This window comes from Bacillus sp. F19 (assembly GCA_023823795.1).
Lineage (GTDB): Bacteria > Bacillota > Bacilli > Bacillales > Bacillaceae > Bacillus_P.
In genome coordinates, this window is sequence record CP085710.1 from 807,402 (window position 1) to 865,072 (window position 57,671).

Below are 57,671 nucleotides of genomic sequence, written 5' to 3' on the forward strand. Positions count from 1 at the left end.
AAGTAGTAAGAGACCTCATGCGGAAAAGTCTCGATAAAGCCTTAAACACAAGTGAAAAACAAATGCTGAACAACGCCAGGAATATCTTTGTCAGCGAACTTATCTTAATCAAAGGCTGCACGGAAAATCAGGCTAATGAAATGCTGATGACCAGAAAAATATCATAAACTGTGCCCAAAATAGTGAGAGCTATTTTTTTTTTGCCTAAAATCAGAAAAAACATTAAAAAAGTGATCTCTCAGTATCACTTTTCCTCTCGGCAGCTTGATTTGAAAAGGCTGCATAATTCTTTTGAAAGAAGCTGATTCACTTCTCTTTTATTAAAAGAATAATAACTCCAGGTGCCTTTTGACTCTTTTAAAATCAACTCTCCGTCCAATAAAATTTTAAGATGATAGGATAATTTAGATTGGGGCATGTTTATCATTTCACTCAAATCGCAAACGCACACGGACTGGTGCTGACAAATGAGATGAAGAATTTCCAGGCGTTTTTGGTCAGCAAGTGCTTTGAATTTTTTTTCATAGAGTGCGAATGTTTCGTTATTTAGAGCTTGTTCCATATTTATCACCTTTCATCAAGATCGATCATCTTTCATCAAGGATTAAAGTATAGTCGGTATGAAACGATTTGACAATATTTTAACAATAAAAATTGATTAATTGCTCGGTTGAAACGGAAATAGGACAAAAAACGTTTATCAAAGCAGAAAATGTTAGATAATGACTGCGATAACCCGCAGGTTCCGCATTTCTTATTGTTCAGTTCCACCTTTGATCAGAACAAATTCCCCCAAAAAGTCAAACCCGGACTCATCGGGGGGATTTTTATCTGCCTGTAGGAGCAAACCAGCCGGTTCCGCATGTATTTATTCCCATTTCACAAAAGCCTCAAGCAAAATTGACAGCAGAATTCCCATCATCAGACCGTTAGATAATAGCGGGGAAATATAGACAGATAAATCCTGAAAGACAGCGGGATCTGTGTTCATGATGCTCACCCCGAGCAATAAAGGAGCTGCGATCCGGAAAATGGTTTTTGAGTCAAAGTTTGTTCCTTGAATGCTTTTAAGTGCTGTGCCGAAAAGCTGCAGATAAGCAACGAAGAGGACAGCGTTTCCGACTGTAATCGGAAGCGTGGCAAGAATGGCTACGAGCGGCGGGAAAATGCCCAAAAGGGTAATGAGAGCCCCGCCAATGAGAAAAGGCTTGCGCCTGAAAATTTGAGTGCTTTCTAGAAATCCGATTGTTGAAGTAAAAGGTGCATATGAAACAAGGCCAAGCAGGGAAGCACCTGCAGAATAGGAACCTGTTAAAAAAAACGATCTCCTGTAAGAAGCAGCATCAGGATGATCTTTGTAAAGCTTTGCAGCAGCCTGTATCGATGCAATCGTATTACTGAGGTTCATCATGCCTCCAAGAAAGGCAATCAGGATAATCCCCCATTCGAGATTTGGTTTTCCAAGCGGGAAGAAGATGGAGCCCTCCCCGTTAACTGCTTGCATGGACCCTTCCGAAGGAAATAAAAGCAAATACAGAATCCACCCGACGACAATTCCAAGGAGGATAGAAAAATTGCCCAGAAAAGTATTCCCCTTTATTTTTAACAAGCTGACGAAAAAAACAAGGGCAATGGAAAATAAACTTACAGCAGCATTTATTGTTCCATCCGGTTCTATTTTCAGCATTCCTTTGAAAAAGGTCAAAATTAATTGAAAAGCAAGCAGGAAAAGATACACACTGGCAACCATCGGTGTGAAAATCTTCTGCACGGCGGAAGTTAAGTTTAAAGCAGCAAGAACAATCGTTACTATTCCTGCAAGAAGTATTCCTGTAGCAATTCCTCCGCCAATTTGCGAAAAGCTCATGCCGAGTGAAGAGGCTGACATGCCGAGATTTAAAATCAGACCCCAAATAATCCCGGAATGTCCCTCCATTATAGGGTATCTGTGGCCAATCCACCCTTGAAGAAAGCATGCGAGACCTGTAAAAATCAGAGAGCTTCTGAGGGTTATGGCAATTTGATCTGGTGTAAGTTCAAATGCAGCGCCTACTGAAATAGGAACGACAATCGTATTTGCAAAGATAAAAAACAGCCACTGTATCGAGGCAAGCGGTGTTGTTAATCGGGATAATTTCATTATTTTTCACCTATTTCGATTATGCCTTAGAACAAAATGATAAGAAGAATATATTCTTAAAGGCTATATTTGGAAGACATGTGTAATATTTATGATCATAATAAACGATTCTGAATCAATCAATCCTTCTCATGATTTTAACAGACTAATTTCCCGTCTTCTTCTAGGTAGGTGAGTCGCCTATTGTTCACCTTGAGCTCCTCCCCATAAAGGCCAAAAACCACAAAAAGCATGATGATAAAAAAGATAACGGCAAATAAGAGTGTTTATGCAGCATGGTTTTCTCTCCATTTTTTTTTTCGTTTCCTATTATGCTATCATACGATTAAGTATATGGAAAATATTTATATAATGAACAAACTATACGAATTTAGTATACGAAAAAGGCAGGTTACATATGGATATCAGACAAATGAAGTATTTTATCGCCATTGCTGAAGAAGGCCAAATAACGGCGGCGGCCAATCGTTTGAGAATGGCACAGCCTCCTCTCAGTCAGCAGCTGAAAGCGATGGAAACAGAGCTTGGTTTACTCTTAGCGGAAAGAAAGGGGAAATCCCTTGAGCTTACTGATGCAGGACATAAGCTGTATCAGCATGCTCTTAAAATAACAGATGCCATGGAAGAAGCCGTGCTCGAAGTGAAAGAAACAGGATCAGGTAAAAAAGGAAAGCTTTCAATTGGAGTGAATACGTTATCGAATTATGACTTGCCGAAATTTTTAAAAACATTTCAAATAAGGTATCCAGGTGTATCTTATAAAATTCAGCAAAATGAATCCGCGCAGCTGTGCAAGCTTCTTAAAGAAAGAGTAATTGATCTCGCAATAGTGAGATTGCCGCTTGAACTTGATGAATTTGACGTGATTTCACTTAAACCGGAGCCTTTTTATTTCGTAACTGCTGAGTCATTTCATTCGATGTCATCTTCTGTTACGTTTGAGGAGCTTAGTGATGTTCCGCTCATTATCCCAAGTACAGAGGGGCTTGGTTTGTATAACAAACTTTCTTCTGCATTTACAAGCAGAGGGTTAAGTCCTGATATTATGTGCGAATGCTCTGATGTATCCATTCTTTTTGATTTGGTTTCCTCCAAATTCGGATCAACCATTGTCCCCGAAACAGTCGTGAAACTAAACTCGCTGAAAGATTTACATGTTTATCTTGTAAAAAACACAGAAGAGCTAGGGGAATCAGGTGTGATTTTCCTTAAAAATCACTACTTGCCAAAAACAGCTCAAAACTTCATTGAACTTGTACAAGGAGGGTAATAAGGCTAAACAAGAAACTAGGGGTTAAAAATGTTGTTTTAATAAAGATGTCTTTTAATTGCTAGTCAAGTTATTCCATTAAAGGCCAGATTGTTGAGGAATGTTTTCAATGTAATTGGAAATTTATGTTCTAATACAGAACAGAAATTGTGAAGATTTAAAATCGTAAGTTGACTATAGGTTCAAACAAAGGGGAGTCGGAGAATGTTTCCTATATTAGAAACAGAACGGTTAGTTTTGAGAGAGCTTATTGAATATGACGCATTAGATATATTTAATTGTTTCTCTAATGCAGATGTATTACGTTATTATGGACAAAATCCTTTAACAAGTCTTGATCAGGTGAAACAAATTGTCAGGAATTTTTCGAAGAATTACGATGAAAAACGTGGTATTAAATGGGGAATTGAAATGAAAGGTAAGGCTGGGATTATCGGGACAATTGGGTTTCAAGAGTGGTCTCCTGAACATAAGAGAGCAGAAATAAGCTATGCACTTTTTCCTGAACATTGGGGCAATGGATTTGCAACTGAAGCTGTTAGTAAAGTGATTTCCTATGGTTTTAAAGAGCTTGGTTTAATGCGTATTGGAGCAGTTGTTTTCGTTGAAAATAGAGCATCTAATAAGTTGTTAACAAAATTAGGCTTTATAAAAGAAGGAATTTTGAGAAATTATATGTATCAAAATGATATTCCGTTTGATACGAATATTTATTCTTTGTTAAAGTGAAAACCATTGTGAAATATCAAATTGTAAATCGAACAAGCGGGTGCGGTGCTTGAACAATGCATCGCCTTTTTTTATTTGATTAACGAAGTAGATTGTGAAGTAATGTATAGTATTTGAAGCCTATCAAAACATATTTTCTTAGCTCTGAGCAAAGATAACTTTATAACATAAAAGAAAAGGAACGGCACTCATTGCAAGAGACATCTATACTTGCAAAAAAGAAGGGGCAAAGCTGATGATAAAGCATAATTGGATGGAAGAACCACCTCAGAGTTAACAAAAAGCCGCTGGAATGCGGCTTTTATTATTGGAGTTTATTCTAAGCGAATCCTAAAAGGGTGCATTCTTCGTTCTGACATTGGAAAGAAGCTTTTTGACTGTTATTGGATAAAGCGGTTACAATAGTATCGTATATATACTGCTTCTTAATAGGAGAGGAAATATGAAATGAATCGAATACTAGCAGCTTTATTTTTATTAGCCAGTGTAATGCTTGCCTCGGCCTGCACGATGGACTCCGGTGATAACTCAGCTGAAGGTTCTTTAATGGTTAACGCTGATATAAGACTGCCTTCTGAAATCAGCAAAAATAAAGAAGAAACGCTCTCTGTCGCTGTAACACAAGGAGAAGATGCAGTAGATGATGCTTCCGGCGTGGAATTCGAAATATGGAAAGCTGAAAGTAAAGAAGATAGCGAAATGATCAAAGCGGTACATAAAGGCAAAGGCATCTATGAAATCAAGAAAACGTTCAGCGAAGATGGCATATATTTTGTTCAAACACATGTGACCGCCCGTGACATGCACGTTATGCCTAAAAAAGAATTCACAGTAGGGGAAGTTTCTGAAGAAAAAGCTGAAAAAGCGAAAGAACCTGAAAAAAGATGATCATAGTCATCACTAGGAGGCCAGGGCTGATGCTCTGGTCTCTTTTGTATTCTTAAAAAAGTTAAAAAGAGGCTTTTCGAGGTTAACCTTTTTATCATTCAACCATTACATAGAATTAATAATTATTTGCTACAATATTGCTAAGCAATATCGAAATCCGATATTAAGGAGGCGCATCTTATAATTGCGTGAATTCATTCTTGGAGCCATTAAAATTCACATTCTGTATCATGCGAAAATCGAGCCGATTTACGGTTCATTCATGATTGAGGAATTGCGCAGACACGGCTATGAAATTGGACCGGGCACTCTATACCCGTATCTGCACAACCTTGAGAAAGCAGGATTCCTTACTAGGGAAGATAAAAAAGAAAATGGGCGGATCCGCAAGTATTACAGCATAACAAAAGAAGGGGAGGAAGCATTGGAAAAATCAAAAGCGATGCTGAGAGAGCTTGCCAGAGAAGTCTTAAAGGAGGAATGGTGAAAAAATGTTTAAAACGTGGCTTGAAATCCTGCTTGTTTCTACTAAGCTTGGGCTGACGTCATTTGGCGGTCCTGTTGCACATTTAGGTTATTTCAGAGATGAATATGTAAAGAAGAGGAAGTGGCTTGACGAACGGGGCTATGCTGATTTAGTGGCCTTGTGCCAGTTCCTTCCGGGTCCGGCGAGCAGTCAGGTCGGAATCTCAATTGGTATAGTCCGGGGCGGCATGGTAGGAGGATTTTTATCATGGTTTGGATTTACGATTCCTTCTGTCATTGCCCTCATCTTATTTGCTTATTTTGTAACAGGCTTTCAGGCGGAAGATGCAGGATGGATCGATGGTCTGAAGATTGTTGCCGTGGCAGTTGTTGCGCAGGCCATTTTGGGCATGGGGAAAAATCTGACTCCGGACAGGCCAAGAATTACAATGGCCATTATTGCTGCTGTTTGTGCCCTTTTCTTTCCAACCGCACTTGGGCAAATCGCTATTATATTAATTGCAGGTGCTGCTGGATATATGATGTACAAAAATAAAGAGGTTTCAAAGGCAGAAAAGTTGAATCTATCCATAAGCAGAAAAACAGGTATCATAGCCTGGGTTTTATTTTTTGGGCTGCTGATTCTTCTTCCTGTGATCAGGCAAGTGTTCCCCTCTATATGGACGGCTATCTTTGATACCTTTTACCGTGTTGGTTCAATCGTATTTGGCGGGGGACATGTCGTGCTCCCGATGATTGAACGGGAAGTCGTGCCACAAGGATGGATAAGCGAAGAGATCTTCCTTGCCGGTTATGGAGCTGCACAGGCAGTACCGGGACCGCTGTTTACTTTTGCAAGTTATCTGGGTGCATCGATCAATGGTGTATCAGGTGCAATCGCTGCAACAGCAGCAATGTTTTTACCGTCGTTTCTGCTGGTCGTTGCCATGCTCCCGTTTTGGAATACGCTAAGAGAAAAAAGCAGCGTACAAGCCGCATTAATGGGAGTGAATGCTGCTGTTGTCGGTATTCTGCTTGCAGCGCTTTACAATCCGGTATGGACAAGTGCAATCAAAACGACCGGCGACTTTGCCCTCGCTTTAATAGCATTTGCGCTTCTTGTCTACTGGAAACTCCCGCCTTGGCTCGTGGTTCTTACAGGGGCTGCCGGGGGAGTTCTCATTCAATAACCTGGATAATAAATAGAAGAGAGAATAGTAGGAGAGGGATGATAATATGCAAGATTTAAAGTATCCTATTGGTCTTTTTTATGCACCTGAAAAAATAGAAACAATCCATTTGAAAGGCTGGCTCGATGAACTGGCTGCAGCGCCCTCAAGATTAAAAACAGCCGTTTTGGATTTATCAGATTCACAGCTGGATACGCCTTATCGCGAAGGAGGGTGGAGCGTGTGCCAGGTAGTTCATCATTTGGCAGACAGTCATATGAATGCTTATATAAGAATAAAACTTGCTTTAACAGAAGAGAACCCGGTTATTCGTCCATATGAGGAAAAGGCATGGGCAGAATTGGACGATTCAAAGCATGGGGAAATTGAGGTGTCGCTCGTATTGCTTGAGCATTTGCATAAACGCTTGGTCATGCTTGCATCGTCTCTCTCTGAATCTGATTTAAACAGGACATTTTATCACCCTGCGAATAAAACCTCCGCTACACTGGCTGAAACACTGGGTGTTTATGCGTGGCATGGGAATCATCATATTGCTCATATTGAGAGCCTTAGAAAAAGAATGGGCTGGTAAGTAAACAGGAGATCTTCACTGAGAGATCTCCTGTTTCATTAATAATGTAGATATGGGCTAAACGGGCGGTTCCGCATTTCTCATTGTCCAGCTCCACCGCCCAACCCCTCGGTCAGAACAGATTCCCCCAAAAAGTCAAACCCCGACTTTTCGGGTGAATCCTTATCTGCCTGTCGGGGCTAAACGGGCGGTTCCGCTTTTCTAGGCAGCAGGATCAACCTCAACTGCCTCATTTAACACTTCTTCAGGAATAGAGAAGTTCTCAAGCTCATTCATTTCTGAGAATTCAGATGTGATCGTTTGCTGCATTTCGATCTTCTGTTCATTTTCAGTAATGAACATTTTAATGTCCATTTTTAATGATTTGGGGAAATAGGTTTCTTTGTCAAGCGTGTACGTATAATCAATTTGCTCAATGTCCATTTGCTCCAATGCTGCCTTCATAGCAGGATCAGAGCCCATCATATTCCCTGTAAGACTCATCAGTTTTTCACCATTGCCTTTAACATTAAATATATATTCACTTTCGGTTTCTTCCATCTGGATATCATCTGCCATTTGTTCCAGCTGTTTGATTTGCTCAGCAGGAGTCATCGTTTTCTGCTGATTCATCATTTTACCCATGCCTGGTCCAGCCTGCTTCATTTTAACCCATCCGCCTGACTGCACATCTTTTATGTAAATGAATTCCTTATCCATATACATATCAATTGTATTCGTTTGTCCTTCAGCTTCCATTTGCATCGTTTGCTGCATGACAAGAGGCTCTACAATTGTTTTTGTCTGCATATCTGCATTTGTCTCCATCGTTCCTTCTTCAGATGTCATAATCATATTCAGTGTGCCGTCCATAGCGAAATTTTTAAGCTCAGCAGATTTTTCACTTGCAGCTGCCAATACTTCCTGAGATGTTGCATTTTTGTCAGTTTCACTTGTTTCTTTGGTTTCAGCAGTCTCTGAAGCTTTATTATCTTCTTTTTCTGTAGTAGCGGTGCTTTGACCGCATCCAGCTAAAAGCAATGCAAACAATAAACTGATAATCCATCCTGATTTTTTCAAAATTAACGAGCTCCTCTCCAATTTGATGAATCAAGGTGTACACTTTCTTAAACGATTAAAACTAAATAAAGTTTCACTTTTTTTCCATAACCCCTTATTTGTATTTGGGAAACATTTGAACTATTCCCTTTAGTATCCAATTTGAAACACTTTAAAAAAAATGACAAACAAAAAAGACCATTTTAAAATGGTCCTCTTTCTCTAAGCTTTTATTCAGATTCCCGCTTATAAAAGCAGCGATTCCTTTAATAAGCGTTAATGCCGTATTCCCGAGAGCTGCAATGCCTGAAGATTTATTTCCCTTTTTAAGAAGCTGAAAAAACGTCATATGCCCACCTGCCAAATCATGATTATTTTTCGGCTGTTACTATCCTTCAAACCTGCTGAAATTACTCAATTTCAATGTCAATATTCGTGTTTCGGATTGGATCGAGCCGCTCTTTCCGGAGAAGGTAAAGTCTGTAAGAATGGCTGCAGATGACCTTCAATATGGCGTAGGTCGGAACGGCAATAAGCATTCCAAGCAATCCGCCCATGCTTCCTGCAACAATCAGGAGCAAGATGATAGTTAAAGGGTGAATATCAAGTCTTTTGCCCATGATCAGCGGAGAAGAAATATTGCCGTCGATTTGCTGAATAATAATGACGACTATGAGTACTTGTACAACCATAATCGGTGAATCTAGGAAGCCTACAATTACAGCAGGGATTACTGCAATAAACGGTCCAAGGAATGGAATGACGTTTGTCAGCATCGCAAACATCGCAAGCAGAATGGAATAATCAAGTCCAATGATTAAGTAACCTATGTACATCATTACACCAACGATTAGACTGACAAGAGCCTGTCCCTGAATGTACGAGCTAAGGGCATGATCCATATCTTTTAAAATGAGCTTCGCTTCGTTTGCCTTTGAATAAGGCAAAAAGCGCAAAACTTGTTTTGGTGCATATTCACCATCTTTCAGCAAATAAAAAACAATAAACGGCACCGTTACAAAGATTGTTGCAATGCTTGTCAGAATGTCGATGAAATTAGAAACACGGCTGCCGATATTGCTTACATTCGACTGGAAATAATCTGTAACAGAAGCTGTCATCTTTTCAAATGTCAAAATATCATTCTGTTCAAACCGGGCAAACCATTTATTTTCTCTAAGAGCGAGAAGATTATCCTGCAGGGTTTGCACAATCTGAGGAAAGTTATTGATCAGCTCTTGAAATTGTTTCTGAATAACCGGTCCGATCAAGAATACGACCAATGTTCCAAGGCCAATAACGAGCAGATAAATAATGATGATTGAGATGGTATTCGGAACGCCTTTTCTTCCTAAAAATCGTACGATCGGACGAAGTAAATAAAAGATGATCCCTGAAACCAGAAACGGGAAAAATAGGGTCGTGAATATGATTTCAAGCGGTCTGAAAATGAAATCTACTTTAGTCGACAGGAGAATAATCGTTAAAAAGATAATGATTCCATAACCAATTTTAAAAATGCGGTCCTTCGGCAAATGACATGCACCACCTTTTGATGTATTTCTCACTTACATGAGTTTGCGGAGATTTGCCATATGTAGCTTTTCCCATAAGGGAAAAAAGTGAAACAAAGTGTTTTCATTATATCATGCCATAGCCCTGTCTCACTTACTCGTTACGATTACGCAGCAGGCTTCGCCATGACATTCCAGTATGAATCTGTTATTCCCAAAGTTTGTAATGTTTTTCAAGCTCATTAAGAGATAGTAAGTTTTTTTGCAGGGCTGCGGGACAAGAACGATTATATTTCATAATTTCTTCATTAATTTGCTCAGCTTCTGTTATACGTTTATCATCATCAGTGAGTTTCATCAATTTTTCTATGCGCTGCTTAATTTCTTTCTGCATTTTAATCCATGCAGGGAGGTAGTTTGCGTTTTTGACAATTTTCGTGAAAATATCCCCCTCCAGAGCGCTTTTTGGAAGTGGCTTACCCATGCCCGGCAATTTTTCAGCACCGCCTTTTTTTTCATAATCCTTATAAATAGAACTCATTAAATCTCTGTTAGATAAATCCTCATTGCTTTTCTTCAAAAAAAGTCCCCCTATTGTTCATTTATAAAGATAACTTCTTGATGAATTTGGAAAGTCCTGTAAGGGTTTTAGTCAAATTTATGAAAAAGAAAAACCTATCATAATAGATAGGCTTCAAGGGCGGTATTCAAGCTTTGAACATAGGTGACATCAGTTTATATTATTGTCTCACATTCATTCTAACATAAGTAAACCATTATATAGGAAGAAGAAACATCCATGGATATTCATTCCGAAAATCTTTTTCCTCAGGCCAATTCCTAGACGATAGGCTGAATACTGCGATAAAATAGACCTATTCCTCTATTTGGTCTCTTCAAAGCGTTGTGTCAAAATGAAACTATGAGGTGATGCAGTATTGGCGTTTTCTGTTGATCATATCATTTTAATTTTAGCTGTTCTTCTAACAATCGGTGTTATGACTGCAAAGTTTTCCTCTCGGCTTGGTTTGCCTTCCCTAGTTTTTTTTATTGTTGTCGGTATGGTGCTCAACAATTATATTTATTTTGATAATGCAAAGCTTGCCCAGTTATTTGGAATTATTGCCCTCGTGATTATTATTTTTGACGGGGGATTACAGACAAAATGGGTGGATGTCAAAAAAATTCTTGTGCCATCATCCATGCTTGCTACAATCGGCGTTTTTATTACGATGATCATAATCGGCGTATTTGCAAAATTCATTCTCGATTTAACCTGGCTTGAGGGGTTATTGTTTGGAGCAATCGTTGGATCAACTGATGCAGCAGCAGTGTTTGCTGTTCTCGGCAACAAAAACATCAGAAAGAAGTTGACGTCTACTCTGGAGGCTGAATCTGGTACGAATGATCCAATGGCCGTATTTCTGACAGTAACGATCATTCATCTGATTGGGCAGCCAGATACGAGTTTTATTGGACTTGTCTTAAGATTCTTCTGGGAGATGGGCTTTGGTCTTGCAGCAGGTTTACTCTTCGGAAAGCTTGCAGTGTGGACCATTAACAAAATAAATTTGGATTCATCCGGACTATATCCGGTTTTATCGCTTGCCTTTGCCATTTTAACTTACAGCTTAACCACGTTCGCACATGCAAGCGGACTCCTTGCTGTTTATGTCATGGCTGTCATAGTCGGAAATTCAGATTTAACCTACCGCCATTCCATCATTCGTTTTAATGAAGGCTTTGCATGGATGATGCAGATTTTAATGTTTATATTACTTGGTTTGCTTGTGTTCCCGAATCAGCTTTTGGACATCGTTTGGGAAGGTTTGCTTCTGTCAGTGATCTTAATGATAGTGGCGCGTCCAATAGGAGTCTTCATCAGCATGTTTGCATCTAAGTTTTCTGTAAAGGAAAAACTGTTTATTTCCTGGGCGGGATTAAGAGGAGCGGTTCCGATCGTTCTGGCTACTTATCCGATGCTTTCAGGACTTGAGAACAGTCAGCTGATCTTTAATGTCGTTTTCTTCGTTGTCCTGACTTCGGCGCTGCTTCAGGGTGCGACGCTTACCCCTCTTGCCAATAAGCTGAACCTGTCAGAAAGCAAGAAAAATTCAGTGCCTCATACCCTTGAATTAATCTCGATCGGCAAAACTAATAATGAGATGATTGAGCTTGAGGTTGGGGAAGGCGCCACTGTTTCAGGAAAAGAATTAAAAGACATTGAGCTGCCGAATGATGCTTTAATAACGGCTGTTATAAGAGATGAAAAACTTCACACTCCGAGAGGAGATACAAATATTTTTTCAGGTGATACCTTATATATTCTCGTCTCCAAGAAAAACCGGGAAAAGATTAAAACGATTTTTCAGGGAGAAAACGTGGAGAGTGCCAGTAATTTTGAATGAATATAGATGTAGAAAGCGATGCAGCACAAGCTGCATCGTTTTTTTTATTGGGTCATTTAAATTCATATCAAAACATTATTCTTGGTCATTTTACAAAATTCGAGCTTTTTTACTATATATTGTCAGGATTGATATATAATAACAGTTAGACAACCAGCAAAGCTGCTGAAAATGGCGTGACTGTGGAATGTACATGGGTTTTAGTTGAGCTCGGCGGAAAAAAGGTCTTGGTGGATCCGCTGAAAGTTGTCGGACCATAAACAGAGAACAAGGTTCCGCAATCCTTTTCTAATTTGGAGGGCTGTTATATGGAAGGGCTGCATATTTTTAAAAAGGGCAGTTACATCAATACGGTAAAACAGGAGTCGGCAGAATTAAGTCTGCTGCATAAAAATGAAGGAACAGAAATTCTCTTTCAAAGCATAGTGAAGGATCGCATGTTCTACATTTATCCAGGAGAAAAGAGAGACTCCTTTGAATTTTATTACATCATTAAAGGGGAAGTTCTCTTTGAGGAGAATAACGAAAGCAAAGTACTGAAGGAGAAAGATTATTTCTATGTTCAGGACTTGAAAAAACCAATCTTTTTTAAAGCTTTAACCGATTTAGAACTGCTTTGGTTTATTACAGAACCGGCATTTGATGATTTAAGCGACGAAATAGAGACATGGACAAGTATGGTACAAAAAGTAGAACAAAAGGATCGCTACACATATAATCACAGTATGCGGGTTCAGGAGTATTCCATTAAGATTGCCAAAGAGATGGGACTTGATAAGAAGAGGCTTGAGAATCTCTATGTTGCATCGCTTCTTCATGATATCGGGAAAATTAACGTAAGGGCTGAGATCTTAAATAAACCTGACAAACTGACTGATGAGGAATTTTCTATTATAAAGAAGCATCCCGCAGACGGAGCTGATATTTTAAAACATCAGAATGGTGTAAGTGATATCATTCTTCAGCATCATGAGAAATTAGATGGTTCAGGCTATCCTTTTGGACTGAAATCGGAAGAAATCCTGCTGGAATCAAAAATCGTGACAGTAAGTGATACATATGATGCAATGACACAGGATCGTGTTTACCGGAGTGCGCTTAGTAAAGCCGAAGCGGTACGGGAACTGAAGAAATGGAGCGGAATTCATTTTGATCAAGAGATCGTTAATACGTTCATTTCAATATTGAAAAAAGAAGGTAAAATTGACTAAGGCATCTTTCTATTTTAACGCTTATTATCTTAGTATAATGGAACATACTTAAAGATGAAGGCAGTGAGAAAATGGAGATTTCGGAAATACTTGTTTTTATAGAGGAGTATGGCTATCTTGCCCTGTTTGTAATGCTTTCTGCCGGAACCTTTTTTATTCCTCTTCCGAATGAAGTGATTGTTATGATGGGCGGATTTGCTTCATCTCATGGGATTCTGCACCCTGTACCTGCCTTTTTTTCATCCTATTTAGGGATCATGACGGCACTTACCTTCTGGTTTTTAGTTGGGAAAAGCTTTGGGGAACTGGCTCTGTCTTTTTTAATCAGAAGAAAAAGAGCGCAGCGCAGGTTTATCAAATTTCAGCAATTATTTGCAAGACATGGCGAGTATACATTAGGCATGACCTATTTTTTCCCACTGCTGCGGCATCTTGGTCCAGTCCTCGCAGGCATGAATAAATTAAAGTTCTGGAAATTTGCTCTGCTGGCATATGGTTCATCCTTTTTGTGGGCCATTCTCTTTTTTTGTATGGGCAATAAATTCGGCTCTTCCATTGTAGCAGTAAATGGGTATCTTACTAAATTTGGACCATTTTTTATCGGGGTTGGATGTATTCTTTTTTTGTCGATTATCTTTATTAGATATTACAGAAGAAAGAAATTGAGATCACACTAAAATGTATACATTGAAAAAGTCATTCAGGCAAGCAATCAAAGAAAGACAAAGACAATCAGCTTTTAAAATAACGATATTAAACAATTGCAGATAACTGCTGAAAAACTCGGGTCATTTTATTCCCGGGTTTTTTTATTAGAATTGAACATCCAAACAAAAGAATATACCGTTAGCTTTTTAAACAAACCTTTAAAAGACAGTGTTTAGAAAACTGTCGAATTTCGGCGAAGGGGAAGCTGACGGATCATGTTAAGATGAAATTAGAATGTAACGATAGAAAGGAATAATGATATGAAAAAGATGCTCTCTCTATTAGGAATGCTCGTTTTACTTATTTTGCCGAATACAGCTTTTGCTCATACACATATGACTTCTTCAACGCCTGAAGAAGGATCAACAGTAACGGAACCAATGAAAGAAATTGAGTTAACCTTTGATACAGCGATTGAGTCACTAAGTACGATTTCATTAACTAGAGATGGTGCTGAGGTTCCTCTGGACGTGAAGGCTGAAGGAGAAACACTTAAAGGTATTACATCAAGTGAACTCGAAAATGGATCATACACAGCTGACTGGAAAATTATTGGAGAAGATGGACATGAGATGGAAGGCACTCTCGCCTTTACGGTTCAGCAAGAGGTCAAGGAAGAAGAGCCTCAATCATCAAAAGAAGACGAATCTGCTGTAAATAAGGATAATCAGAAAGCTGATAATGAAAAGGCTGCAAAAACAGATGAAGAAACAGAAAATGCGGAATCAGAGCAGGCTAAGAACAGCCCGGTCATGACGATTATTCTTGTTGCTATTGGTGTCATTGCCGTTATTGGTATTGTTTTCTTAATGAAAAAGAAAGGCTGATCAGCATGGCTTATCTCATACCGATTGGAGAAGGGATCACGTATGTTCTCTTCTCTTTCTTAATTGGGCATGTTGTCCTGCAGTTTGTCAAAAAAGACAAGAAACCTGATATTCGAATTCCTAAACCATTTTTGCTTCTAACTGTTTTGCTGATCGTTGTTTTTTCATTTCTGCCGGTATTAAAAATTATCCTGAGTTTTTATCATATGGCCGGTCTCAGTCAAACGATACAATCGGTATTGGCTGATTTTCAGGCAGGTCAATCGTGGTTAATGACGGCAGCCGCCGCAGCATGTCTATGGATTGCCATTTATTTGGATGGTTCTAAATATTTTCAGGGTGGACTTTTACTTTTCATGATTGTAGCTTTGGGATATGCAAGCCATGCAGCATCATTATCCTTCTGGCCGGGGATCGCATCTCACAGCATTCATTTTCTTTCCGTCACATTGTGGACGGGAGTATTGCTTCATACAGCTTGGTTTTCAAAAAAAACAGTGAATTGGCAGGCTTTCCTAAGCTGGTTTACGCCGTTTGCGCTCGTATGTATGACAGTTTTGACTGCAAGCGGGCTGATCGTCATGACATTTGTCGTCGATCTGAATGATTACGTCCAATCATGGAGCTTATCTTATGGACAAGTGATTCTATTAAAACATATCAGTATAGTCCCGCTGCTGGTGTTTGCTTTTTTGAATGGCTTTGTAGGCAAAAGAGCCGGTCATATCCAGACTCTTGTCTGGGTAAGAGCTGAGAGCATTGTCGTCATGATCGTTTTCTTCTTAACAGGAGTATTAGGAACACAGGCTCCGCCGCATGATGTCAACACAACACTTCGTTCAGACGGTGCTTCGCCTTTATTTGAATTCATTAAAGGCTTAAAGATCGAGGCGCCAATTGAAATCGGATTTGCTTACTCACTGAATGGAATGCTGCTTTTTGTTTTTGAAGCCCTTTTTCTTGGCATGATCGTGATCAGTTTCATTAAAAAAAGAAATGCATATGCTGCTTGTGCATGTGCGGTATTATTCATTGTTTCAGCTTATCTTGCTTTCATGGCGATTGTTGCTGTGAGTTAATTAAGCGTGCCGAACATAAGACAACAGTCTAACGAGGATATATACTAAAGTAAAGGAGGGATTCTCATGCCGGAACATTCTTTTCATTTAAAAGCACATTGGCCGGGCCTAAGAAACGGCGTCGGGGAAATCGAAAGCGGGAATTTAAAGACACAGGTGTCGATTCCGCCGGAGATGGAAGGTCCTGGTGTAGGAACAAACCCTGACGAAATGCTCCTTGGAGCTGCTGCAACCTGCTATATCATCACACTTGCAGCTATGATGGAGCGCAGCCGATTGGAAAAAGAAGACCTTACCATGACATCAGAGGGAATCGTCGATGTCACAAAAGGTGTGATTACGTATAAAAAAATCATACATAGGCCTGTCATTGTGTTAAAAAGCACAGCAACTGTCAATGATGAAGAGCTTGCAAGAAAGCTTGCAGAGCGGGCAGAGAGCTCCTGTATGATCAGCCGTGCGATTAAAGGCAACGTTGAAATGGGTCTTGAAGTGAGCATTATTAAAAAAGCAGTCACCTCCTAGAGGCAACTGCTTTTTTTAGGGTTGAACACAAGATTCAAGTGTTGAAGTCAGATTTGTATCTTATATGCAGTTTTTCTGATTAAACGTGTAATTTCTTCTTCTTAAGCGTGGTAATAATGCTGTATGAAACTTCTTTCCACAGAGATTCGTCTTCTTTATACGATGCTGTTAAAGTCTGGATTATTTCTGCTTGCTTTACTTTGAAATCCGGGTGCTCTTTATCCGGCAGCGGTTTTTTTAAACGTTCAACGAGCTGCTGGATTTTTGGAGCCCGGGGTCCCCAGACAGCTTTTTCGTTTCCATCTTGATCGAAGAAGATAAAGATGGGGATCGCACGTGATGTACCGTTTGTTAAATATTGATCCATGAGCTCAAGGTTTGAGTCGCGCAGCAAAAAGCGGACGTCCATTCCTGCTTCTTCTGCAATTTTTAATAGAATAGGATTGTTCAGCATGGCATCTCCGCACCAGTCCTCAGTCAGGACAATGACGCGAAGGGATTGATTGCGGATGCTCTCAAGAATGGATACATCGTCTTCATCCAATGAAAACTTCTGATAGATAGTGTTCATTTCTTCTTTATTTACATTCATTTTTTCGATATATTCCTGTGCAGTTAATCCTTTAGCGAACCACGTATTTAGTGACATATTTAAGACCTCTCCCAGGGTTGATTTAATGATAACGGTATCAGAATCTCCTGTAAAAATCCAGAAAGTTGAACTCAGAATGTAAATTTACATGTTGTCTTTATAATGGAGCTCAGATTCATGTACAAGAATGACGCGTGAATAGCCTCTTGTTTTTAAAATCTCACAATATCCGCTTTCATATTTATGAACAATAGTATAGGTTTCATTTTGGTAAATAACGAGGTCATGCATTTTTCTGCCGCCCTTCAATTTGTTTTGTTACAGGAAAGACGAAGGAAATATCATCTAAGTTACCAGTTTTTATAAAATAATAGGGACCAAAAGACGTGAGGTTTTCGAATAGTTTAGTATAATAGTATTTTGTAATTACATAAGATATACAGAGTAAGGAGAGAAGTCCATGATTGAAAAATATATGACAACTGAAAGTTTAATTGAAATTGCTGTAAGCATAGGAATTTTCGTGCTGTTTATGGTCCTTCGAAAACTTTTTACGAAATACGTATTCAAAATGATTTTGAAGTTCAGCAACAAAACACCGACTGATATTTTCAGGAATGTCCTGGTTGCCTATGAAAAACCGCTGCGCATGTTTTTTATCCTGATCGGTTTATATTTGGCCATTCTGTATTCGCCTTTTTTAGATAACCAAAGGGACGTTCTTAGTCAATTTTATCGTTCTTCCATTGTGCTGACGCTTGCATGGGGTCTTTACAATCTAACGGCATCTTCCTCGCTCTTATTTGACAAAGTGAATCGCCGTTTTGAACTTGAGATGGATGACATTCTTGGCCCCTTTTTATCCAAGGTTATGCGCTTTCTTATCCTTGCCCTGACATTCAGCATCATTGCTCAGGAATTTCATTATGATGTAAATGGTTTTGTGGCAGGGCTCGGACTTGGAGGTCTTGCATTTGCCCTGGCAGCGAAAGAAACGATCGGAAACTTTTTTGGCGGAATTATTATCATTACAGAAAAGCCGTTTACGCTCGGCGACTGGATTAAGACGCCAAGCGTTGAAGGGGTTGTAGAGGATATCTCATTCAGAAGCACGAGAATCCGGACATTCCCTCAGGCGCTTGTAACCGTGCCAAACTCCACTCTTGCCAATGAACCCATTACAAACTGGACGAAAATGGGGAAAAGGCAAATCCAATTTACTATTGGAGTGACATATGACACAACAGAATCTCAGCTTAAAACATGTGTGAAGAGAATAGAACATATGCTGTCTGAGCACGATGGGATTCATGATGACACAATCAATGTCATCTTTAATGCTTTTGGTGACAGCAGCCTTGATATTTTCTTAAACTTCTTCACGAAAACAACGGCCTATGCTGATCATTTAAGTGTGAAGCAGGATATTAATTATAAGATCATGGCGATCCTTGAAGAAGAGGGCGTAGGTTTTGCATTCCCAAGCCGCACCATTTATGTGGAAGGCGCTAAGCAGGATGCATTTGAAAAAACAAAGCAGTACAGCTAGGAGCCGGTGTTAAGACACCGGTTTTTTTGTGCTCTCAAGTTTGATAAAATAACGATAGAAGATAAAGAGAGGAAGAAGTTTTTTGAAAAAAAGCACGATTTTATTTATTGGGGCAGGCCGAATGGCGGAATCCATCTTATCTGGACTTGTACAATCTCCAAACGTAAAAGACATTTATGTTTCGAATCATAGGAATAAGGAGAAGCTGATTTACCTTCAGAAAAAGTATCAGGTAATCCCTTCTTTAAATTGGAGGGAAGATATTGAAAAAGCGGATATGGTTGTTCTTGCAATGCCGCCAGAAGTTCATTTGAGTTTATTGCAGGATATGAATCCGTTCATTCATAATCATTTCGTTGTCACAATAGCTGCTGGGATAGGGCCTTCTTTCCTGGAAGAGCATCTGCCTGATAATACGCCGGCTGCATGGGTAATGCCTAATACTGCATCAGAAGTTGGCCAATCCATGTCACTTGTTTCATATGGAAAGGCTGTTCTTGATAATCATAAAAGCATGCTGAAGCAAGTGCTTGATGCCATTGGAGAAGCTGAGGAGTGTACAGAAGAACAGGTTCATCAATTAACAGCGATAACCGGAAGCGCCCCAGCCTTTCTATATGCATTTTCTGAGAGTCTGATTGAGCAGGCTGAGTCCTACGGCATCTCGCATGAAACGGCTGTCAGGCTTGTCTCGCAGATGATGGCCGGCTCATCTTCTATGCTGAAAGCAAAGCTTGCGCCAAAAGAACTTAGAGAGCAAGTGACAACACCGGGAGGAGCCACAGCTGAGGGAATGAAAGTCCTTCGAGAAGGCGGATTTGACGACTTAATAAAAAAAGCAGTCATTGCAACTAATAAAAAAGCAATAAGCAAATGGCAGGAATAAAGGAAAAAAAGGGAACGGTCAGGCGCGTTTCGAATTCTTAATGGTTGTTTCGCGCTTTCCCGTCCCGTTGCAGGCTGGGCATGCTTTTTTGAAAAATGGAAGCTTTGACCTGATCTTTCCTTTTCCGCTGCATTTTACACAAATATTAATCATTTTCATTCACATCACCGTCTGAATTTTCTTGCTATTTATTTTATCACAGAATATCAGCTTAGAGTTAGTGTCAATCACCCTGAATTAGGGTGTTTTTTTTGTAATCAGTCATTTCAGCGATAGTCTGCACCTATATTTAGTTATAGGAAAGGAAAAAATTGAGCATTGATGTCCAGCTCCAGCGCCTAATTCCCCGGTCAGATCGGCTCACCCAAAAAAGTTAAACCCGGACTTTTTCGGCCGGATCCTTATCTGTCTGTCGGAGCTTTCCAAGGCGCTAGAGCTTTTCTTATAGTATATAAACTAAATGAAAAAGAGTGACTAAAAGGAGGAGGATAAATGGAGCCCCATCAAATGTCCGTCATCAAACAGCACAAAAAGCTGCCAAAGGCTGAAATTGGCAAACGCATGGTGCTGATTTGTTTCGGTGCAGTATTGATGGCAATAGGTCTGGAAATTTTCCTCGTTCCTAATCGTGTGATAGATGGCGGGATAGTGGGAATTTCCATTATCCTTTCTCATCTGACGAAAGTTAAGCTTGGTATTTACTTGTTTTTTCTGAATGTGCCCTTTTTCTTCATTGGGTATAACCAGATTGGAAAGACGTTTGCTCTTTCCACTTTGTTAGGTGTAGGAGTTATGTCTTTTACGACGGCTTTGCTTCATCCTGTTCCTGTTTTGACGGAGGATCTCTTGCTTGCATCTGTGTTTGGCGGAATTATACTTGGCATCGGAGTCGGTCTGGTCATCAGGTACGGAGGATCACTTGACGGCACAGAAGTTCTGGCGATTTTATTTAATAAGCAATCTCCTTTTTCCGTCGGGGAGATTATCATGTTTTTTAACCTGTTTATTTTAGGAAGTGCCGGTTTTGTATTTGGCTGGGACCGGGCGATGTATTCTCTTATTGCTTATTTCATTGCTTATAAAACGATTGACGTGGTCGTACAGGGACTTGATGAATCGAAATCGGCATGGATTATAAGCGAGAATCCGGATGAGGTGGGTCAGGCAATCTTAGCCCGCCTCGGCCGCGGAGTTACGTACTTGAACGGCGAAGGAGCGTATACTGGCGATAATAAAAAGGTCATTTTTTGTGTGATTACAAGACTGGAAGAAGCGAAGTTAAAATCCATTGTTGAGGAATTAGATCCATCTGCTTTTTTAGCTGTTGCCAATATTACGGAAGTAAGAGGCGGCCGCTTTAAAAAGAAGAGTATCCATTAAAGACATATTTTTTAAAAATACTGCAGGATAACAAAAAAATTTACACTGGCAGCTAAGTAAAAAGACCCAAATTCTCTGTAAATTGTTAAATCGTGTCGCGCTGGACTCTTTCCATTACGAGAGTCGAAAATCTCCCTTAAAAGAACGATGTATTTTGCCCTTAACCTAGCTGGGATTCAAAAAAAAGTCAAATAAATAGGGATAAATCATTATTTACTAAATTTTCAGATTAATTATGATATCAATAAAGGAGGAGATAAAATGGGTAAAGGAAGAATTCGTGTGGAAGAAAGTATTAAAGTGCAGACAGATGAAGAAATGTACGAAGCAACTTTAATTGAAAAAGCGGAAGAGGAAGAAGTTAAACAGTAACCAGCCGTTTTAAGACACCGTGTGAATCCTTGATAATTTTGTCTCTAGTGAAAAAAGTATGGTTTTCTGGTGCTGGCCCTGATTGATGGATCAGAGATTTAAGAACGAAGCGAAGAAGAAAGTGAAATGTTTATTACTCTGATCCTAAAGCTGCAGCAATAAAAGCAGAACAGCAGACTCATCATTCAATCGGGATATGAACAACTTTCATGGACAATAAATGGGGAGACTATCTTAGCGGGCAGTCTCTTTTTTAATTAGAGAAAGTAAGTTCAAAATATACTGTTTGGGCAAATGAAAACGAGGGTACGATTCACCGTACCCTTCCTTTGACGGTGCCGAGCGGAATCTGATATTCTTCTGAAATTTTCTGCTGTGTGAAGCCTTTAAAATAAAAGAGCTCAATCATTTGCTGCTGTTCGCTTTTCAGCTTGGAAACAGCTTCTCTTAATATCTTACCCTGCTCAAGCCACTCTACTTCATATATTTACAGCAAAAAATAAACCGCCTGCAATAGACGGTTCATTGGTTTTGTTATATGTTACAGGTCATCAAATCCGTTGTCGATGGAGTTGACTTTCGTATACTGCCGTGATTTTTGCTCAAAGAAATCAGACTTTCCGAGATCTACTTCTTCATAAGCTTTAATCCACTTCAGCGGATTGGTCCGGTTTTCCTCAAATGGACGTTCAAAGCCCAGCTGATTGCACCTGACATTTGCATAAAATTTTATATAATCCTCAACGTCCTTCATATGAATTCCGTCTATTTTATTGCCTATGATAAAGCGTCCCCACTCAATTTCAAGAGCAGCAGCTTCCATAAAGGTTTCTTTGACAAAAGCTGCGAGTTCCTCTGTATGATATTCCGGGTACTCGCGCAGCACTTCTTTGAAGATTTTCACAAACAAATCTACGTGTATTTGTTCATCACGGTTAATGTAGTTAATCATCGTGCTTGTAGCGACCATTTTTTGATTGCGGGCAAGGTTGTAGAAATAAGCAAAACCTGAGTAAAAAAACAGACCTTCAAGAATGACATCATACACAATGGATTTAAGAAGATTGCTGACATTGGGCTCCTCGGCAAAGTCCTGATACCCATTCGTGACAAACTCGTTCCGCTTTCTTAAAATAGGTTCGCTTCTCCAATATTCAAATACTTCATCCTGCACGTGCTTCGGAACAATGCTTGACAGAACATAAGAGTATGAATGATTATGGATGACTTCCTGCTGTGCAAGCATAATCATCAATGCGTTAATGCTTGAATCTGTTATATATTCTGAGACCTTCCCCGCATAATCGGTCTGGATGCTGTCAAGCAGTGCCAGCAGACCGATGATTTTCAGAAAAGCATCCTGCTCTTCTTGTGATAATTGGGGGAACTGCTTAATATCGCCGGACATATTAATTTCAAATGGTGTCCAGAAGTTTGCCAGCATTTTTTTATATTTTGCGTAAGCCCAGGGATAGGAAACGTCGTCCCAATTCAATACATTGGAGCTGCTGCCGTTAATAATGGCTGTGGACCGGTTTGGTGCCCCGGCATCCATAATTGACCTTGCTTTCAATGAATGTGTCATGATTTTTCTCTCCTTTTAGCTCGCGCAAGACTCACAGTCTTCTATGGCACTTGAAGTAGACCGGACATAATAGGTGGTCTTTAAACCTGCCTTCCAGGCTGATAGGTGCAAGTTCAGCAATTCTTTTGCTTTTATCGTGTTCTGTACATAAAAATTAAACGAAACCGATTGATCAATATGCTTTTGTCTTGCGGCATTTTGCCTGATGCTCCACATTTGATCAATAAAATAAGCTGACTTGTAGTACCATGTGGTTTCGGCATTTAAATCTGGAGCAGTAACAGGTATTTTATAATCCTTTTTCTCTTCAGAGTACATTTTTTGGAAAATTGGATCGATGCTCGCTGTACTGCCTGCAAGAATGGAGGTTGAAGCATTTGGCGCCACCGCCATTAAGTAGCCGTTGCGAAGCCCTTTTTCCATTACCTGCTGTTTTAATTCATCCCATGGCATATTTTCAGATGTGTAATCTCTGCTTTCGAAATACTCTCCGGTATGCCATTTTGATCCCTCAAAAACTGGATAGGCTCCTTTTTCAGCAGCAAGCTTCATACTTGCCTGGATCGTGTAAAAGGCAATCTCTTCATATAATTTGTCAGCATACTGTACGGCTTCTTCGTCTTCCCATTTCAGACGTTTTAAAGCAAGCAGGTGATGCCATCCGAATGTTCCAAGGCCCACTGCGCGGTATTTCTGATTGGTGAGTTTAGCCTGCATCACAGGTATGTCATTCAGATCAATCACGTTATCGAGCATTCTGACCTGGATGGTAATAAGGCGCTCCAGCACTTCATCATCGGCAGCTCTTGCCAGATTAATAGATGACAGATTGCAGACAACAAAGTCTCCCGGCGTTTTAACGGTGATGATTTTGCCGTCTTCTGTGAATTGCTCATCCATAGTCGTTGCACTCTGATTCTGAGTGATTTCTGTACATAGATTGCTGCAATAGACCATGCCTTTATGTGAATTCGGATTGCTGCGGTTCACTTCATCACGATAAAACATGAATGGGGTGCCTGATTCAAGCTGGCCTTTCATGATGCCTTTCATAATTTCAATAGCAGGTACGGTTTGTTTAGATAGATAAGGATGATTGACGCATTCCCAATACTTATCGCGGAACGAGCCGAAGCCTTTTCCTTCATCGTAGAAATCTTCTAAGGAATACCCCATTACTTTACGGACTTCATGCGGATCAAATAAATGCCAGTCGCCGCGGTTTTCCGCCTGCTCCATGAAAAGATCCGGCAAGCAGACACCTGTAAATAAATCGTGAGTTCTTAAACGTTCGTCGCCATTATTCAGCTTTGAATCAAGGAATGAAAAGATATCTTTATGCCACACATCCAAATAGACAGCGATGGCTCCTTTTCTTTGACCGAGCTGATCTACGCTTACTGCCGTATTATTCAGCTGCTTCATCCATGGGATTACACCGGATGAGACCCCTTTAAAGCCTTTGATGTCACTTCCGCGGCTGCGGATTTTTCCTAAATAAACTCCGATGCCTCCGCCTGATTTTGAAAGATTTGCAATATCTGTATTGCTGTCAAAGATTCCTTGCAGACTATCATCTACTGTATCTATAAAACAGCTCGACAGCTGGCCAACAGGCTTGCCTGCATTTGAAAGCGTCGGTGTAGCAACGGTCATGTACAAATTGCTGAGTGCCCAGTATGCTTCTTTGACAAGCTGCAGACGATGCTCTGTCTTTTCATTGGCCATTAGTGTCATGGCAATGACCAGATAACGTTCCTGAGGCAGTTCAAATACTTTTTTATCAAAATCTCTTGCTAAATAGCGGTCAGACAGAGTGCGAAGTCCAATATATGTAAACAGCTTGTCTTTTTCCGGCTGAATGATGGAAGAGAGGCTTTCTATTTCTTCATGTGAATAAGCGTTAAGCAAATGCGGACTGTATATGCCCTTATCAGTGAGTGTTTTGATCAGGTTCAGAAACGAATCATATCCATTATGCTGATTGCGGTTGAATGCAGCTTCCTTATAAAGCTTTCTTAGATAAATGCGAGCACAAAAGTAAGTCCATTGAGGCTCAAGCTCACTAATATTGGAGAGGCCTTCGAGAATAAGGAGATTGGAGATTTGGGATGTTGTGTAATCATTTCGGCCTTCGATGCTTTGGATGATTCTTGTGCTGTAATCATCCAGGTCAAGCTCTTTGAAGTCGTGTCCGATTTCATCTATGAAGTTCTTAATCCGTTTTTCTGAAAATGGGGATTTTTCAAGTGTCAGTTCATTAAAAATAATAGTTGCCATTGTGGTTGCCATTTGACATCCTCCTAAAAAAATAATAAAAAAGCGCAAGCGCCCTTGTCAGCTCCTGGTTCTGAACGGGGAGCTGAATTTTTATGCCTAAAAAAATCCGCTCATGGGATCATGAGCGGATCAAACGATAGAATAAAAGGGTGCAAGCAGTCCTATTATTAACCATCGTTCCATCTCCTCAGTCCCCGAAGAATTCGAAACTATAAGCAATCAAATGGCAGGTCTCCTGACTTGTGATCATTCTGCGCTGAGTCCTTCCCATACTTAATCTTGTACAGTGGTAATCTCAGTTCGTCACACTTACAGTTGCGGGGACAGTTCCGGATTTGCACCGAATTCCCTTTTAAGCCAATAAATTGGCACCTTTGCTCGCTGTTGTTTTTCAATATGTAGTATTGTATTTTTCATTAAATATCAATATGTTGTGTTTTTGGCTAATTTCATCATAATGGACAGGAAAAGAAATTTCAACTGAAATCTGCTAAAAATTCAAATAAAAATGTAAAACCATTTTACAGACCAGCGTGTTTCATCATAACATAGGGAGAGGAAGTTTTTCATTCAATCTCATTTATTTGATCCGATTTATTTTTGAAAACAGCCTTCAATCTAAACAAAGGAGCCTTCATATGTACATACTTTTAAACGGTGAATTTAAACAGAAAAACGAAGTATCCATTGATTTTGAGGATAGAGGATATCAATTCGGGGATGGTGTGTACGAGGTTATCAGAATATATAATGGCTCATTTTTTGCGATGAAAGAGCACATGGAACGATTTGTAAGAAGTGCAAAAGAGATTAAAATTGTCCTGCAGAATACAGCAGAGGAATTAACGGCGATGCTGAATGAGCTGCTTAGCAAAAATCAAGTGCAGGATGGTGCGGTCTATATGCAAATCACACGGGGCGTAACAGGGAGGAAGCACCTTTTTCCAGGGCAAGACGTTAAGCCTCAAATTGTGGCCTATCCAATTCCCTGTTCAAAACCTGCAGCAGAGCAGGAAAAAGGAATTAAATTGCATTTGATGGAGGATGTCCGCTGGCTCCGATGTGACATTAAAAGTTTGAATTTGCTTGGGAATGTCCTTGCCAAGCAGGAAGCTTTTGAAAATGGGGCATATGAGGCTCTGCTGCACAGGGGCGAGCATATAACAGAAGGCTCTTCGTCAAATTTTTACGGAATAAGGAACGGTGTGATTTATACTCATCCTGCTAATAACTTGATTTTAAATGGCATCACACGAATGAAGGTTGTTGAGCTGTGTGAAAAAAACGGTTTAACGCTAATCGAAGAAATGATCAAAGCAGATGATCTTGTAAACCTTGATGAAGCGTTTATTACATCAACAACCAGTGAAGTCATTCCAGTTATTGAGATTGACTCAATGAAAGTCAGTGAGGGAGTACCGGGGCCGGTTACGAGAGAACTTCAGCGATTGTTTGAGGAAATGATAGATTAAGCAAAAGTTCAAATCATTATAAAAAAAGGAAAGAGCCATAGCTCTTTCCTTTCAGACTGTCGACAAATCCCCCCTTTTTGGGGGATTTGTCGGCAGTTTTTTTATATAATGAAAATAGAACAATACAGAGGTGATTTGGATGTTGTCTAAAAATAATCAAATGAATCGCGATCAACTAGAAATGATTACACTTGAACAGTTGGTGCCGGAAGATCACTTAGTCCGTAAAATTGAACAAGCTCTCGATTTTTCTTTCATCTATCCATTAGTAGAGAAAGTCTATTCCGCAGATCGAGGTCGTCCAAGTATTGATCCGGTCATATTGATTAAAATGACCTTCATCCAATACCTTTTCGGTATTCGATCCATGAGAAGAACCATTGAAGAGATTGAAACCAACTTAGCCTACCGTTGGTTTTTGGGTTTTGGTTTTCATGACAAGGTGCCCCACTTCTCAACATTCGGTAAAAACTATGAACGGCGCTTTAAGGATACAGATCTGTTTGAGCAGATATTTTACCGCATCTTAAAAGAGGCGATTGATAAGAAACTGGTCAATGGAGAACAGGTATTTATTGATTCAACTCACGTAAAGGCTAGTGCTAATAAACGAAAGTATCAGAAAAAAAATCGTACGAAAAGAAACGAAATCATATGAGGAAAGGCTCCAAAACGAACTCAATCTAGACCGCGAAGAAAACGGAAAAGCCTTTTCCCCAGATAAATTTGAACCGGAAGAGAAAGAGATTAAAGAAAGTACGACGGATCCGGAAAGTGGCTATTACGTAAAAGATGAAAGAACAAAACAGTTCGCTTACTCATTTCACGCAGCCTCTGACGAAAAAGGATTTGTTCTGGGGACAATCGTTACGCCTGGTAACGTGCACGACAGTGCAATATTCGAGCCTCTACTTGATCAAGTAACTGAGCTTCACAAGAAACCTGCTGCTGTTGCTGCCGATGCTGCTTACAAGAACCCTGCTCTTGCTCACTATTTGAACGAAAAGAAATTCGTCCGGTTTTTCCTTATACACGGCCAAAAACAAAAGATGGATTTTTCAAGAAAAGTGATTATGTGTACGACGAACATTTTGATTGTTACATATGCCCGCACGATCAAGTGCTTCCTTACAGAACTACTACGAAAAAAGGATACAGACAATACTCTTCCGATCCGAAGGTTTGTGAAAATTGCCCATTCCTAAGCCAATGTACGGAGAGCCAAAATCATCAGAAATTGATTGAAAGGCATCTCTGGCAAGAATACTTAGATGAAGCTGAACACCTTCGTCATACAGAAGAGAACAAAACAATTTATGCAAAACGTAAAGAAACGATAGAGCGTGTCTTTGCAGATGCAAAAGAAAAGCATGGTATGCGTTGGACAACGTTGAGAGGACTCAAAAAATTGTCCATGCAGGCGATGCTTACTTTTGCTGCCATGAACTTGAAAAAGTTGGCATCCTGGACATGGAAGCCAGCGAAAGCGGTATAAAAATAGTCAACGAATAGGCCTACAAACATCAAATTAGCCCTAGAAATGACAAAAAGCATTCGGATAGAGTTCATCCGAATGCCTTTTGTCTACAATCTGAAAGGAAAGAGCCATAGCTCTTTCCTTTTTTTATTAAGATGCAATTGATTCTAAGTTTGGTTTCCTGTTATTTTTACGTTCAGGAAGAAACCCGAACAAAATGCTGAACAAAGGAGAAAGATATAAGAAGAACGCAAACGGAATGTACTGAATAACATCGACCCCAAGTGTCTGTGCAAAGAACGCTCCGCTGACTCCCCACGGGATTAATGGATTGACGAGAGTACCTCCATCCTCAAGTGATCTTGATAGGTATTTCTTTTCTATGTTCAGTTTTTCAAAAGCACTCTTGAAAGCTTGACCGGGAATAAAAATAGAAAGGTATTGCTCTCCTGTTACTAAGTTGACTCCGATTGACGAACAAACTGCAGCAAGGATCAGCTGACCTTTTACTTTGATTCGCTGAATTAAGCCGTTCAACAGTGTCTGTATCAGCTGAAGAGTGTCCATTAAACCGCCTAAAGCAAAAGCGATCATAATAAGAGAAATCGACCACATCATGGACTGAAGTCCTCCGCGATTCAGCATGTTTTGAACCACTTCATGTTCAATGCTGAACGAAGTGCCGTTTTGCAGCACATTTAAAAATTGGGCAAACGTAGCTTGATCTTGAAATAAGAGTCCGATTGCACCGGCAGTCCCGATTCCGGCTGCAAGAGCAGGAATGACAGGTATTCTTGTCATTGCAAGGACAATCACAAGCAGGGGAGACAGGAGCGTCCATGCACTGATCTGTACATGCTGCTGCATCACTGTCATGATTTCTTCAATATTAGCCAAAGTTGCCGCATTAATAGTTAAGGTTGTACCCATGTACCAAAAAAGAAAAGCTGTAATTAAAAAAGCAGGAATCGTTGTTTTGGACATATGCTGAATATGTGTAAAAATATTGACGGATGCAACGCCCGATGAAAAGTTTGTCGTATCGGACATTGGCGACATCTTATCCCCAAAGCAAGCTCCGCAAATCACAGCGCCCGCAGCCCACTCGACAGGAACACCTGCAGCAATGGCAACGCCCATAAGAGCGACTCCAACTGTACTCACAGTTGTGAAACTGCTTCCCACTAATGAAGAGATAATGGTGCAGCAAATGAGAGTCAAAATGAGCAACGAACCAGGATCAATCAGATTCAGTGCATAAATCATGACGGTTGGAATGGTACCGCTGAACATCCAAGCACCGATCAGGATACCGATTAATGCAAGGATAATTATGGGCTGAACGCCATTTTGTATTCCTTTTACTAAACCTGCTTCGATCTCTTTCCAGGAAAATTTATAAATGAAGGCAACTCCGCTTAATAAAACAATACACAGCATCAGCGGCAGGTGCGGTTCTGTTTTTAAGTAAAATAAACTGATAAATATAATGGCAATCATCGATAGAAAAACCATGACTGCAGTTCCAAATGGAACGGTTTTGGAATGATTCATAACTTGTAATTCCTTCCTTTTATACTTGAACGCTTTTGTGCTTTTGTGTATAAAAGTATTATATCAATCTATTAACTTATGTCAACTGGGGAAAAATAGGAAGAAAAACCTTGTGACGAAGATCAAAATCTCATTACTTTCCTAATCAGGTTTTTTACTTCCCGGAATAACACTTTTACTTGCCAGAACGGAATAAATACTTGCCAATCTGATAGAAATACTGTCTTTTTTCCATATCATAGGCTTAGCGAAGAATTAGAAATCTAAAAAAAAGAGGAGCAGGCTCTAACTGGCCTGCTCTTCTTTTTTGTATATATACAAGGTATCATCTTCACCATAGTGGAAATGTATGTTGTGGCCATTATTATTTAACACTGGAATTAGGGTGTTGTGATACTCTTCATCATGAACATCTCTAAAATGAAGCTTCAAAGCTTTATTCGTCATAGAAACTTTACCGCTCAGCATTTCAAGATGCTCTGCATCTTCAATTGAAGCACGGAGAAGATTTGGGTTAAGGATAAAGTATTCATGAATGTCATATAAAACAATATTTAAATTACTCATCAGCTGTCCTCCTGAATATGGATAATTTATTTATATCCAAAAGAGAATGGAGGCATACAGCTCTTCTATAAGTCAATTGCAAACGATTTTATTTTCTGAGGTCGTTGATCTCCTTTGAAACATCGGATAAACCTGAAAAAATAGTAATGAAGACAAAAAACGAATGCAGGAGAGCATTCGTTTGCTAAGTTATTTTGCGATCAGCACCGAAATAGCTGAGTTATGGGACACTTTATCGCTTACTCCGCCAAACAGCAATTTTTTGAGGCCGCCTGAATCTCTGCTGCCCATTACAATTAAATCAGCATTTTTTTCTTCTGCATAATTCAAAATCGCATCTGATGGAGAACCTGATAAGATTTCAATCTCTCCAATAGCCTGATTCTCATCCATTTTCATCCTGATTCTTGAAACCATTTGATCTGCGTTATCAAAATAATCATGCTGGGTGTGAGTTTGATCGAGCTGCTGTGACGGGTCAGGCGCGACCGGATAGTTTTGCAGATTGTCTGTCAAATAGCCATTGGCAGGTGCACTTGGAATAACAGGCTGAATTCCTCTGGTGCGCATCGCGTGTTCTTCTTGGAAAACGTGAACGACAGTCAGCCTGGATTCTAATTGTTTGCTCAAATCTATTCCTGTTCTTAAAGCTGCCTGACTTTCATCCTGTCCATCATAGGCTACCACTATATGTTTAAACGTGTTCATTTTATCAAATCCTCTCTAGAGAAAATGTGTTTATAGATAAATACCCTTTTTCTGAAAAAATAATCAATTAACATAAAGAAAACGAATTTATAAAGAATTTAGGACCGGACAGACACAATTTTTCCTAAATAGGCGTACACCTTTGATAATTAGGGTAATAAGTAGAAGAATTTATTTTCAAATTATAAAAGAATAGAATTGAACGCATTGATGTCTAGCTCCATTGCCCAACTGCTCGGCCAGATTAAATCCGCCAAAAAAATCAAACCCGGACTTTTCTGCCGGATTCTTATCTGACTGCGGGAGCTAAACGGGCACTTGCGCTTTTCTAATATCAGGGGGTTACTAATGGTCAAGTCACTATTTTCTACTAAGGGTGTATTTACAAAGCTGATTATTTTCGTACTGCTGGCAATCATCCTTGTGTTTATGGTACATAATGTAGTCATCGCATCACAGGATGTCAGCAAATTAGAAGAAAGAGCAAATGCACCAACTATTATTTATGATCAAAATGGCGAGATTGCAAGCAAAATTTCAACCTCTAAAAATGAGTGGGTAGATTATCAGGATGTACCGGAGCATTTCTACGAAGCTCTTCAAGCTACGGAAGATCAAAATTTCTACAGTCACGGCGGTATCGATTATATCGGCATTATGCGTGCTGCTTTTAAGAATGTGGCGGCTGGAGGCGTAGTTGAGGGAGGAAGCACACTCACTCAGCAGCTTGCCAAAAATACGCTGCTGACTCAGGATCAAACGTTTAAACGGAAGTTCGATGAGTATTTTATTGCAAAAAAGATTGAAGAAGAATATTCAAAGGAAGAAATTTTAGAACTCTATGTTAATAAAATCTATTTCGGAGAAGGAGCATGGGGGCTGAAAAGAGCAGCTAAAGTTTATTTTGGAAAAGAAGCAGCTGATCTCACAATAAATGAATCTGCTATTTTAGTAGGACTAATTAAAGCGCCGACGAACTATTCTCCTGTGAAAAATCTCGAAAAATCATTAGACCGCAGGGATGTTGTCCTAAGTTTAATGAAAAAAGAAAAGTTCATAACGGATGAACAAATGAATGAAGCGAAAAATGAAAAAGTCGTGCTCGAAAGAAAGGAACTTGATGAATATAAGGGACGTTATCCTTTCTATGTGGATCATGTCATTGAAGAAGCCATTAAAAAATATGGCCTGACTCAAAATGAAATTTTAGCAGGAGGCTTTGAAATTCATACAGAGCTGCGTCAGGATATGCAATCATCCATTGAAGAGGTTTATAAGGATGATGCTAATTTTCCTGATAGTCAGAGCGATCAGCTCGTTCAAAGCGGAGCAGTCCTCGTCAACCCTAAAACAGGAGGAGTACAGGCACTTGTTGGTGGAAGAGGAGAGCATTCATTCAGACAGTTTAACAGGGCAACTCAGCTGAAAAGGCAGCCTGGTTCGACGATGAAGCCAATTGCTGTTTATACACCTGCTTTAGAAAACGGGATGGACGTTTATTCGAAATTGAAAGACGAACCGCTTGATATCAACGGGTATTCCCCTAAAAACTTCGACGGCAGCTATCATGGCGAGGTTACTATGTATGAGGCTCTAGTTAAGTCGCACAACGTTCCGACTGTATGGGCGCTAAATGAAATAGGCGTACAAGCAGGCGTTGATGCCTCTAAACGCTTTGGCCTGCCGATTACCGAGAATGACAAGAACTTAAGTTTAGGTCTCGGGGGTCTTGATAAAGGCGTGTCTCCTCTGAATATGGCAGAAGCTTACACTGCTTTTCCAAACGAAGGAACCCGTGTTGAGGCTCATGCCATTACCAAAATTGTAGATGTTCAGGGAAATACGATTGCAGAATGGAAAAAGAAAGAAACAAACGTTACAACAAAGGAAGTAGCGCAAAAAATGACCCATATGATGCTTGGGGTAGTAAAAGAAGGAACAGGGAAAAAAGCACAGCTTGAAAATCATGAGCTGGCCGGAAAAACCGGCTCCACACAGCTTGGTATTGATGGAATAGATGGAGTAAAAGATCAATGGTTTGTCGGATATACTCCTAACGTTGTTGGAGCCATATGGCTTGGCTACGATCAAACAGATCAAAACAATTATCTGAACACATCAAGCAGTGCGACAGCTGCACCATTATTTAAAGTTATTATGGATGCGGCCCTTAAAAATGAAAAACCGGAGGATTTTAATCTTCCTCCTCTCAAGGAAACGGAAAGCAAGTCAAAGAAAAAGAAAACAGATCCTTCTAATGAAGAAATCAAAAAGATACAAGAAGAAAAAAGAAAACAAGAAGCCGATGAAAAAGCTAAACGAGATGAACAGGCAAGAATGGAAGAACAGGAACGCTTAAAACAGGAAGAAAAAGCAAAAGCCGATGCGGCTAAGCAAAAGGAAGAAGAGCAAAAACAAGAGCAAAAACGCAAAGAAGAACAAGCTAAAAAAGAAGAAGAACAGGCTAGAAAAGAAGAGGAAGAAGCTAAAAAAGAAGAAGAACGTAAAAAAGAAGAAGAGAAAAAACAAAACAAAGAAAAACCGGCAGAACCGGAACCGCCGGCAGAGCCCCCGGCAGATGGCGGCTCTGACACCGGAGATACATCAGGAAATTAAGAGGAAAGCTGAACGAGATCAATTCGTTCAGCTTTTTTACGGACTATTTCTCATTAACAGGTTAGGGTGATTAATTTTTTTCAAGTAGATAAATTTCGGAATTCGGCTGATAACTCTTCAAAACCGATTGATAAAAAATTGAATTTAGGGAGATGAATTAGAATGGGCAGTCTATGAAAATCATTTTAGCTTTGTCCAGTTTCTCAGTCAGGACGGAATCTTAGTAAATATAAAAAACACACCCTGCAATGCAGAGTGTGGATTAAAAAACTGAAATTAGTTATTGAAACATTGGTAAAATATAAGTAATTAAAAACCAGATAATACCGAAGAATATAACCAAATATGCTGCATATTTAATAAAAGTGGCTCCAAGAAGACTATTGTTCGTTTTATGCTCTTCTTTTCTCTCAACGTTTACTTGTTTATGTTCAGACATAAGGTTCCTCTCCCTTGTTTATCTTTATAGAATTACATTAAGCAGCCAGCCGATAACAACAATTGCTCCGATAACGATTAAAATAGTTCTGATCATAAGTCATAATCTCCTTTTCTCTGATGTCTGTAAGTAATTCATACTCCCTTATCTTTTGTAAGGGTTAACTGATTTTATACCTTTACTTTTTCAGCTGTGTTTAAAAAATTAGATGACAATCTTGATTCGGTTGAACAGATTATGTCCATTTCAGCCAAGATCTCGCTCGGATTATCCCCATCAATCAGCACTTTCATCTGATTAGATCCAGATGTCATCAGAAAGAAAGTAATCAAAGAAGGAAACTTTGAGACATCGACGATGCTTCGTTTTCCAGCTAAGAAGTACACCTTTCCTTTATAGTTTTTTGCGAGCTGATTCAATCTGATAATTTGATCCATTCTTAATTGATCCTGGGTACATAGGCTAGTGGAAACTAACTGGCTCATTGTTTTCCTCCTTCAATTTTCCTGAACTTTTGTTGTTTGTTACAGTTCTTTACCTTGTTTTCTGTTATTTGAAACATACAGAAGGTGAAAATAGTGATATGGACCTATTTGGTGCTCTTTTTATGGGGGTCGATTTCAGAAAAGCAGATGAAAAGATGCAGCTCAAAGAGGGTGGTTCATGCAATCCATCTTAATGCTCCTCAGCTTCCTGACTCATTTTCTTCACATAGTATCGATGTGTACTTTATTAGAGCTCTGCCGTTATGCAGAATGCATCTGAAATTATTGCCTATGGAACGGCTATATTTGTAGAAGATTAATCATAGAACATGAAGCAGAAAATAATGAAAAATCCCAATTGACAAAATAATGAAAAATATGGTAATCTATCTAAGGATAAAAAACAATAAATCGGTAAAAGGAGGGGTTTAACATGAAAAAGTTAAATGTGATTGCGCACGATCGTAACGTTATTTCTTGTGCAGCCCCGCCGTACCTTTATACCATTTAGAGAAATCAGTCTCTGAATATAAAAAGTAAAAGGCACAGGGGTATGCTGCATTGTATACTTCTGTGCCTTTTTATGTTTGATTGTAAAAAGGCAGACCCCGGCATGCGGAGGTTTGCCTTTTTTATATAACATTAAATCTTAAAGGAGGAAGAATTTATGTATGTAATGATGTTGAAACCAGAGAAAGTAGTGAAAAAGGGAGATCCAGACAGCGGTTAGCGAAAAAGGGATAGAGAGACAAAGGAGATGATGACATGTTTTCGGTGTTAGTGAAGTTAGGATGGTTTTTTAAAAAGTATTGGAAGCGGTATACAGCTGCAATCGTATTGCTTTTAGTTGTAAATGTTCTTGAAATTATTCCCCCTAAATTGCTTGGGAATGCAATAGATGATATTCAGGTTGGACGGTTTTCGAGTGAACTGCTCGTTCAATATATTGTATTGTTTCTTGGACTTGGTGTACTTGTTTATATTTTATCTTATTTCTGGATGTACAATTTATTTGGCGGGGCTCATTTGGCTGAAAGAATACTAAGATCAAAACTGATGGGGCAATTCTTAGTTATGACACCGCGCTTTTATGAGAAAAACAGAACGGGAGATTTAATGGCCCGTGCCACGAATGATTTGAAGGCTATTTCGACGACTGCCGGATTTGGTATTTTAACATTGGTTGACTCAAGCATGTTCATGCTGACGATTCTGATGACAATGGGAATTCTCATCAGCTGGCAGCTTACTTTTGCCGCGATTCTTCCACTGCCGATTATGGCGATTGCCATGGGAATCTACGGCAAGAAAATTCACGCCAGATTTATGGCAGCTCAGGACGCTTTTGGCGACATGAATGACCAGGTGCTTGAATCAGTGGCAGGCGTGCGGGTGATTCGTGCTTACGTTCAGGAAAAAGCAGATGTAAACCGATTTAACACGTTAACAGATGATGTTTTTCGGAAAAATGTAAGTGTAGCAAAAATTGACGCACTGTTTGAACCAACAATGAAATTGCTTGTCGGGATCAGCTATTTAATTGGACTCGGATATGGAGCTTACCTAGTCTTTCATAATGAAATCACCCTTGGTGAACTGGTGTCCTTTAACGTTTACCTGGGAATGATGATCTGGCCGATGTTTGCAATTGGAGAACTGATCAATATCATGCAGCGTGGAAACGCATCACTTGACCGGATCAGTGAAACATTATCTTATGAAGCGGATGTGAAAAATCATGAGCAGCCGCAGCATATAGATTCACCCAAAAAGATTGAGTTTAAAAATGTATCATTCCAATATCCTTCATCAGAAGTGGAGAACTTAAAAAATGTCAGCTTTACTGTAAATAAAGGGGACACAATCGGCATTGTCGGAAAAACCGGCAGCGGCAAGACGACAATCGTCAAACAGCTGCTCAGACAATATCCGGCTGGAAGCGGTCAGATTACAATGTCCGGAGTTCCGATTGAGAAAATCCCGCTTGAAACACTGCATCGTTTTATTGGCTATGTTCCTCAAGATCATGTGTTATTTTCAAGAACGGTAAGAGAGAATATTTTATTCGGAAAGAAAGATGGATCAGACGCAGAACTGAATAAAGCGATCGATCTCGCTTTTTTCAGAAAAGATCTTGAAATGCTGCCGGATGGTCTGAATACATTAGTAGGGGAAAAGGGTGTTGCGCTATCCGGAGGTCAAAAACAGCGGATCTCCATTGCACGTGCACTTTTGGTCAATCCGGAAATCCTGATGTTAGATGATTCCCTGTCAGCTGTTGATGCAAAAACAGAAACGGCCATCATTTCTAATATTAGAAATGAGCGTGCCGATAAGACAACATTCATTACGACACATCGTCTGTCTGCTGTAGAACACGCAGATTGGATACTTGTACTTGATGAAGGAAAAATCATTGAAGAAGGCAGGCACCAAACGCTGCTTGCGAATAACGGCTGGTACAAAGAGCAATATGAACGCCAGCAAATTGAAGCAGAAAACGAAGGCGGGGTAGGAGCATGAGTACAGGAAAAAGACTGATCCGCTATGCAGCCCTTTATAAAAGAACATTAATACTGGCCTTAATCATGCTTGCCGTTGCAGTCGGGGCTGAGCTTACAGGTCCATTTATCGCAAAAAAAATGATCGATGACCACATATTGGGCATTGAGAAAAAGTGGCATGAAACAGCAGAAGGAGAAAATGCTGTAAACTACAATGGATCCTGGTATAAACGTGAGGATTACTTTGAACCAGGTGAAGAAAAAGGCAAGGAAGTTCACATTCTGCAAGTGCAGCGTGATTATTATTTCATACCGGGTGAAATTCAGTTTGACGGAGTCAGAAGAGCGAATGGAAAATCGGTCATTATCGAACGTGGAACAGAATCTGTTTCTTATACAGGCAGCAGGCTCACATCTGAACAGCTGTTTACGTTCTATCAGCCAGAAATCAAAGGGCTCATTACTTTGATTGCCATTTATTTTGGTTTGCTTGTATTTGCCTCATTCTTTCACTATGGACAGCGCTATTTTCTGCAGATTACATCAAATCGCATTATTCAAAAAATGCGTCAGGATGTATTTGAACATATCCAGCGATTGCCGGTTGTTTATTTTGATAACCTTCCGGCCGGTAAGGTTGTTGCAAGAATCACAAACGATACGGAAGCAATTAGAGAACTGTTTGTAGCGGTGCTCTCAACATTCTTTACAAGTGCCATTTATATAACAGGCATTTTCATTGCATTATTCCTGCTTGATGTAAAACTTGCACTAATCTGTACGATTATCCTGCCAATCCTGGCCGTCTGGAGCATCGTATACCGAAAATACGCTTCAACCTACAATCATAAGATTCGTTCGCTTGTCAGCGATATTAACGGAACAATAAATGAATCGATTCAGGGTATGACGATTATTCAGGCTTTCCGCAGGCAGGAAGAAACGAAAGCGGAATTTGAAGAATTAAACACATCCCATTTTCACTTTCAAAATAAGCTGCTTGGTCTGAACTCCCTGCTGTCGCATAATATGGTAGGATTTATGCGGAACTGTGCGTTCGTGGCCCTCATCTGGTATTTCGGCGGAGCCTCTATAGGCGTAGGTTCAATGGTATCAATAGGAGTTCTTTATGCGTTTGTAGATTATTTAAACAGACTTTTTCAGCCAATCACAGGGATTGTGAATCAATTCGCCCAGCTTGAAACAGCACGTGTTGCTTCTGAAAGAGTGTTTAGCCTGCTTGATGAAAAAGGAACGGATGTCAGCGAGAAAGAAGAGCCGCGATATAAAGGAAATGTCGCGTTTGAAAATGTATGGTTCGGCTATAAAGAAGGCGAATATGTTTTGAAAAATATCGATTTTGAAGCGAAACAGGGTGAAACCGTAGCACTAGTCGGACACACAGGTTCCGGAAAAAGTTCGATTATGAATTTACTGTTCCGTTTTTATGATATTAAAGAGGGTAAGATCACAATCGACGGCGAAGATATTCTATCAATGCCGCGCCAAGCGGTTAGAGAACATATGGGAATTGTGCTTCAGGATCCATTTTTGTTCACTGGAACGATCGCTTCGAATGTAAGCCTTAATAATTCGGATATCACCAGAGAACAAGTGGAGAAAGCATTAAAAGATGTTGGCGCAGATCAATTGCTTAAGCATCTGCCGCTTGGATTCGATGAGCCTGTTATCGAAAAAGGCAGCACGCTCTCATCAGGACAGCGTCAGCTCATTTCATTTGCAAGAGCACTTGCTTATGATCCTGCTATCCTCATATTAGATGAAGCTACGGCAAGCATTGACACAGAGACAGAAGCTGTCATCCAAGATGCACTTGAAGTTCTGAAAAAAGGCAGAACAACGTTTATCATTGCTCATCGGCTTTCTACTATTAAGAATGCAGATCAAATTCTTGTCCTTGACCGGGGTGAAATAGCGGAGAAAGGCAATCACGATGAATTAATGAAGCTAAAAGGAAAGTACTATCAAATGTATGAACTTCAGCAGGGAAAACAGAATACCCTTGCAGGATAAAAAAAGCACGTTCCTGATTTTTTAGTCATGAACGTGTTTTTTTGTTTGCCCAGATGACGGTAAAACCTTAGTAAGCAAGTCCAGCGCGTTTACAGATAAAGGACTGTTCAGTGAGAACCTGATAAGTGAAATAACCTGTATCCTCAGCAGATATTTGCTTTCCGTCCTGGGGAAGATAATCTTCCTCAAATCTGAATTTCTTTGTTAATTTCCCATCCGGCAAATAGGTTGGACAGACGATTGTCCATTGGAGATTTGACGCTTTAAGTGTCAGGAAGGCATTTAAATGTTCGTTCGCTGCTCTTGTCATTGTCCGTTTTGACTCATTTGATTGAAATCTGTAAAGCTCAGGGTTGGACCGTGCCTGTAAAATACCAGCTGTACCAATCGTAATCACTCTGTTAATGTTTTCGTTTCTCATTGCCTGGACAATAAGCGGCACTGAGACTGTCAGGGTATTATCTCCATCCGTGCCGAGACAGCTGACAACAGCATTACAGCCTGAAACTGTATTTTCAATACATTGAAAGTCCCGTGCATTTCCGTTAATGATTTCAGCATTTTTATATATGTCCTCTATTTTTGCAGGATCTCTGACAAGCATTCTAACCTGGTGACCACCATTTATGGCCTGTTTTAAAAATGCTTTGCCAACTCTCCCTGTTCCGCCAAATAATGCGATTTTCATATCAAACTCTCCTGTCTTTTTCTTTCATTTTACTTCATTTACAGGAAAAGAGAAAAACATACTCTGTTCCAATCTGGTTACACTAAATTAATATAAAACAAATGAATTGACAGAAGGAAGTCTTGGAGGTAAGATTCTAACATACTTAAATAAAATCCGATAAGATTAGTGGGGGTTGGTTTACTATGAAAAGATTTTTTAGTCTATTTGCACTTTTATCAGTGTTTGTACTGATTTTGTCAGCTTGCGGAACAGGCGGGGATAATAAGAAAGAGGGGGATCAGGCAGGTTCTGGCAGTGATGCTGAACTGTTTGATAAAGTAAAAGAAGAAGGTGTCCTTGTCATTGGTACAGAAGGTACATATCCGCCTTTCACATTCCATGATGACAAAGATAAATTAACCGGTTTTGATGTAGAGATCGCACAAGAGGTTGCAAAGCGTCTTGGTGTGAAAGCTGAATTTAAAGAAACTCAGTGGGACGCTATGTTTGCCGGTCTTGATGCTAAACGCTTTGATATGATTGCCAACCAAGTCGGCATCAAACCTGAACGCGAGGAGAAATATGATTTCTCTGAACCATATATTTCATCGGCAGCTGTACTTGTCACGCATAAAGAAAACAAAGACATCCAATCATTTGAAGACTTAAAAGGGAAAAAAGCAGCTCAATCCTTAACAAGCAACTACGGGGAAATTGCCAAGGAAAACGGAGCTGAGCTTGTTGGGGTAGAAGGGTTTACACAAGCAATTGATCTCATTAATTCAAAACGTGCAGATGCAACGATTAATGACAAGCTTTCAGTACTCGATTTCAAGAATCAGCGCGGCAACGCTCCGATTCAAATTGTAGATGAGAGCGAAGATGCTGCACAAAGCGGATTAATGTTCCGTAAAGACAGCGGCAAGTTAGTGGAAGAAGTGAATAAAGCATTAGCTGAAATGAAAGAAGACGGCACATACAAAAAAATCTCCGAAAAATGGTTTGGCGAAGATGTATCTGAATAATATTTTTGCAGACCCTGAACGGTTAGAACGTTTGGCGGATATTGCACAAAGTTCCTTTCTCCCTTTGGTGAAGGGAGCTTTGTATTATACTCTTCCATTAACACTCATAACATTTGTCATTGGACTTATTTTAGCTATTCTTACTGCTTTGGCAAGAATCTCGACAATAAAGCCTCTTCAAATAATTGCAAGAATATATGTATCAATTATTAGAGGAACACCTTTGCTTGTTCAATTATTTATTATTTTCTATGGCCTTCCAAGTGTCGGAATCACAATCAGTCCGTTTATTTCTGCAGTTATAGGGTTTTCCCTGAATGTCGGAGCTTATGCATCTGAAATAATCAGGGCAGCAATATTGTCAACACCTAAAGGACAATGGGAAGCTGGATATTCAATTGGGATGAGTTATGCACAGACTTTAAAAAGAATTATTTTGCCTCAGGCTACACGCGTGTCTATACCGCCGCTGTCCAACACCTTTATCAGTTTAGTTAAGGATACGTCACTTGCATCATTAATTCTTGTATCAGAGATGTTCAGAAAAGCACAGGAAATAGCAGCAACGAATTATGAATTTCTTTTGATGTATTCTCTGGCTGGTTTTTTATATTGGATTATCTGTTTTATTCTATCTGTCATCCAGCAGCGCATTGAAGGGAAACTGGACCGTTATGTTGCAAGGTAATAAAGGAGCACTTATATGATTTCAATTAAAGGATTGCATAAAAGCTTTAATGAGCTAGAAGTTTTAAAAGGCATTGATTTAGAGATTGAAAAAGGAAAAGTTGTTGTTGTCATTGGTCCATCCGGATCAGGGAAAACAACATTCCTAAGATGCTTGAACGTACTTGAACTTCCGACAAAAGGAATCATTCAGCTGGATCAGCAAACACTCGATTTCAGCGGTAATATTGCTAAAAAAACAATTACGGAGTTTAGAAGCAATACAGGCATGGTATTTCAAAGCTATAATCTTTTTCCGCATAAAACAGCTCTTGAAAATGTGATTGAAGGACCAGTAATCGTTAAGAGAGAAAACAAAGGAACAGCCGTAAAAAAAGCAAGTGCCCTTCTTGAAAAAGTAGGTCTTGGGGATAAAAAGGATTTTTATCCTTTTCAGCTCTCAGGCGGACAGCAGCAGCGTGTGGGCATTGCAAGAGCTCTTGCAATGGAGCCTAAAGTGATGCTGTTTGATGAGCCTACCTCAGCCCTTGATCCAGAACTCATCGGAGACGTACTGAATGTCATGAAAGATTTAGCTGCAGAAGGAATGACCATGGTGGTAGTCACTCATGAAATGAGATTTGCAAAAGAAGTGGCTGATGAAGTGATCTTTATGGATAATGGAGTAATCGTAGAACGCGGTGCACCATCTGAAGTATTTGATCGGCCAAAAGAAGAACGGACAAAACGTTTTCTTAGAAAACTTGCAGAGTAGGCGCGAGCATAAGCAGCCTGCTCTTTTTTTTGTGGGAATTATGAATTTCCAGATGGAATCACAACTTTACTGATTTAACATCTTTCAACAGCTGCTTTTTTTCCTGTTCAAAATAATACACTCTGGGCAAGTTAAAGTGAACAATCATTTCATGTGCAAGGCTTGCACAAACGAATGTAACAGATCTCCAATCAATGGTTTCAAACATTTGAGCATTCTCCTTCTGGATGTTTTATTCATGTATATGGAGAAGGGAACTTGTTTGATACTATGTGGAGAATAAGAAATGCTCTCTTTTGCTCATATGAGAAAAGACCCCGGCGGAATGCCAAGGTCCTTTAAGCCATGTTATTCAATTTTCTTATTTAGAAAATCCGCTCATGTTTGATTGAGCAAATGAAACTAAGCGCTTTGTGATTTCTCCGCCAACAGATCCGTTAGCACGAGAAGTTGTTTCTGCACCTAAGTTCACTCCAAACTCAGAAGCGATTTCGTACTTCATTTGATCGATTGCTTGCTGTGCACCAGGTACAACTAGTTGATTTGAAGAATTGCTGTTTGATTGTGCCATGTAAATACACTCCTTGATATAATATAGTTTTTGGGTAAGCTGGAGTTGCACCAGTGCATGAGTCTTAATGATTCATGGCCTTCTCGGCTAACCCATCATGATAAGGTGCTGCGGGTTGTTTAACTGTTGTTATTACGTATTATGTATTTCCCGAGAAAATATATGCACATGCTAAAATGGTAATTATTATGGAAATATAGGTATTACATAAAGTGAAAGAAAGTTAGGGAATATATAAAGAGGAAGCAAGTATATGAAGCTGCAGGTGATAAAAATGAACATGTGCCCGCTTTGTAATGGGTTTAACGACGAGATCGAAGCCGCAACCTGTCCGAATTGCAAAATTAACATGATGGATCATGGGAAAATAACCGATTATATGGATGCGTACAGCGCATATATGGAGATTGATACAATGAAGCTTTTCGATGGGGTAATGGACTCCCTAGAATCACATCAGTGCATCCATTTGTTTTCATGCAGCAATTGTCTTCATGAAGAAGCAAAACAAATTAGGGAGCAGGAAAGGGATGGTTCTTTGGAGGGAGGAGCCCTGCAATAAAAAAAATCAGCCTGAGAGATTCTCAGGCTGATTTGGACCTTATTATTGTTCACTTGCCGGACGAATACGAACCTCTGTCTCTTTATTAAAGAAGTGAGCTTTGTTCATATCAAGAGCAAGCTGGATGATTTGGTCTGGTCTTACATCTGTGCGAGAATCTACGCGTGCAATGAAGTCCTGGCCTTCAATTTTAGAGTAGAGCATCGTTTCAGCACCCATAAGCTCAGATACTTCAATTTTTGCATCTACTTTTGATCCGTGAGAAGATTCGATGAAAACTGGCTCATCATGGATATCTTCAGGACGAACTCCCATGATCAATTCTTTGCCGACGTAGCCTTGCTCACGGAGATACTTCATTTTCCCTTCAGGAACAACAATGGATTGAGTTCCAATTGAGAATTTTCCGTCTGTTAATTGACCTGTAAAGAAGTTCATGGATGGTGAACCGATAAATCCGCCAACAAAAAGGTTTTCAGGCTTTTCATATACTTCTTTCGGTGCACCGACCTGCTGAATGATACCGTCTTTCATAACAACGAGGCGTGTTGCCATTGTCATTGCTTCTGTTTGGTCATGCGTTACATAAATTGTTGTCGTTTGCAGGCGGTGATGAAGCTTAGAAATTTCAGCACGCATTTGCACACGCAATTTAGCATCTAAGTTTGATAATGGCTCATCCATTAAGAATACTTTTGCATCACGGACGATGGCACGTCCAAGTGCAACACGCTGACGCTGACCGCCTGATAATGCTTTAGGCTTGCGGTCTAAGTATTGATCAAGGCCCAAAATGCGTGAAGCATCTTTCACTCGGCGATCGATCTCATCTTTAGGGAATTTGCGGAGTTTAAGTCCAAATGCCATGTTGTCATAGACAGACATATGTGGATAAAGCGCGTAGTTCTGGAATACCATCGCGATGTCGCGGTCTTTCGGCGCAACGTCATTCATGCGTTTTCCGTCAATTGAGAAGTCGCCTTTAGAGATTTCCTCAAGGCCTGCAATCATACGAAGAGTCGTTGATTTACCGCAGCCAGATGGGCCAACGAAAACGATGAATTCTTTATCTTCAATATGAAGGTTAAAGTCTTCAACTGCCGTTACCTTGTTATCATACATTTTATAAATATTGTTTAATTTAAGCTCAGCCATTTGAATCCTCCTCAGAAAATGAAAACGTTTTATTTGTAAATTCAGTTTAATTCATTTCTGAAGATAAGCCTATGGACAGGTTGCACAAAAAAATGTAAGGGTTTTCGTGCAAGATGAACAGCAGAGTTATTCAGTAAAGTGTTCTAGAAACTGCATAACTAAAAATGCAGCGGCAGCCTCATAGAAGTGCTTAATATCTATTCCGGTTTTTTCGATGAATTTCTCGATTCGGTATTGAACGCTATTCCTGTGCATATATAACTTTTTCGCGGTAAGAGAGACGTTAAGATTGCATTCAAAGTAAACTTGGAGCGTTTGAATAAGCTCCCTATCCTCAAATGATTCGGTTAAAAATTCGGAGAATACTTGCTCGCTGATCAGGCTGCTGCCATCAAAAATAAGGATGGGAAGAGCTTCATGAAAGGTTAAGCATTTCTTCCTTCTAAAGGATTTATAAATCGCCTCAAAGCAGCTTTGTTCTGCAAGAATTTTTGTCTTCAATGAGACGGTCATTCTGTGAAGCTGTCCAATATAAACATACAGCTCAATGAAAAAATCACTTGTAAATGTATCAATCCACTGATCAAAGCTTTCCTTATCAACAACGGGCTCAGAGTTTTCTTCAAAAATAATCCCTTTATGACGGCTGATCCATAATATCGTCGAAGATGGAATCGATCCCTGCATCGCTTCTTCAAAGTTTTGTTTATCTGCGACCGGGTGCTTGCTGTAGAAATAATAGCACCTGATGCTGTTTGAAGAAGGGAGAAATGGAGGACCATTTTCACCGTACAAATAATGCAGCCATTTTTCAGAACGATCGCCGTGTTCCCCAAATCTATGGTCATAGGGTGTATATAATGTGGACAGCAGGTTTTCCTCCTGCTCTGTCACAGCACTTTTCAAAATGCCAAACAGCTGTCCCTCATCTGTTTTGAACCACAAATATTCGGCCTTATCATGAGAATAGGCAAGAGAGAAGGCTTCTTTGTAATGGGATGCTAATTTCTCAATCATAATGATATCTCCTTTCCCTGCCTTTCTATTATATAAAAAGAAGAGAGCCTGGCGATAGCCTAGCTCTCATTTTGAGCGGGAGGTTCTTCTTGTTCGAGGTCACGTGCTTCTTCAATATTCGTGTACTTATCCCGCATATGCACAGAACCGCCTGATAATCCTTCATTGATCATTCTGTCTATATCCAAATATGCTTGATCTCTGCCCTCATACTCCATATCTTTTTGTTCATACGTTTCCTTGTTTTTCATGATGACCCTCCTTCGATTTATGTTTTTATTTTACGAAGGAAGGGTGGAAATTAACCATCATAAACATGAAACAGCATTAACTCGTGAATATGCGAACGAATTTGTTCTTCATCATCTAATGCAGGAGTGGAAGTTCCCCATTCGATTTCGCCATTTTTATGGTAAACCGCATCGTAGTGAATTCCTTTAAAGTAAAAAGAGACCCGCCAGCCAGGCAAATTTGTTTGTTTGAATAAAGGCTTCCATTGAAAATGTGTAATCATCTCATTCATCGCTCCTTATATTTTTATCTTAAAGGAAGTTGAGAGCGAAGTGAAGATGTTCCTTCAGACAGCTGCAGAAATAAATCTGAAAGCTTGTCGATGCGGTGTGTTTGAATATGGGACTCATCGAAGCTCATGGGTTTGCTGTTTACTTCGTAAATGACCGGTCCCTTTTCCGTTACTCCAATATCCATTGAAAATTCGCCGATCTGCCCAAAATGGGAGACTAACTCCCTGCCGGCAATTTTTACAATCAACTGAAGCTCCTCCATGCTGACTCTGTCTGAAACAGATTCATATGATAAAATCGACCCGCCATTTGGAACATGTGTGGTTAGTGTCTGATTATTTGCGGCTAGACGTACGCCAATTCCGCAGATGAGAAAATCATTTCCTGATAGAAGCGCAAGTACCCGAAGGTCATATTTTTTGTGATGAAACGTATTTGCGGCTATTTCTTCTTGCATGAGATAGCCATCATAAAAAGGGAATTTTTTTGCTGCAAAAACCTGCTTATCGAAGAATTCACATGTACCATCAACCGATGTTACCTCATAATGATGTCCTGCAGAGCGTATCCGGTAGATTCCCTGTCCCTGACTGCTCCTCAATGGCTTCAAATACGCACATGAACGGGAAGCGAGAAAAGAGTTGATTTCCGCTGCTGAATGTACTTTTTCTGTATAGGGGAGATAGGAATGCAGAGATTTGGACAGGATTTGGTGCACCTTCCACTTATCAAAAAAGAAAGGATTAAAAAATGGGATTTGTGCTGAAATCATTTGTTCTTTAAATAACTGAAAGTGTTCTCTGCTTTCTTCATCCCGGGAAGCGATCCGATTGTAGATGACATCCGGGTACGGACATGCAATTTTTGCCCATTGCTGTTTTTTCATACTGAAGGCAAATCCTTCAACATGGCGATCTTTCACGCCGCTCAAAGTAAATACATAGCAAAAGCCTCCAATTTCTCTCAATTTGCGCTGAAGCCTTTTAAAGTACTTACCATCCCCATGAAAGATTTTCCCCTGTCCTCCTTCACCCGTAAGGATGCCGACAACTGGTCTGCAAAGAAGCAGGTTCATTCGTAAAGGACCTCTGGTTTTTCAATCGCTATTTTCGTCAAATACAGAGCGTACTGAAGAGACAGCTTTCTCGAATGCAAATCTTCTTCTATTAATGCAGGATGAGAAAAGATGGATCTTCCCGGTTTTGAATTTGCCTCAAACAGCCACACATTTTTGCAGGCGTCAATGCCCAAATCAAAGCCAATCTCACCAATAAAACCATCAATGCTTTGGTCAATCTTCTCGCTTAGGACAAGAGCTGCAAGAGTGAGTGAACGAAAAGCCTGATTGCGTTCATCTTCCTGTTCAAATAGCTCTTCAAGGGTTTTGATCATGCCACCATTATCTAGATGAGTAGTAACACTGCCTTTACCCGCCATTTTGGCGGCAATGGCTGTAACATGAAAGCGGCCTTTTGAATCCTTATTCGTATGAACACGAAAGTCGATCTGCTGCTGATCAACCCGGATTAGTTTTATCCGCTCTTGAAGGAGGTAATCATCCATCTTCCTGCTTCCAAATGAATACATGAAAAATTGATCAAGCGATCTGTATTTGCGCAGTATGTTATCTTCCTGTTCTGAACGGTATCTGCAGTAGTAAGTCTGATCATCCGGAGAATAGATTAATTGAAATACACCTAGTCCAAGACTGCCGTTGCGCGGCTTTAAATACACGCTTTTATGACGGTTGAGCATTTCTTCAATTGCTTCTTTTGAGGGAGCAAGCTTAGTCTCCGGCAAATACAAGGCTGTCTCAGAGTGGGGAAGCAGGAGCTGGTGAATGGTCCATTTATCAAAAAAACCAGGATTAAACCATGGAATCCCATACTCCGTTCTAAGACGCTTTTTGACCATTTTCAAGGCTTGATGTTCTTCTATTTCCCGGTTCGGCAAACGGTCATATACAACGTTCGGAAGCGGAATTTTCACCTGTCTAAAGCCTTCATCATCAAACGTAAAACCATTTACGATGCCAGTTTCCCAATCAATGAGGTGTGCCCCAAAAACATAAGCAAACAATCCTGCTGATTTTTGTGCTGTTAAGTACTTCGCAAAAAATAACGAGCGATTTCCTATTGGCCGCATAATCGAGCCGGTGAATCCAGCAGTGAATATGCCTATCAGCGGTCCAAGGTAGACAGTGTTCTGGTGAAAAATCAATTGCGTTTTTCCAAGTGGAAGATGGAGATCATCCATTAAGTCCTTTGAAATTTTTATTGCTCCATTCAGCTCCTGAAATTCGACAATACAACTAGATGCTGCAGTTCCAAAGATAACCACCGTAAGATCCTGATTTGTTTCATGCCTTGCGGAAGCCGGAAGAATTAATGTTTTTGATGCAGTGAAAGTGACGGTTATGTTGTAAGAAGGATTCATAAAACACCTCCTGCCTATTTTTTGTATTCAGCTTAATGGCTTTCATCCTAATAAGATTCGCTCAGAAATAGAGAGTAATCAATAATGGAGCGCGCTGATGGACGTGTTCCTAAGGATTTGCGCTCTTCTGCATTTTTTGAAGGCTTTGTGTTGACTTCAATAATCCAGGGATGCCCTCCTGAATCAATGGCAAGGTCAATTCCGAATTCACCGAAAAGCCCGCCTGCAAACATACCCAATGCCTCCGAAATCTCAAGTGAAAGTTCATTTAAAAGCTTTCTAATATGAGCTGCTTCTGACAATTCAAAAGAAGAAGATAATGCAGCTTTAATTGTGTACAGCGAGCCGCCGCGGGCTAAATTGGCTACAAATTGATTTTCCGCTGAAACCCGGGCAACGGCAGAAGAGATTTTCCACTGCGAGAAATTTCTTTTATGGCACAAAATCCGAAAATCCATTGGCCTGTTCTCATAATTCAGCAGGTCGATTCCTTCTTGTACGATAAAAGCCTCCTTCTTTATTCTTGGAAGCAGACTTTGAAAAAGCTCGTCGAAAGAAAGATAATCCCGCAGCAAATGCCCTGAAAATGTAGAATAATCAAGTTCAAATCCTTCATCCGAATGAGAGATTCTGTAAATCCTTTTTCCCTGGCTGCCGTTAATAGGTTTGAGGAAAACAACAGGGTACTGTTGAACCATTGATTTAAGAACCGTTTTTGACGTAATCAGTTCTGTTTTCGGCAGGAAGGGAGTCATGTGGGAATTTGAACATAAAATCTGATGAACTTCCCATTTATTTAAAAATCGGTCATTAAAATAGGGAACTTTATGGTGTATGAAATCTGCTGTCATGTTTAAATAGTCCTGTGACTGTTCCAGGGTGCGGGAATGAATGCGATTATGAACAGCACTTGGATGCGGAACGGAACATTCCTGCCATTCATTCTTTCTGAGTGTGTAGCCCCTCATCTTTTCTTTATGAAAATCAGACAGGGAGAAAACATAAAAGAAGATTCCCTTATCAAAGCTGCAAGAAGCGAGTTCTCTGCAAAAGGAATCAATACTTCCAAAGGATACAGGCTTCTCACAAGCATTCGTTTCAGTTAATACCGCAAAAACAGGCCCAAGCTGAAGCAGGTTTCTATCTGAATCGTATCTTATGCTTATCGTAAAAGGCTGAACAGGAAGCGAAAGCTCTTTAAGCAGCTCTTCATGAACAGAAACATGTGAATGTTCTTCATTCATACATACGATTTTTGCAAAAATACTATTCCTTCCGCACACTACTTTTGAAAAGCCTGAGGCAAATGGCAATCTTAGTTTTTCTCTCAAAGAATGACTGATTCGAATGCTTTTGCTGCCATGAAATGTAAGATCGGGTGATACATCTATTTTTTCTCTATTCATAGGAAACCCTCATTTGCTCACTGTTCTAACAAGCACTATAATAAGTTTATAGGCAGACGCTGATATGAACATAGTATGATAAATCAGGGAATCGGTGAGATTTGGAAGGCAGATGGATATGACTGGATTGACGTTAATTTTGTTTATGGTAGCTATTGGAGCAGCAATTGGCGGAGTGACAAATCACCTTGCCATTAAGATGCTCTTCAAACCTCATAATGCGAAGTATATATTTGGAAAGAGAATACCGTTTACACCGGGACTTATTCCAAAACGGCGCGAAGAACTTGCAGCTCAGATGGGGGAAATGGTTGTCGGGCATTTGCTTACCCCAGAGGGCATTCGAAAAAAACTCGCAAATGATGATTTTCTTAAAACGGTGACATCATGGGTAAATAATGAAGCGAAACGGTTTATAAACAGTGAAAAAACAGTGACAGCATATGCTGCTGAATTTGGCATCACAGATTTGGATGGGAAAATTGAAACAAAGCTCAGTGAGATGATTGACTATAAAATGAAAGGGAAGGTTGAGCAATATCGGGGGCTTACTGTTAAAGAAGCATTACCTGCACACCTGAACGAAAAAATAGAGCAATCACTGCCTGCAGTTTCAGAATTTATTGTTCAGAAGGGCATTGACTATTTTCAGAGCGAAGAAGGAAAGCAGCGCATGAAAAGCATGATTGATGACTTTCTTGCAGAAAGAGGCATGCTCGGGGGAATGCTTCAAATGTTTTTAGGAAATACGAGCGTGTTTGATAAGGTGCAGCCAGAAGTGCTGAAATTCCTTCGAAACGGTGAAACAAAAAGTTTGCTTACTTCCATACTTGAAAAAGAGTGGAAGAGAATGAAAGAACTTAAACTGAAAGACTTTGAAGAAAAATTCAGTCTTGATGAGATACTGACTCTGACAAAGCAGGCAATTCTGAAGGAAATCGCGATCAAAGACAGGCTGAATGTTCCTGTTTCTCACTATTTACTCACTTATGCCGATTCGATAACACATGACTTTATTCCAAGAATGGTGAAATTGGCAGTTGAATACGTACAAAACAATATGGAAAAGATGCTTGGACAGCTGCACCTTCAAGAGATTGTCAGAGAGCAGGTTCAATCTTTTTCTGTTTCCAGACTTGAAGAAATGGTTCTCGGTATTTCGAGAAGGGAATTTACTATGATTACTTACCTCGGTGCATTGCTTGGGGGAATCATTGGAGGTTTTCAGGCTATCGTCGTCATGCTTATCGGATAGAGAAATGGGCACGAAATGAAATTTGTTGAATAGTTTGTTATAGTTGTAGGGTGCTTTAAGGCACTGCGTGAAAAGATGTTAGGAGGAATATTTATGGCAGCGAATGTTTATGACTTAGGATATGATCTTGAGAAAGCACTTAGAGAAAGCGATGACTTCAAAACACTAAAGAGACTTTATGATGAAGTGAACGCTGATGATTCAGCACGGACTTTGTTTGAAAGCTTCAGAGATATTCAATTAAATCTTCAGCAAAAGCAAATGTCAGGCCAGGAAATTTCTCCTGAAGAAATTGAACAGGCACAAAAATCGGTTGCCCTTGTTCAGCAGCACGATAAGATTTCTAAGCTGATGGAAGCTGAACAGCACATGAGCATGACAATAGCAGAATTGAATAAAATTATCATGAAGCCGCTTGAAGAGCTTTACGGCAGTCTTCAGCAATAATAAGGATACGGAGCGAAATAGATGCTCCGTTTTTTTTATTGGGTGTACATCTGCAGCTAATAAGTTGAGATTTTGGCTAATATAAGGCAATTTCAGCTTATTGGTATGAATATCGGCTTAAACATCAATCAAGAGGAAAATTCGGTACAAAATGAAAAAACAGCTAATCGAAATAAAACTTTCGCAAATAAATTGGGAATTTGCGCTAAAAAAACATGTCCCTTCGTTTTTTTCTTACCTGCCGATCCGCATTACTTAATGATTTTTCAGAATAAATCAAATAATAAAACGCTTTCATTTTTTTATTAAAACCCCTTGTCAAATTAGACCTAACTTGCAATAATAAATGTAAGCGTTTTTATTTCACTTATTTAATGGTCTGCGATTATGGGGATAATCGCTTGAACCGTTCTGTCTTCGGAGTTTGCGGGTAACAGATTCCGGCACGTACTAATGGGAGAAGGTTAAATATAGGGGTTTTTCACTTATAGAAACAGCTCTGTGACTAAAATCACAGAGCTGTTTTCGTTTTTTAGAGATTGATTTCTAAATCACTTAACAGAGGCTGGAGGTCATTTCGTTCTATTTCAGGATGAAGGGACATATCCTCATATTAGAAATCAGACATCAGCTGAAGGGGGATTCACAGTGATCTACCGACTACTAGCGTTAAATATTGATGGAACATTGCTTCGTTCCAACGGTCGACTTCAACCTTCTACAAGGGAAGCGGTCCATTATGTTCAAAAAAAGGGAGTCTACGTCACTCTCGTTACAAGCCGCAATTTTCAGACGGCAAAAAAACTTGCAAAAGCGCTTAAGATAAACAATATTTTGATTACGCACAGCGGTGCGTTCATTTCCGATAAAGTTGACAGATCTTTTTATGAAAACAGAATATCCGAGGAAAAAACATTTAACCTTGTTCAAGTGCTCGAAACATTTGATTGCAACGTCCGAATTGTGCATGAGCGTTTTTCGCTCGGAAACCGGAAGAAAGTATCATCAAATATCGTAGGAAAAACATTGTTAAGCCCATCGGATCCTCTGTTTTATCCAGTCCAGTTTGTTGATTCGCTTGGAGAAAACTTAAGAGATGAACCGCTCTCGGCACCAAAGATTGAAGTGTACTTTTCAGAAGAACATGAATGCAGAGAGGTTGAAAAGCTCCTTTCTGACTCGTTCGAAGGCATTACAATAAGGGTAAAAAACCAAACAGTGCTTGAAATTACAGCGAAAGGCGTTTCAAAGGAGAACGGCTTAAGGCTGCTTGGTCAGCATTTAAACATTCTCCCTGAAGAAATGGTCGCAATTGGAGACGCGGATGATGATAAAGAAATGATTGAGATGGCAGGTCTTGGAGTAGCGATGGGGAACGCGCCAAATTATGTAAAAAAAGCTGCTGACTGGATTACCAGAAATAACGATGATCAGGGTGTTTCATACATGGTAAAAGAACATTTCAGAAAGCAGCATCGGATTGAGTTTTTAGATAAATTGAAGGTTGATCGATAAAAATAGATCACAGCTTATTAGGAGAGCTTTAAGGGAGAAAACATCAAAATACAGAAGAAAACGGGTCCTAAATTGCAAAACAATTTGTATCCGTTTTTTTGTTGTTTCGGGGTGCACTCACTCTCAAGTGGTACTTAAAACCCTAAGTTGGCTTGTATCGGGGAATTAGCGATCCGGTATGATTCCCAAAGTCTATAATTGGCATCATTTTAAGAACGAAAACGTATGGTATTGTGTAACGAATCCGAGCTTTTACTATTATCTACAAAGATCAGGATAAGGTCGAAAAGAGCCCGATTGCCCGCCGTCTTGAAAAAGGAAGCAAAGACATTAGCCAATAACTGAACATCCCGCCCTTTAAGCTAATTGTAAATTCTATGTTAATCTGTATCCTTTTACAAAGGATTTTTATAGATTAATAAGAAGATATAAGGATGCTGAAAAAGGAGGACCATCATGATAAACAAAGCAGCTGTACGAAAGCCGTTTCTTATGAAAATGTGGGAGAATTACCCGAAGCTTTGGAAGGGTTTAATTGATTTTGGAATACTGATGAAATACAGAACATTGGATATCAGCAAACTTCCAGACAAAATTGTGCTGCCGTCCTCAACCGTTCTTTTTGTCGATGCAAAGGAGAATCGGGGCAGAGCTCTGCTGATCAGCGGGGGAGTAACACAAAAGAGGCTTCTTTCTTTTTGGCAGCAGGCTGTTGAAACAGTGAAGCCCGACTATATCATTGATATTGGCGTCAACTATGGCGAATGTATTTTCTCAGTGATCTATCCGAAACATACAAAGATTTATGGAATTGAAGCAAACCGAAACCTGCTTACATATATCAGCCAATCCCGGGATGCTCATCCGAATCATTCACAAATCAGGATTGTTCATGCTTTTGCTTCCGATTCAGACGGAGAAGATAAACTCTTTTTTATAGATAATCATTGGTCAGGCACATCTTCAGCTTCCTATATGCCTGCGCATCAAATGGTAGACGAGGTTTCAATCAAGACAATAACAGTTGATTCATTATTTAAAAAGGGCATGGAAAATGAAACGGTTCTTTTTAAAGTTGATGTGGAAGGATATGAGGCTTTTGTTTTAAAGGGAATGAAGCAATTATTTGAAAACAGCCGTTCAGTTCTTGGTTTTATTGAATTCAACAGTGAGTATTTTGAAAAGTCAGGGGTAGACCCGAATCATTTTTTCGAGTATCTGAATCAGTATTTTACCATTTATATTTATAAAGAGAATGACGATATTGTAAAAGTAAAATCACTCAAAATAGAAATATTCCATGAAATGTTCGGATCTCATTATGTTCATACAGATCTTATCTTGGCGACAGATGAAGAAATGGCTGATTCATTAACAGGGAATGGAAAGAGCTGATGCCTACAGCTCTTTTTTTTTGAGATTTTTGTATTCTTATAAAAAACAATCTATGCAAAAACAGTCATTGTTCAAAAGAACGAGAAGGTATTTTCGTTTTTATTTAGAAATAATAAGGTATATATTTTTTTCGAGAGATAAGATAGTATAAAATTTTGCGCATTGATGTCTAGCTCCACCGCCCAACTCCTTAAACAGAGCAAATCCGTCAAAAAAGTCAAATCCGACTTTTCTGCCTGATGCTTATCTGCCATGCCTGAGCTAAACGGGCGCTTGCGCATTTCTTATCATGTACGGGGCAATCACACTACGGGTCACTAACTAAAGAAAGAAGGTAAAGAGATGAAAGGGGACTTCTTTTCAAATTACGAAAAGTATATTATTGTGCCGCTCGAAGTACAAAATGCTAATCAAGAATTTAATCCAGGCGAGTATCAATCGCACTTTATTCTTACGCTGTCCCTTTATGATTCACTCATCTCAAATTGGAGTGAAGCAGGCAAATTCGAGATTGAAATAGGAATGGGCCTTGAAAAGGTTCTTGAAGATTTTAACCGTAAACATGGGGATAGTTATCATCTGCAAGTTCTCGAACTGGATCATGAAAAGCCATATTTTGTTTTGGCTTTCTCAAGTAAAGCCAAAATTGCAAGTGAAGAAGCCGAAGACCGGATTTCCTATGTGTTAGAGATCCTGCTTTCAAATCACTTTTATGTCGGGCAAAGCTGGTACAGGCTGATTGGCGATAAAGGGAGAATTAAACGCCAGCTTTTCAGCTACTCTATTAAAGAGTACTTTGCAATGGAATCCGCTAATGCTTAATGAATAATAAATCTGTTTTAACAAGTAACAGGAGTCTCCGCATGCATTCATTTGGTTTATCAGCCGGGAAAATGATATTCTATGTAAAGAGCTGACAAGGTATAGGAGGATTTTTACATGAATATTAAACTTATTGCACTTGATATGGATGGAACACTACTGAATGAAAAAAAAGAAATTTCAGAAGCCAATCGAAAAGCGATCAGAGACGCTGAAGCTCGGGGCATACATGTAGTGATAAGCACCGGCAGAAGCATGGCAACACTGAGGGATCTTGCTAAGTCACTCAGCTTATCTTCTTATTTGGTAACTGTAAATGGAAGTGAGATTTGGGATGAGCATGGGGAACTTGTAGAGAGGAATATTGTCCATAATGATTTGATGACATGGATGTTCGACCTTTCTAAAGCACATAAAACGGGCTATTGGGCAACGAGCACAGAAAGAGTATTCTTCAATGAAATGCCAGAGGACTTAAGCACTTATCAGTGGCTGAAGTTTGGATACGAAATTGAAGATGACAAAGCACGGGAGACCATTTTAAATGAGCTCCGCAGCAGAGGAGAATTTGAAATCACCAATTCAAGTCCTACAAACCTCGAGGTGAATGCAATTGGAATCAATAAAGCCAAAGGCATTGAGATGGTATGCGGCCTGCTCGGCATTACAATGGAAAACGTGATGGCCTGCGGCGACAGTATGAATGACCTGGCAATGATTAAAGAAGCCGGTCTGGGTGTTGCCATGGGAAATGCACAGGAGATCGTCAAAGAAGCAGCAGACTGGGTTACTTTGTCAAATGATGAAGACGGAGTTGCAGAAGCAATTAAAAAATACGTGCTGTAAATTGGGAGCAGATGGCGTTTAGCCATCTGCTTTTTAACTTTTTCGGCTAAAAAAAGATGATTTCAGCTAAATCATAAGATTTGCAGATAAATGCAGCAATAAATGGCTAAAACAAAACAGCCGTTAGCTAATAAAACCTTTGAAATGGCTAAATGAATAAAAAGCGCTATAAAAACTTTAGTTTTCGCTAAATGGCCAGCTGCATTTGGTACAGGCTCACTGCTTCTAGCAGGCCAGATAACGAATCCGTCTCTGCTTTTCTAAATTGACCATAAGCTCCAGGTTTTGTACACTTAAGGAAGTTTTGAATCTAAAAGAAGATAAGGTGAGAGTCTTGCGTTTTAATATAAATGGCATAAGTGATGAACGACTTTATCGTCCGCTGCAGTTAATTTCAAATTTGTTTTATGAAGAAACAGAGCTGAAGTTTGAAGAGTCAGAAGCGGACCTCAGCATCGTTTTTGAAATAGAAGTAAATAACGGCAACATCAGCGTCCGCGGAACTCTGTCTGATATGAAAGGATATGAACAAGCGGCAGCGCACGAAAAAATTATTCCAGATGACCAGAGTGAAAAAGAAACCTTCAAAGCGGTCAAACATTCACTTGTTTTTGTGCATCTGAACCTGCTTCAGGAATACACTGGCATCATTCAGCAGTGGGGGATTTTAACGGGCATACGTCCAACAAAGCTTCTTCATAAAAGATTGCGTGAAGGCATGTCCAAAGTGGAAGCGCATCGAATGCTTTCCGAAGAGTATTTGATCTCAGATGAGAAAATTCAACTCATGCAGCGGATCGTTGATCGTCAATTGAGTGTTGTTCCTGATTTATATGATCTTTCACATGAAGTAAGCATCTATATAGGGATTCCGTTCTGCCCAACAAAATGTGCATATTGTACGTTCCCGGCATACGCAATCGGCGGCAGACAGGGCTCTGTCGATTCTTTTCTTGGCGGATTGCATTATGAAATTCGTGAGATGGGAAAATGGCTGAAAGAGAAAAAAATCAAAATCACAACGGTTTATTATGGCGGCGGTACTCCAACAAGCATTACTGCAGAAGAAATGGATATGCTGTATGAGGAAATGTTTAAGGCTTTTCCAGGTGTAGATAACATCCGCGAGTTGACAGTGGAAGCAGGACGCCCTGATACCATTACAGAAGATAAGCTCAACGTTTTAAAAAAATGGAATATAGACCGGATCAGCATTAATCCGCAATCCTATATTAATGAAACCCTGAAAGCAATAGGCAGGCATCATTCTGTTCAGGAAACGATTGATAAATTCCACTTAGCCCGTCAGATGGGAATGAACAATATTAACATGGATTTGATTATCGGTCTGCCTGGTGAAGGAGTAAAGGAATTTGATTACACCCTCTCAGAAACAAAAAAACTGATGCCTGAATCATTGACTGTCCATACATTATCCTTTAAGCGTGCTTCTGAAATGACTAGGAATAAACAAAAATACAAAGTAGCAGGCCGTGAGGAAATTGAAGAAATGATGGA

General features: G+C 39.7%; 57 protein-coding genes, 2 pseudogenes and 1 riboswitch (2 of these 60 cut by a window edge). Of the genes and pseudogenes, 33 read left to right on the forward strand and 26 right to left on the reverse strand.

Features of this window, described 5'->3' with window-relative positions; genetic code table 11:
• A protein-coding gene (locus tag LIT25_04250) for a transcription factor YdeB (GenBank protein USK34581.1) crosses the window boundary here: on the forward strand, positions 1–167 show its 3' end. The gene continues 313 nt to the left of window position 1, outside the view; the window shows 167 of its 480 coding nt (coding positions 314–480); its start codon lies off the left edge, out of view; the stop codon is at positions 165–167.
• Positions 168–244: 77 nt separating this feature from the next.
• Here LIT25_04250 and LIT25_04255 read toward each other — a convergent pair whose 3' ends face one another.
• The gene (locus LIT25_04255) at positions 245–562 is read right to left on the reverse strand and encodes a metalloregulator ArsR/SmtB family transcription factor (protein ID USK34582.1); all 318 of its coding nucleotides are present in this window, start codon (positions 560–562) and stop codon (positions 245–247) included.
• 306 nt (positions 563–868) lie between these two features.
• A complete protein-coding gene (locus LIT25_04260; GenBank protein USK34583.1) occupies positions 869–2,140 on the reverse strand; it encodes a uracil/xanthine transporter in 1,272 nt (423 codons plus the stop codon).
• A 397-nt stretch (positions 2,141–2,537) separates the two neighbouring features.
• On the opposite strand from LIT25_04260, the gene LIT25_04265 reads away from it, so the two are divergent.
• From LIT25_04265 to bstA, 6 genes are all read left to right on the forward strand, one after another.
• The gene (locus tag LIT25_04265; GenBank protein ID USK34584.1) at positions 2,538–3,410 is read left to right on the forward strand and encodes a LysR family transcriptional regulator; all 873 of its coding nucleotides are present in this window, start codon (positions 2,538–2,540) and stop codon (positions 3,408–3,410) included.
• A gap of 204 nt (positions 3,411–3,614) precedes the next feature.
• Entirely contained in the window at positions 3,615–4,139 is a 525-nt protein-coding gene (locus LIT25_04270; GenBank protein USK34585.1) for a GNAT family N-acetyltransferase, read from the forward strand.
• Between the two features lie 447 nt (positions 4,140–4,586).
• Positions 4,587–5,027 carry a FixH family protein gene (locus LIT25_04275; protein ID USK34586.1) on the forward strand — a complete coding sequence of 147 codons (441 nt, stop codon included), beginning with the start codon at positions 4,587–4,589 and terminating at the stop codon, positions 5,025–5,027.
• A 184-nt stretch (positions 5,028–5,211) separates the two neighbouring features.
• Positions 5,212–5,514, forward strand: a complete 303-nt coding sequence (locus LIT25_04280) for a PadR family transcriptional regulator (GenBank protein ID USK34587.1) — start codon at positions 5,212–5,214, stop codon at positions 5,512–5,514.
• 4 nt (positions 5,515–5,518) lie between these two features.
• On the forward strand, positions 5,519–6,682 hold the full coding sequence (gene chrA, locus LIT25_04285; protein ID USK34588.1) for a chromate efflux transporter: 1,164 nt from the start codon (positions 5,519–5,521) through the stop codon (positions 6,680–6,682).
• Positions 6,683–6,728: 46 nt separating this feature from the next.
• Entirely contained in the window at positions 6,729–7,256 is a 528-nt protein-coding gene (gene bstA / locus LIT25_04290; protein ID USK34589.1) for a bacillithiol transferase BstA, read from the forward strand.
• A gap of 201 nt (positions 7,257–7,457) precedes the next feature.
• On the opposite strand, the gene LIT25_04295 is transcribed toward bstA, so the two are convergent.
• The 4 genes and pseudogenes from LIT25_04295 to LIT25_04310 form a co-directional block, all read right to left on the reverse strand.
• Positions 7,458–8,315 carry a hypothetical protein gene (locus tag LIT25_04295; protein ID USK34590.1) on the reverse strand — a complete coding sequence of 286 codons (858 nt, stop codon included), beginning with the start codon at positions 8,313–8,315 and terminating at the stop codon, positions 7,458–7,460.
• Positions 8,316–8,532: 217 nt separating this feature from the next.
• Positions 8,533–8,643 (reverse strand): annotated as a pseudogene (locus LIT25_04300) (cation transporter).
• A 61-nt stretch (positions 8,644–8,704) separates the two neighbouring features.
• Complete coding sequence (locus LIT25_04305) at positions 8,705–9,829, reverse strand: AI-2E family transporter (protein ID USK34591.1); 1,125 nt, start codon at positions 9,827–9,829, stop codon at positions 8,705–8,707.
• Between the two features lie 187 nt (positions 9,830–10,016).
• Positions 10,017–10,388, reverse strand: coding sequence for a DUF1992 domain-containing protein (locus tag LIT25_04310; GenBank protein USK34592.1), 372 nt, complete (start codon positions 10,386–10,388; stop codon positions 10,017–10,019).
• A gap of 358 nt (positions 10,389–10,746) precedes the next feature.
• On the opposite strand from LIT25_04310, the gene LIT25_04315 reads away from it, so the two are divergent.
• From LIT25_04315 to LIT25_04340, 6 genes are all read left to right on the forward strand, one after another.
• Complete coding sequence (locus LIT25_04315; protein ID USK34593.1) at positions 10,747–12,216, forward strand: potassium/proton antiporter; 1,470 nt, start codon at positions 10,747–10,749, stop codon at positions 12,214–12,216.
• A 308-nt stretch (positions 12,217–12,524) separates the two neighbouring features.
• Complete coding sequence (locus tag LIT25_04320) at positions 12,525–13,427, forward strand: HD-GYP domain-containing protein (protein ID USK34594.1); 903 nt, start codon at positions 12,525–12,527, stop codon at positions 13,425–13,427.
• Positions 13,428–13,498: 71 nt separating this feature from the next.
• Complete coding sequence (locus tag LIT25_04325; GenBank protein USK34595.1) at positions 13,499–14,104, forward strand: DedA family protein; 606 nt, start codon at positions 13,499–13,501, stop codon at positions 14,102–14,104.
• A 291-nt stretch (positions 14,105–14,395) separates the two neighbouring features.
• Entirely contained in the window at positions 14,396–14,962 is a 567-nt protein-coding gene (locus LIT25_04330) for a copper resistance protein CopC (GenBank protein ID USK34596.1), read from the forward strand.
• 5 nt (positions 14,963–14,967) lie between these two features.
• Complete coding sequence (locus LIT25_04335) at positions 14,968–16,041, forward strand: hypothetical protein (GenBank protein ID USK34597.1); 1,074 nt, start codon at positions 14,968–14,970, stop codon at positions 16,039–16,041.
• A gap of 66 nt (positions 16,042–16,107) precedes the next feature.
• Complete coding sequence (locus LIT25_04340; protein ID USK34598.1) at positions 16,108–16,566, forward strand: OsmC family protein; 459 nt, start codon at positions 16,108–16,110, stop codon at positions 16,564–16,566.
• Positions 16,567–16,645: 79 nt separating this feature from the next.
• Here LIT25_04340 and LIT25_04345 read toward each other — a convergent pair whose 3' ends face one another.
• Both LIT25_04345 and LIT25_04350 read right to left on the reverse strand, forming a co-directional pair.
• Complete coding sequence (locus LIT25_04345; GenBank protein ID USK34599.1) at positions 16,646–17,215, reverse strand: thioredoxin family protein; 570 nt, start codon at positions 17,213–17,215, stop codon at positions 16,646–16,648.
• Between the two features lie 87 nt (positions 17,216–17,302).
• The gene (locus LIT25_04350) at positions 17,303–17,449 is read right to left on the reverse strand and encodes a hypothetical protein (GenBank protein USK34600.1); all 147 of its coding nucleotides are present in this window, start codon (positions 17,447–17,449) and stop codon (positions 17,303–17,305) included.
• Positions 17,450–17,618: 169 nt separating this feature from the next.
• Here LIT25_04350 and LIT25_04355 point away from each other — a divergent pair, with 169 nt between their 5' ends.
• The 4 genes from LIT25_04355 to LIT25_04370 all read left to right on the forward strand — a co-directional run bounded on the left by LIT25_04355 (position 17,619) and on the right by LIT25_04370 (position 21,345).
• Complete coding sequence (locus LIT25_04355) at positions 17,619–18,707, forward strand: mechanosensitive ion channel family protein (GenBank protein ID USK34601.1); 1,089 nt, start codon at positions 17,619–17,621, stop codon at positions 18,705–18,707.
• 82 nt (positions 18,708–18,789) lie between these two features.
• Positions 18,790–19,593: a pyrroline-5-carboxylate reductase gene (gene proC, locus LIT25_04360; protein ID USK34602.1), complete on the forward strand. Its 804-nt coding sequence runs from the start codon at positions 18,790–18,792 to the stop codon at positions 19,591–19,593.
• A gap of 492 nt (positions 19,594–20,085) precedes the next feature.
• Positions 20,086–20,973 carry a YitT family protein gene (locus LIT25_04365; GenBank protein ID USK34603.1) on the forward strand — a complete coding sequence of 296 codons (888 nt, stop codon included), beginning with the start codon at positions 20,086–20,088 and terminating at the stop codon, positions 20,971–20,973.
• Positions 20,974–21,234: 261 nt separating this feature from the next.
• Positions 21,235–21,345 (forward strand): YhdX family protein, encoded by a 111-nt coding sequence (locus LIT25_04370; protein USK34604.1) that lies wholly within the window; start codon positions 21,235–21,237, stop codon positions 21,343–21,345.
• Between the two features lie 313 nt (positions 21,346–21,658).
• On the opposite strand, the gene LIT25_04375 is transcribed toward LIT25_04370, so the two are convergent.
• From LIT25_04375 to LIT25_04385, 3 genes are all read right to left on the reverse strand, one after another.
• Positions 21,659–21,799: a hypothetical protein gene (locus LIT25_04375; GenBank protein ID USK36157.1), complete on the reverse strand. Its 141-nt coding sequence runs from the start codon at positions 21,797–21,799 to the stop codon at positions 21,659–21,661.
• A gap of 87 nt (positions 21,800–21,886) precedes the next feature.
• Positions 21,887–22,930 (reverse strand): ribonucleotide-diphosphate reductase subunit beta, encoded by a 1,044-nt coding sequence (locus LIT25_04380; protein USK34605.1) that lies wholly within the window; start codon positions 22,928–22,930, stop codon positions 21,887–21,889.
• Between the two features lie 15 nt (positions 22,931–22,945).
• Positions 22,946–25,222 carry a ribonucleoside-diphosphate reductase subunit alpha gene (locus tag LIT25_04385; protein USK34606.1) on the reverse strand — a complete coding sequence of 759 codons (2,277 nt, stop codon included), beginning with the start codon at positions 25,220–25,222 and terminating at the stop codon, positions 22,946–22,948.
• Positions 25,223–25,417: 195 nt separating this feature from the next.
• Positions 25,418–25,601: riboswitch (cobalamin riboswitch) on the reverse strand.
• A 247-nt stretch (positions 25,602–25,848) separates the two neighbouring features.
• Between LIT25_04385 and dat the strand changes: the two genes are divergently transcribed.
• A complete protein-coding gene (gene dat / locus LIT25_04390; GenBank protein USK34607.1) occupies positions 25,849–26,682 on the forward strand; it encodes a D-amino-acid transaminase in 834 nt (277 codons plus the stop codon).
• Between the two features lie 139 nt (positions 26,683–26,821).
• Positions 26,822–28,177, forward strand: a pseudogene (locus LIT25_04395) (IS1182 family transposase).
• Between the two features lie 132 nt (positions 28,178–28,309).
• Here LIT25_04395 and nhaC read toward each other — a convergent pair.
• The 3 genes from nhaC to LIT25_04410 all read right to left on the reverse strand — a co-directional run bounded on the left by nhaC (position 28,310) and on the right by LIT25_04410 (position 30,988).
• Entirely contained in the window at positions 28,310–29,713 is a 1,404-nt protein-coding gene (nhaC, locus tag LIT25_04400; GenBank protein ID USK34608.1) for a Na+/H+ antiporter NhaC, read from the reverse strand.
• Positions 29,714–29,998: 285 nt separating this feature from the next.
• Positions 29,999–30,280: a hypothetical protein gene (locus LIT25_04405; protein ID USK34609.1), complete on the reverse strand. Its 282-nt coding sequence runs from the start codon at positions 30,278–30,280 to the stop codon at positions 29,999–30,001.
• 189 nt (positions 30,281–30,469) lie between these two features.
• A complete protein-coding gene (locus LIT25_04410; GenBank protein USK34610.1) occupies positions 30,470–30,988 on the reverse strand; it encodes a universal stress protein in 519 nt (172 codons plus the stop codon).
• A gap of 348 nt (positions 30,989–31,336) precedes the next feature.
• Between LIT25_04410 and LIT25_04415 the strand changes: the two genes are divergently transcribed.
• The gene (locus LIT25_04415) at positions 31,337–33,604 is read left to right on the forward strand and encodes a PBP1A family penicillin-binding protein (protein ID USK34611.1); all 2,268 of its coding nucleotides are present in this window, start codon (positions 31,337–31,339) and stop codon (positions 33,602–33,604) included.
• Positions 33,605–33,884: 280 nt separating this feature from the next.
• On the opposite strand, the gene LIT25_04420 is transcribed toward LIT25_04415, so the two are convergent.
• Together LIT25_04420 and LIT25_04425 are read right to left on the reverse strand one after the other, a co-directional pair.
• Positions 33,885–34,043, reverse strand: coding sequence for a hypothetical protein (locus LIT25_04420; GenBank protein USK34612.1), 159 nt, complete (start codon positions 34,041–34,043; stop codon positions 33,885–33,887).
• A gap of 170 nt (positions 34,044–34,213) precedes the next feature.
• Positions 34,214–34,528, reverse strand: coding sequence for a hypothetical protein (locus LIT25_04425; protein ID USK34613.1), 315 nt, complete (start codon positions 34,526–34,528; stop codon positions 34,214–34,216).
• Between the two features lie 765 nt (positions 34,529–35,293).
• Between LIT25_04425 and LIT25_04430 the strand changes: the two genes are divergently transcribed.
• On the forward strand, positions 35,294–37,051 hold the full coding sequence (locus LIT25_04430) for an ATP-binding cassette domain-containing protein (protein USK34614.1): 1,758 nt from the start codon (positions 35,294–35,296) through the stop codon (positions 37,049–37,051).
• On the forward strand, positions 37,048–39,066 hold the full coding sequence (locus LIT25_04435; protein USK34615.1) for an ABC transporter ATP-binding protein/permease: 2,019 nt from the start codon (positions 37,048–37,050) through the stop codon (positions 39,064–39,066). Before LIT25_04430 ends, LIT25_04435 begins: the two co-directional genes overlap by 4 nt.
• Positions 39,067–39,133: 67 nt before the next feature.
• On the opposite strand, the gene LIT25_04440 is transcribed toward LIT25_04435, so the two are convergent.
• The gene (locus tag LIT25_04440) at positions 39,134–39,754 is read right to left on the reverse strand and encodes an NAD(P)H-binding protein (GenBank protein ID USK34616.1); all 621 of its coding nucleotides are present in this window, start codon (positions 39,752–39,754) and stop codon (positions 39,134–39,136) included.
• Positions 39,755–39,939: 185 nt separating this feature from the next.
• On the opposite strand from LIT25_04440, the gene LIT25_04445 reads away from it, so the two are divergent.
• From LIT25_04445 to LIT25_04455, 3 genes are read left to right on the forward strand one after another with little or no spacing between them, the layout of a single operon-like run.
• Positions 39,940–40,761 carry a transporter substrate-binding domain-containing protein gene (locus LIT25_04445; protein USK34617.1) on the forward strand — a complete coding sequence of 274 codons (822 nt, stop codon included), beginning with the start codon at positions 39,940–39,942 and terminating at the stop codon, positions 40,759–40,761.
• On the forward strand, positions 40,748–41,449 hold the full coding sequence (locus tag LIT25_04450) for an amino acid ABC transporter permease (GenBank protein USK34618.1): 702 nt from the start codon (positions 40,748–40,750) through the stop codon (positions 41,447–41,449). The genes LIT25_04445 and LIT25_04450 overlap by 14 nt, the downstream gene beginning before the upstream one ends.
• 15 nt (positions 41,450–41,464) lie before the next feature.
• Positions 41,465–42,202, forward strand: a complete 738-nt coding sequence (locus tag LIT25_04455; GenBank protein USK34619.1) for an amino acid ABC transporter ATP-binding protein — start codon at positions 41,465–41,467, stop codon at positions 42,200–42,202.
• A gap of 58 nt (positions 42,203–42,260) precedes the next feature.
• On the opposite strand, the gene LIT25_04460 is transcribed toward LIT25_04455, so the two are convergent.
• On the reverse strand, positions 42,261–42,410 hold the full coding sequence (locus tag LIT25_04460; GenBank protein ID USK34620.1) for a hypothetical protein: 150 nt from the start codon (positions 42,408–42,410) through the stop codon (positions 42,261–42,263).
• Between the two features lie 153 nt (positions 42,411–42,563).
• Positions 42,564–42,773 carry an alpha/beta-type small acid-soluble spore protein gene (locus LIT25_04465; protein USK34621.1) on the reverse strand — a complete coding sequence of 70 codons (210 nt, stop codon included), beginning with the start codon at positions 42,771–42,773 and terminating at the stop codon, positions 42,564–42,566.
• Between the two features lie 253 nt (positions 42,774–43,026).
• On the opposite strand from LIT25_04465, the gene LIT25_04470 reads away from it, so the two are divergent.
• The gene (locus tag LIT25_04470) at positions 43,027–43,335 is read left to right on the forward strand and encodes a hypothetical protein (GenBank protein ID USK34622.1); all 309 of its coding nucleotides are present in this window, start codon (positions 43,027–43,029) and stop codon (positions 43,333–43,335) included.
• A gap of 42 nt (positions 43,336–43,377) precedes the next feature.
• Here LIT25_04470 and ugpC read toward each other — a convergent pair whose 3' ends face one another.
• The 7 genes from ugpC to LIT25_04505 all read right to left on the reverse strand — a co-directional run bounded on the left by ugpC (position 43,378) and on the right by LIT25_04505 (position 49,873).
• Complete coding sequence (gene ugpC, locus LIT25_04475) at positions 43,378–44,490, reverse strand: sn-glycerol-3-phosphate ABC transporter ATP-binding protein UgpC (protein ID USK34623.1); 1,113 nt, start codon at positions 44,488–44,490, stop codon at positions 43,378–43,380.
• Positions 44,491–44,616: 126 nt separating this feature from the next.
• Entirely contained in the window at positions 44,617–45,507 is an 891-nt protein-coding gene (locus LIT25_04480; GenBank protein USK34624.1) for a helix-turn-helix domain-containing protein, read from the reverse strand.
• Positions 45,508–45,566: 59 nt separating this feature from the next.
• Positions 45,567–45,758, reverse strand: a complete 192-nt coding sequence (locus LIT25_04485; protein USK34625.1) for a hypothetical protein — start codon at positions 45,756–45,758, stop codon at positions 45,567–45,569.
• A 50-nt stretch (positions 45,759–45,808) separates the two neighbouring features.
• Positions 45,809–46,021 carry a YheE family protein gene (locus tag LIT25_04490; protein ID USK34626.1) on the reverse strand — a complete coding sequence of 71 codons (213 nt, stop codon included), beginning with the start codon at positions 46,019–46,021 and terminating at the stop codon, positions 45,809–45,811.
• 23 nt (positions 46,022–46,044) lie between these two features.
• Positions 46,045–47,106, reverse strand: coding sequence for a YheC/YheD family protein (locus LIT25_04495; protein ID USK34627.1), 1,062 nt, complete (start codon positions 47,104–47,106; stop codon positions 46,045–46,047).
• Entirely contained in the window at positions 47,103–48,467 is a 1,365-nt protein-coding gene (locus LIT25_04500) for a YheC/YheD family protein (protein ID USK34628.1), read from the reverse strand. The genes LIT25_04495 and LIT25_04500 overlap by 4 nt, the downstream gene beginning before the upstream one ends.
• Positions 48,468–48,514: 47 nt before the next feature.
• Positions 48,515–49,873: a YheC/YheD family protein gene (locus LIT25_04505; protein USK34629.1), complete on the reverse strand. Its 1,359-nt coding sequence runs from the start codon at positions 49,871–49,873 to the stop codon at positions 48,515–48,517.
• A 118-nt stretch (positions 49,874–49,991) separates the two neighbouring features.
• Here LIT25_04505 and LIT25_04510 point away from each other — a divergent pair, with 118 nt between their 5' ends.
• From LIT25_04510 to LIT25_04540, 7 genes are all read left to right on the forward strand, one after another.
• A complete protein-coding gene (locus LIT25_04510; GenBank protein ID USK34630.1) occupies positions 49,992–51,128 on the forward strand; it encodes a DUF445 family protein in 1,137 nt (378 codons plus the stop codon).
• Between the two features lie 93 nt (positions 51,129–51,221).
• Complete coding sequence (locus tag LIT25_04515) at positions 51,222–51,575, forward strand: YlbF family regulator (protein ID USK34631.1); 354 nt, start codon at positions 51,222–51,224, stop codon at positions 51,573–51,575.
• A 648-nt stretch (positions 51,576–52,223) separates the two neighbouring features.
• Positions 52,224–53,090, forward strand: coding sequence for a Cof-type HAD-IIB family hydrolase (locus tag LIT25_04520; GenBank protein USK34632.1), 867 nt, complete (start codon positions 52,224–52,226; stop codon positions 53,088–53,090).
• Positions 53,091–53,546: 456 nt separating this feature from the next.
• Positions 53,547–54,485, forward strand: coding sequence for an FkbM family methyltransferase (locus tag LIT25_04525; GenBank protein USK34633.1), 939 nt, complete (start codon positions 53,547–53,549; stop codon positions 54,483–54,485).
• A 342-nt stretch (positions 54,486–54,827) separates the two neighbouring features.
• Positions 54,828–55,307: a hypothetical protein gene (locus tag LIT25_04530; protein ID USK34634.1), complete on the forward strand. Its 480-nt coding sequence runs from the start codon at positions 54,828–54,830 to the stop codon at positions 55,305–55,307.
• 117 nt (positions 55,308–55,424) lie between these two features.
• Complete coding sequence (locus LIT25_04535) at positions 55,425–56,153, forward strand: Cof-type HAD-IIB family hydrolase (protein USK34635.1); 729 nt, start codon at positions 55,425–55,427, stop codon at positions 56,151–56,153.
• A 304-nt stretch (positions 56,154–56,457) separates the two neighbouring features.
• Positions 56,458–57,671: the 5' portion of a coproporphyrinogen III oxidase gene (locus LIT25_04540; protein ID USK34636.1), read on the forward strand. Its footprint extends 310 nt past the window's final position; only the first 1,214 of its 1,524 coding nucleotides appear in the window; the start codon lies at positions 56,458–56,460; its stop codon lies off the right edge, out of view.

Excerpts from the sequence above, each read along its gene's own strand:
- LIT25_04255 (USK34582.1), bottom strand. The coding sequence starts at position 562 with ATGGAACAAGCTCTAAATAACGAAACATTCGCACTCTATGAAAAAAAA.
- LIT25_04260 (USK34583.1), bottom strand. The coding sequence starts at position 2,140 with ATGAAATTATCCCGATTAACAACACCGCTTGCCTCGATACAGTGGCTG.
- LIT25_04265 (USK34584.1), top strand. The coding sequence starts at position 2,538 with ATGGATATCAGACAAATGAAGTATTTTATCGCCATTGCTGAAGAAGGC.
- LIT25_04270 (USK34585.1), top strand. The coding sequence starts at position 3,615 with ATGTTTCCTATATTAGAAACAGAACGGTTAGTTTTGAGAGAGCTTATT.
- LIT25_04275 (USK34586.1), top strand. The coding sequence starts at position 4,587 with ATGAATCGAATACTAGCAGCTTTATTTTTATTAGCCAGTGTAATGCTT.
- chrA (USK34588.1), top strand. The coding sequence starts at position 5,519 with ATGTTTAAAACGTGGCTTGAAATCCTGCTTGTTTCTACTAAGCTTGGG.
- bstA (USK34589.1), top strand. The coding sequence starts at position 6,729 with ATGCAAGATTTAAAGTATCCTATTGGTCTTTTTTATGCACCTGAAAAA.
- LIT25_04320 (USK34594.1), top strand. The coding sequence starts at position 12,525 with ATGGAAGGGCTGCATATTTTTAAAAAGGGCAGTTACATCAATACGGTA.
- LIT25_04325 (USK34595.1), top strand. The coding sequence starts at position 13,499 with ATGGAGATTTCGGAAATACTTGTTTTTATAGAGGAGTATGGCTATCTT.
- LIT25_04330 (USK34596.1), top strand. The coding sequence starts at position 14,396 with ATGAAAAAGATGCTCTCTCTATTAGGAATGCTCGTTTTACTTATTTTG.
- LIT25_04335 (USK34597.1), top strand. The coding sequence starts at position 14,968 with ATGGCTTATCTCATACCGATTGGAGAAGGGATCACGTATGTTCTCTTC.
- LIT25_04340 (USK34598.1), top strand. The coding sequence starts at position 16,108 with ATGCCGGAACATTCTTTTCATTTAAAAGCACATTGGCCGGGCCTAAGA.
- LIT25_04345 (USK34599.1), bottom strand. The coding sequence starts at position 17,215 with ATGTCACTAAATACGTGGTTCGCTAAAGGATTAACTGCACAGGAATAT.
- LIT25_04350 (USK34600.1), bottom strand. The coding sequence starts at position 17,449 with ATGCATGACCTCGTTATTTACCAAAATGAAACCTATACTATTGTTCAT.
- LIT25_04355 (USK34601.1), top strand. The coding sequence starts at position 17,619 with ATGATTGAAAAATATATGACAACTGAAAGTTTAATTGAAATTGCTGTA.
- LIT25_04365 (USK34603.1), top strand. The coding sequence starts at position 20,086 with ATGGAGCCCCATCAAATGTCCGTCATCAAACAGCACAAAAAGCTGCCA.
- LIT25_04370 (USK34604.1), top strand. The coding sequence starts at position 21,235 with ATGGGTAAAGGAAGAATTCGTGTGGAAGAAAGTATTAAAGTGCAGACA.
- LIT25_04380 (USK34605.1), bottom strand. The coding sequence starts at position 22,930 with ATGACACATTCATTGAAAGCAAGGTCAATTATGGATGCCGGGGCACCA.
- LIT25_04385 (USK34606.1), bottom strand. The coding sequence starts at position 25,222 with ATGGCAACCACAATGGCAACTATTATTTTTAATGAACTGACACTTGAA.
- dat (USK34607.1), top strand. The coding sequence starts at position 25,849 with ATGTACATACTTTTAAACGGTGAATTTAAACAGAAAAACGAAGTATCC.
- nhaC (USK34608.1), bottom strand. The coding sequence starts at position 29,713 with ATGAATCATTCCAAAACCGTTCCATTTGGAACTGCAGTCATGGTTTTT.
- LIT25_04405 (USK34609.1), bottom strand. The coding sequence starts at position 30,280 with ATGAGTAATTTAAATATTGTTTTATATGACATTCATGAATACTTTATC.
- LIT25_04410 (USK34610.1), bottom strand. The coding sequence starts at position 30,988 with ATGAACACGTTTAAACATATAGTGGTAGCCTATGATGGACAGGATGAA.
- LIT25_04415 (USK34611.1), top strand. The coding sequence starts at position 31,337 with ATGGTCAAGTCACTATTTTCTACTAAGGGTGTATTTACAAAGCTGATT.
- LIT25_04420 (USK34612.1), bottom strand. The coding sequence starts at position 34,043 with ATGTCTGAACATAAACAAGTAAACGTTGAGAGAAAAGAAGAGCATAAA.
- LIT25_04425 (USK34613.1), bottom strand. The coding sequence starts at position 34,528 with ATGAGCCAGTTAGTTTCCACTAGCCTATGTACCCAGGATCAATTAAGA.
- LIT25_04430 (USK34614.1), top strand. The coding sequence starts at position 35,294 with ATGTTTTCGGTGTTAGTGAAGTTAGGATGGTTTTTTAAAAAGTATTGG.
- LIT25_04435 (USK34615.1), top strand. The coding sequence starts at position 37,048 with ATGAGTACAGGAAAAAGACTGATCCGCTATGCAGCCCTTTATAAAAGA.
- LIT25_04440 (USK34616.1), bottom strand. The coding sequence starts at position 39,754 with ATGAAAATCGCATTATTTGGCGGAACAGGGAGAGTTGGCAAAGCATTT.
- LIT25_04445 (USK34617.1), top strand. The coding sequence starts at position 39,940 with ATGAAAAGATTTTTTAGTCTATTTGCACTTTTATCAGTGTTTGTACTG.
- LIT25_04450 (USK34618.1), top strand. The coding sequence starts at position 40,748 with ATGTATCTGAATAATATTTTTGCAGACCCTGAACGGTTAGAACGTTTG.
- LIT25_04455 (USK34619.1), top strand. The coding sequence starts at position 41,465 with ATGATTTCAATTAAAGGATTGCATAAAAGCTTTAATGAGCTAGAAGTT.
- LIT25_04460 (USK34620.1), bottom strand. The coding sequence starts at position 42,410 with ATGTTTGAAACCATTGATTGGAGATCTGTTACATTCGTTTGTGCAAGC.
- LIT25_04465 (USK34621.1), bottom strand. The coding sequence starts at position 42,773 with ATGGCACAATCAAACAGCAATTCTTCAAATCAACTAGTTGTACCTGGT.
- LIT25_04470 (USK34622.1), top strand. The coding sequence starts at position 43,027 with ATGAAGCTGCAGGTGATAAAAATGAACATGTGCCCGCTTTGTAATGGG.
- ugpC (USK34623.1), bottom strand. The coding sequence starts at position 44,490 with ATGGCTGAGCTTAAATTAAACAATATTTATAAAATGTATGATAACAAG.
- LIT25_04480 (USK34624.1), bottom strand. The coding sequence starts at position 45,507 with ATGATTGAGAAATTAGCATCCCATTACAAAGAAGCCTTCTCTCTTGCC.
- LIT25_04485 (USK34625.1), bottom strand. The coding sequence starts at position 45,758 with ATGAAAAACAAGGAAACGTATGAACAAAAAGATATGGAGTATGAGGGC.
- LIT25_04490 (USK34626.1), bottom strand. The coding sequence starts at position 46,021 with ATGATTACACATTTTCAATGGAAGCCTTTATTCAAACAAACAAATTTG.
- LIT25_04495 (USK34627.1), bottom strand. The coding sequence starts at position 47,106 with ATGAACCTGCTTCTTTGCAGACCAGTTGTCGGCATCCTTACGGGTGAA.
- LIT25_04500 (USK34628.1), bottom strand. The coding sequence starts at position 48,467 with ATGAATCCTTCTTACAACATAACCGTCACTTTCACTGCATCAAAAACA.
- LIT25_04505 (USK34629.1), bottom strand. The coding sequence starts at position 49,873 with ATGAATAGAGAAAAAATAGATGTATCACCCGATCTTACATTTCATGGC.
- LIT25_04510 (USK34630.1), top strand. The coding sequence starts at position 49,992 with ATGACTGGATTGACGTTAATTTTGTTTATGGTAGCTATTGGAGCAGCA.
- LIT25_04515 (USK34631.1), top strand. The coding sequence starts at position 51,222 with ATGGCAGCGAATGTTTATGACTTAGGATATGATCTTGAGAAAGCACTT.
- LIT25_04525 (USK34633.1), top strand. The coding sequence starts at position 53,547 with ATGATAAACAAAGCAGCTGTACGAAAGCCGTTTCTTATGAAAATGTGG.
- LIT25_04530 (USK34634.1), top strand. The coding sequence starts at position 54,828 with ATGAAAGGGGACTTCTTTTCAAATTACGAAAAGTATATTATTGTGCCG.
- LIT25_04535 (USK34635.1), top strand. The coding sequence starts at position 55,425 with ATGAATATTAAACTTATTGCACTTGATATGGATGGAACACTACTGAAT.